This is a genomic window from Burkholderia sp. WP42 (assembly GCF_000745665.1).
Classification (GTDB): Bacteria; Pseudomonadota; Gammaproteobacteria; order Burkholderiales; family Burkholderiaceae; genus Burkholderia; species Burkholderia vietnamiensis.
Genome location: NZ_JQJT01000020.1, coordinates 114,775 through 171,126 on the forward strand (window position 1 = coordinate 114,775; position 56,352 = coordinate 171,126).

The following is a 56,352-nucleotide window of genomic DNA, read 5'->3' on the forward strand; positions in this document are numbered from 1 at the left end:
CGGCGGCGAATTGCGCCAGCACCGGGTCGACGTCCACACCGCAAACGCCCGTCGAGCAACACATCGCCGGATCGAACACTTCGAGCTTCTTCATGGCGCTTTCCTCAAGGCAATCGAAATTCAGCGCTTTCCACAGGCACGGATGCGTCTGTGGGCACAGGTGCGTGAATTCGGGCAGACCGCGAATCGCCTCGGGAAGGCGGCGTCGCTCGATCTGCGTGAAGCCGCGCCGCACAAAGAACGCGAGCGCAGGTTCATCGTTCGGAATAAGGTAGAGCGCGCGCAGCGATCGCGTTTGCGCTAGCGCAATGGAAGCGTCGATGAGGCGGCTCCCCAGGCGGGATTGGCGCATTTCCGGCCGAACTGCGACCGAGCGCAACAGGGCCGCATCGCCGGATTGTTCCAGTCCTGCCACTCCGACGATCTCACCGGCGAGTATGGCGACATGGAAGCCGTCGAGGCTCTGTGGTGCGAGATCGCTGGCCGGCAGCCCGCACAGGTTCAGCAACGCGACGATGCGGTCGAAGTCCGTGGCGACTGCCCGGCGAATTTCGTCAACGGGCGTACTCATGACCGCGCTCCTTCAAGTGTGCCGTGATGATTCGTACGCGGAATGGCGATGCATCGCTCGCGATCGTGCCGCTCATCGGGCGCGTGTCCTGGGCGGCGAGATTGGCATCGTTCTGCCCCTCATGTTCGACCGCTTCAGCATCTATCACCCCCGCTCGTACCAGTCCTTCGTCCGGTTGACGATACGGACCACGAGCAGCATGACCGGCACTTCGATGAGCACGCCCACCACGGTGGCCAGCGCCGCGCCCGAATTGAAGCCGAACAGGCTGATGGCCGCCGCGACCGCCAGCTCGAAGAAATTGGATGCGCCGATCAGCGCGGACGGGCACGCCACGTTGTGCTTTTCACCCACCGCGCGATTGAGCCAGTACGCGAGCGCCGAGTTGAAGAACACCTGAATCAGGATCGGTACCGCGAGCAGCGCGATCACGAGCGGCTGGTCGACGATGGCCGCGCCCTGGAACGCGAACAGCAGGACGAGCGTCGCGAGCAGCGCCGTGATGGACCAGGGGCCGATCTTCGCGATGGCTGCGTCGAATGCTGCCTGTCCTCTTGCGAGCAGCGCCTTGCGAAGCAACTGCGCCACGGCTACCGGGATCACGATATAGAGCACGACCGAAGTGAAGAGCGTCGCCCAGGGCACCGTGATGGCCGAGATGCCGAGCAACAGGCCGACAAGCGGCGCGAAGGCCACCACCATGATGCTGTCGTTGAGCGCCACCTGCGACAGCGTGAACAGCGGATCGCCGCCGGTCAGCCGGCTCCAGACGAACACCATCGCCGTGCAGGGCGCGGCGGCCAGCAGGATGAGGCCCGCAACGTAACTGTCGAGTTGCGCTGCAGGCAGCATCGGAGCGAACAGGTGCTTGATGAACAGCCAGCCGAGCAACGCCATCGAAAAGGGTTTGACGAGCCAGTTCACCACCAGCGTGACGCCGATGCCCTTGAGGTGCTGGCGTACCTCGTGCAACGATCCGAAGTCGACCTTCACGAGCATCGGGATGATCATCACCCAGATCAGCAGGCCCACGGGCAGATTGACCTGCGCGTACTGCATGCGGCCAATCGTCTGGAACATCGCAGGGAAAAACTGGCCGGCCAGGACGCCGGCGACGATGCAGAGCGCGACCCAGACGGTGAGGTAGCGCTCGAAGAAGCCGATGGGCGGCTTCGCGGGCGGCTTGTTCGAAGCGGTAAGGTCGGTAGCGGTCATGGGGCGATTCGCAAAAGGAGCGCTCAGCTTTTCAGGATGCCGTCGAGCGCGTGCAGGAGTTCGGCATCGCTCAGACGGTCGAGCGGAAGGGCGAGCAATTGCAGCATGCGATAGCCGATGGCCTCGCGCGTGAGTTCGAACGCCTGCCGCTTGCCGTCATCGCCGCCCGGCGCATTCGACGGATCGGCATAGCCCCAGTGGACCTTGACCGGAGCGCCCGGCCAGAACGGACATTGTTCCGCGGCTGCGCTGTCGCACACCGTGATGACGATGCGCATGCGCGGTGCGTCGTCGGCTGCGAATTCGTCCCAGCTTTTGCTGCGATAGTCGCGCGTATCGACGCCCGCGTTCGCGAGCGCTTCGAGCGCGAACGGGTTGACCCGGCCGCTCGGTGCGCTGCCGGCGCTATATGCGCGCACATCCTTGCCGAGCTTCTGCGCCCAGTGGTTCAGCATGCCCTCGGCGAGCACGCTGCGCGCGGAATTGTGGGTGCAGAGAATGAGTACGTTGGTCGTCGTCACGGGCGTGCCTTATCGCTTGCTGATGTCGCGCACAAGTTGGCGCAGAGCTGCCGCGACGCTGGCCGCCGGATCGCGGATGTCGGCGCGAATGTAAAACCGTCTCATGAACGTGATCCTTCAGCACTTGCAGGAATCGGCGGCCGCGGCGACGCACGGCTCGCCGCGGCAACAGTTCTCGGTGAGAAAGCCGAGCAGCGCGTTCATCTGCTCGAAGGCAGCTCGGTAGATCAGGCTGCGGCCATCGCGCTCCTGCGTGACGAGCGCCGCGTTCGTCAATTCCTTCAGATGGAACGAGAGGGTGGCGTTGGGAATGTCGAGTTGCGCCGCGATGGCGCCGGGCGTCAATCCGGCCGGGCCTGCGACGACGAGCATCCTGAATACGTTCAGGCGCAGTTCGTGAGCAAGCGCGGCGAAAGCGCGGACAGCATCTTTGTTTTCCATATTTCGAATATAGTCGAAATGATGGGCGGGAGCAACAAGGTATTTGTCCGGTCTGCTCGATTCGTTCAAGATCGACTACCCAACAAAAAAGGCCCTCACGGGCCTTTTCCTTGACGCAACCTGCAACCACCACTCACCGCGTCAACGCCGTAAACCCCTCCAGCAACCGCTCGACATCCGCGGCCTCGATCGCGCCCATCGTCGAGATGCGGAACAGCTCCTTCGACAACCCGCCTTGCCCGGCATAGATGACGAACCCGCGCGCCTTCAACCCGTCGTGCAGCGCTTCATACGCCACGCCCTGCGGCAACCGGTACGCACGCAACACGACCGACGATTCACCGTCAGGCAACACCAGCGGCATCCCTCGTGCGGCGAGCCCGGCCTGAACCTGATCGGCGAGCGCCTTGTAACGCGCATGCCGCGCGCGCCAGCCGCCGGCTTCGTCGAACTCGCGCAACGCTTCGACGAGCGCGTAATACGCATGCACCGAAGGCGTAAACGGCGTATTGCGCTGATCCTGCAGCTTCGCCAGCCGGCCGAGATCGAGATAGTAAGTCCGGCTCGCGGCCTTCGTGAGCGCGCTGCGACGCACGATCACGAACGCGGCACCGGGCACGCCGTGCAGGCACTTGTTCGCGGTCGCGGCAACGGCATCGATCACGCCGCCGCCGAAGTCGATCGCCTCGGCGCCGAAGCTGCTCACGCCATCGACGAGCATCCTCACGCCGCGGGCACGGCACACGTCGGCGATCGCACCGAGATCGTTCAACCGGCCCGTCGTCGTCTCATGATGAATCACCGCGACGTGCGAATAGCCGCCCGCGTCGAGCCGCGCGGCGACTTCCGCGACATCGGGCGCCTGCATCCATTCGTGCTTCAGCACGTCGTGCGCGATCCCGTACTGCGTCGCGATCTGCGTGATGCGCTCGCCATATACGCCGTTCTCGATCACGAGCAGCTTGCCGTCCTGCGGCACGAGCGCCGCGATCATGCTTTCGACGGCGGCGGTGCCCGAGCCGGTCATCAGCACGGCGGCCCATTCGGTCGGATCGAGCTCATACGCGGCGACGAGTCGCGCGCGCGCCTCGTCCTGCAGATCGAAGAATTCGCTTTCGCGATGGCACAGGTCCGGTTGCAGCAGGCTGCGGCGCACGCGTTCGCTGAGCGTGACCGGGCCGGGATTGAGCAGCAGCATCAATGGGCTCCTTCAACGTGGGCTTCGGTCCGTGCGGCGCCGATATGCCGCATCAGGCGCGTCTTCACTTCGACCGGCGTGACGGTCGGGCGGGGCAGCCCGTCGGGCACACCGGTGCGGATCGCGACCCGCACGAACTGTGCGCCGTCGGCCTGCGCCGCGAGCGTCGCATCGAGCACGTCGAGCGTGTCGCCCTCGACGGCCGACGCGTAACCGCACGCGGCAGCCACGCCCGCGAACGACACATGCTGCGAGACGGTCGCCTGACCGCCCGTCGATTCGTGCGCGCCGTTGTCGAGCAGCACGTGCGTGAGGTTCGACGGCCCATAGGTGCCGACCGTCGCGAACACGCCCATGCGCATCAGCGCGGCGCCGTCGCCGTCGACGGCCACCACGCGCAGGTCCGGGCGCGCGAGCGCAAGACCGAGCGCGAGCGGCGTCACGCAGCCCATCGAGCCGACCATGTACAGCTGGTTCGGCCGATCGTCGATCGCATACAGCTCGCGGCCGCAGAAGCCGGTCGACGCGAGCACGACGGTCGAATCGACCGGCGTATGCGCGATCACGCGCTGCAATGCGTCGTGGCGCGTCGGCCACGCGGCCGGCGATGCGGCGCGCGCGCCCGATTGCGCGGCGACGTGCGCGCGCGGCGCGGCCGCCGGGTTCGCCTTCAACTCATACGACGCGACGCTGCCTTTCTGCATCACGAGCGCGTACGGACGGCCCGTCGCGTCCATGTGCGCGACCGCGCGGTCGAGCGCCGGGCCGACCTGTTCGGGGTCGGTCGGGAACGTCTCCCACGGAATCTCCATGGTGTCGAGCATCGCCGGCGTGATCGGCCCCATCAGCGCATGCTGCGGCTCGTCGGGCACGCCCGGCTGGCCGCGCCACGTGACGATCAGCAGCTGCGGCAGCCGGAACGTCCACGTCAACGACGTGAGCGGGCTCACGGCGTTGCCGAGGCCCGAGTTCTGCATCATCGCGATGCCGCGCTTGCCGCCGAGCGTCGCGCCGGCGATCAGTGCGACCGCGTCGCCTTCGTTGGCCGCCGACAGGTAATGCAGCGTCGGATCCTGCAGCACGTAGTTGATGAACGGCGTCAGGTAGGAGCACGGCACGCCCGCGTACCAGTCGAACCCGCGCTCGCGCGCGGCCTCGACGAACTGCGCCGCTTCGATCATTGCGCGCCTCCGTTGGCGGTGCCCGGCTCCGACAGCGGCGTCTGGCCGTGCGCGAAGTCGCCCGCGCGACGGAAGTCTTCGAGATCGTTGACGCCGCGCCAGTGGCCGTGCACGTACTGCACTTCGATCTTCTCGCCGGCGGCGATCAGCTCGTTGAGCAGCGACGGGATGTCGAGCGTGTCGAAGTCGGCGCGCGCCTGCAGCGTTGCGAGCATCGCCTTCAGCCGCTCGACGCCCGCGCCGCGCACGTTCAGCAAGCCGATCCAGCGGCCGTGCGGCGCGCCGGCGGCAACGTCGCTCGACACGCGTTGCAGATACGTCTTCTGACCGAACAGCCCGCGATCGTCGGCCGCCGAGCACAGCGCGAAGTCGCGCACGCTCTGGTTGGTTTCGGTCAGCGACGAATCGACGACGACGCTGAACTCCGCCTCGCTCTCCGCGAGGTCGCGCAGGATGTAGCTGCGGAACAGCAGGTCGCCGTACGAGATCACGGTGTCGCCGGTCAGGCGTTCGGCCGCGCATGCGAGCGACGCGAGCTCGCCCGTCTGCGCATGGCGCTCGTTCACGACCAGCTTGATGCCCGACGTGTCGATCGCGTCGGCGCGATAGCCGCCGACCACGGTGATGTCGTTCACGCCATGCTTCTTGAAGCCGTCGACGAGCCAGCGCAGCAGCGGCTTGCCGGCGACCGGCAGCATGACCTTGGGCTTGTCCTCGGTGACGGCCTCGAGCCCCTTGCCGCGGCTCGCGGCGAGCACGATCGCGGCGTTCGACGCACGCGACGACGACGACAGGTAGATGCGCTCGGCCGCCGAGTATTCGTCGGCGTCCTGCAGGCGGAAGATCTCGTTGACCGACGCGACGCGGTCCTCGACGTTGATCAGCGTTTCGTTCTGGTGGATCTCGCGTGCGACGGCCTGCATCGCGGAGGCCGACGCGCGGATCAGATGGTTCGCCCAGATCACGGTGCTGATGCCGGCCTGGCGGAACACGTCGGTCGGCGTGCTGTAGTACTTGGTCGGCACGATCACGAGCGGGGCCTTGCCGCTCCATTCGCGCGCGAACTGCAGAATCTCGTCGGGGCGCGACAGCTTGCTGTGGATCAGGATCGCGTCGGCGCCGGCTTCGGCATACGCGTTCGCGCGGCGCAGCGCCTCGTCCATCCCCCAGCCGGCGATCAGCGCCTCGACGCGCGCGACGATCGAGAAGTCGGGGTCGCTCTGCGAATCCTTGCCGGCCTTGATCTTGCCGCAGAATTCGTCGATCTCGGCGAGCGGCTGGCGTTCGCCGTCGATGAAGCTGTTGGTCTTCGGGAACTGCTTGTCCTCGATGCACACGCCGGCGATGCCGCGCTGCTCGAGCTTCTTCACGAGGCGGCGCACGTTGTTGAAGTTGCCGTAGCCGGTGTCGCCGTCGAGCAGGATCGGCAGGTCGCTCGCGTCGGCCATGAACTCGAGCACGTCGACGACCTGGGTCCAGCTCGCCTCGTTGTTGTCGCGCACGCCGAATTGCGCGGAGATCGCGAGGCCCGACGCCCAGATCCCCTTGAAGCCGGCTTCGCGGACGATCCGTGCCGACAGGCCGTTGTGCGCTTCCATCAGGAACTCGAGCTGGTCGCTGACCAGCATGCGGCGCAGGCGCGCGCTGCGCGATTCGGAGAAGTTGGGTTCGCGTGCGTTCATCGTGCGGCTCCTGCGGTCGTGCGTTGGATCAGGGGAAGGATGTCTTGGGTCGCGCGTGCGACGTCGTTCGGGAAGTCGATCTCGATCCACGGCATGCCGGTGACGTCGGCGACGTCGAACGAATGGCCGCCCTCGAGCAGCAGATCGCGGACGGCTTCCTCGTGCGGCAGGTTCGCGCGGCCGCTGTCGACGTAGCCGGCGACGATCGTCGCGAGGCGGCGCGCGGTGGCCTCGGTGAAGCGGAAGAAGCCGACCGATTCGCCGATCGTGTCGTAGTCGAGATCGACTGCGAGCTGTTTGCGCAGTTCCACCGGCACGCCGTTCTTCAGGCACAGCTTGACGGGCTCGTCGCCGGCCTCGAAGTCGCGATCGATCAGCAGGCGATCGACCGGGCGGTCCGCGTTCGCCACCAGCGCGTGCAGGATGTTCTCGTCGTACAGCACGTCGGCGTCCATCAGCAGCACGTCGCCGCCGCGCGTCATCGCGTCGGCGACGGTGTGCACGGTCAGCACGCTGCCGAGGTCGTAGCGCTCGTTCAGCACGATCTCGGCGCTGCGGCCGAGGCGCTTCAATTCCTGCTCGACCTTCGCGGCCTGGAAGCCGAGCCCGAGCACGATTTCATCGACGCCCGCGGCGTCGAGCACGCGCAGATGGCGCTCGAGCAGCGACACGTCGTCGAAGCGCAGCAGGCATTTCGGAAATTGCGCCTCGGGTGGTTGTTGCAGGCGCAAGCCGAGGCCTGCCGCAAGAATGATGGCTCGCATGGGTTCTCCAACCAAAAAGCCGGCGATCTGAACGATCAGTCGGCGAGCGGCTGCGGCGCATGGCGCCGTTGCCAGTTTCTTTCACTGAAATGCAGATAGAGCAGGCCGGGCAGGCCGAGCGCGAGTTCGCGCGCGCGCTTTGCGAGCGACAGCGCGAGCGCCGCGTCGGGCGGCAGTCCGACCAGCGGCGCGAGCAGCAGGTAACCGCCTTCCTGCGCGCCGAGCGAGCCGGGGATCGCGAACGCGGCGCCGCGGATCGCCTGGCCGACGCTCTCGAGCAGCAGCGCGTCGAGCCAGCTGACCGGGTGGCCGAGGAAGTGCAGCGCGAGCCACACCTCGGCGGTGCCGACGATCCAGCCGACGAGGCTCAGTGCGAAGGTCTTCGCGACCTTCGCGCGATCGCGGTACAGCGCGCCGACCGCGTGGTCGATCGCGTCGGCGCGCGTCGCGAGCGACGACCAGTCGCGTGGGCCGAGCAGCTTCGACGCGAGACGCATGCCGCGGCCGAACAGCCCGCGCCGCTGCGCCGCGTAGAACGCGACGGCGAGCGCGCCGAGCACGCCGGTGGCGATCAGCGCCGGCGTGCGCAGGTGCGTGACCGATTCGTGCGTCGCATACGCGCTGAACGCGGCGATGCCGATCAACGCGAACGCCATCTGCGCGAGCGCCTGCATCGTCGTGCTGACGGTGACCGTGGCGGCCGCGTCGGCCATCCGCGTGCCGCGCTGCGCGAGGTAGCGCACCATCAGCACGGGGCCGCCGATCTGACCGGCCGGCAGCAGGCTGTTCACCGATTCGCCGACCCAGCGCGCGCGCAGCGCGTTGCCGAGCGCGGCGCCGGGCTGGCCGCGGCGGAACATCGCCGAGATCGCCAGCGCGTCGATCACGAGCGGCACGACGTGGAACGCCGCGACGAGCGCGAGGCCCCAGCCGGCCGCGAGGAACGTCGACGCGACCGCGCCGACGCCTTGCCACGCGAGCAGCGCGACGAACAATGCCGTTCCGACGGACAGCAGGATCAGGCCAGCGCGTGTCATGACCCGGTCGCGCGTCGCGTCGCCAGCTGCTTGAACACCTGGCGGAAGCCGAAATAGGCGATCGCGTCCTTCATGTTCGAGACGAAGCGCTTCCACGGCCGCATGCCGGGATTGGTCACGTATTCGAACGTGAGGGACACGCGCATCTCGTTCTGGCCGAGCGGCGTGACGCGATGGCGCAGCTTGTCGCCGTCGAACAGCACGATGCCGCCGTCGGCGATCTGCACGGAGCCCGCTTCGTCGGGCACGTCCGGGTTACGGGTGTGCAGTTCGTAGTCGAGCCGGCACGTCGAATCGTCGATCACGCCGAACAGCAGCGTGTAGCGGCGGCCGTCGTAGTACGACGTGTCGTAGTGCCAGCCGATGTGGTCGCCCGGCTTCGTGTAGTAGTACAGCGCGTAAGCGTGCGGATCGTCGTCCGGCGACAGCATCAGCTTGTCGCCGGTGATTTTCTCGAGGAAGCCGATCAGCGCCTTCGAGCGGTACAGCTCGGCGATGTACGGCGCCTGTTCGTCGATCGTGTGCCGGCTCACGCTGCCGCCCTGCTTGTGGCCGGGCAGGTAATTGCGGTTCAGGCCGGCCTGCATCGCGCGCGCGGCGGCAGCGAGTTTCGCGTGCGCGTCGGGCGGCAGGAAGCTGTCCAGATACAGGAACGATCCCTGGCGCGTGTAGTCGCCGCGCAGGCGATCGACGTCGAGACGGCCGACGCAGTCGGCCACGGTGCGATCGGGATCGGCTGCCGCCGCGCGCGCAGGCGCGGGGCGTGCCGGGCTCAGCACGGAGTCGTCGCGCGTGCTAGAAGTCATTTGGAAGCCTGGATTTCAGTTTGATTTTGAGTGCCGCCCGGCCGGTCGCTGCGTGCGCGGCCGCTCGACGGGGACATGAAGACCTGCGGCGCGGCGTTCGATTGCGCGGCGCCGTCGCGGCGCACGACGCGCCACCAGTCGATCACGACCCATGCGGCGAACAGCGGCGCGCCGATCGACGCCGCGAGCAGGAACGGCTGCACGCCGTCGACGAGCGTGACGAGCGGCAGCAGGTAGAGGACGTCTTCGGTCTCGAAGCCGCCCGCGAATGCCTGTTTGGTGCCTGCCTTGCCGGCGATCGATTCGATCCGCATCCGCAGGAAGAAGATCAGCGCGACGGCCGCGCCGGCCGCGGCGCCCAGCAGCACCGGCGACGCGATCATCTGGCCGCCCTGTGCGACGACGCCGACGCCCATGCTCACGAACAGCGCGACCGTGACGAGCGCATCGGCGGCGAGGTCGTAAAAGTGACCGATCTTGCTCGACTTGCCGCTGATGCGGGCGAGCTCGCCATCGGTATGGTCGACGAAGTTGGACAGCACGATCAGCAGCGCGCCGGCGTTGATCCAGCCGAAGCCGCCTTGCGCGAGGCACCACGCGCCCGCGACGCCGATCAGCAGGCGCAGGGTGGTGAGGTGGTTGGGGGTAACGGGCGTGTCGATCAGCGGTCGGACGAGCGCGCGCGCGAGCCGCGCATCCCAGGTGCGGGGCAGGGGGGGCTCGGAACGGTTGGCGGTTTTTCTTTGGTCCATCGGCGAAATATATACGGAATTGTAATTTGTTGCTTTTCCTTGGACCAATGTCCTGACATGTGCCTGTGTTACGGAGTATTCGAGGTGTTGGCTAGTTGTAATCCGGGCCCGTGAATTGGCGTTCCCGCCTGCGGATCGTACCGGTTCCAGCGGGGTTCGCCGGGCGCCGCCGCCAAGGGCCGGCGTGCCGCGCAGCGGCGCTCGGCGCGGATCCGCGCGGGCGTGCGGCTTTGATCTCGGTCACGGGTCGAGATGGGGCGCCGCGCGACAATTCGCAGCAGCGATTCGCGAAGCGCTCGGCGTGCGCGGATTGCCCGGTTGCCGACGCCGGATCCGGACGGTTTTCGCTCGGTCGACGTTCAGCATTTCGTAAGCTGTCCGGGCGAGAATGGCCGTTTTCTTTCGAATTGCTTTCTGTCGCATTCGGTCAAATTACGACCGACTGACACAGAAGTGCCGTTCGATATCAGGCGCATCCGGCAAGAATCTTTTTCATTCGGGCTGACATTTCGCGACGACGGCGTCTGCGATACTCGGACCGTGCCCGTGGTGCCGGGCCGCCCTCGCGGCCCCAAGGGCTTCGCGTCGCTCAGGAGACACCCCCCGCGACGTCAACGACAGACCAGAAGCTTCAGATATATAGCCATGTCTTCTTCACGCATCCTTGCTCCCGCTTTGCGTTCGCTCGTCCGCACCGCCGACGAAGCCGCCGCGATGATCCGTCCCGGCATGACCGTCGCGATGAGCGGCTTCACCGGCTCCGGCTATCCGAAGGCCGTGCCGGCCGCGCTCGCCGCGCACATCGAGGCGGCCCACGCCCGCGGCGAAACGTTCCGGATCAACGTGCTGACGGGCGCGTCGACCGCGCCTGAACTCGACGGCGCGCTCGCCCGCACCGACGGCATCTCGATGCGTCTGCCGTACCAGTCCGACCCGACGCTGCGCGACAAGATCAACAACGGCGAAGTCGATTACCAGGACGTCCACCTGAGCCACGTCGCCCAGTACGCATGGTTCGGCCTGTACGGCGATCTCGACGTCGCGATCGTCGAAGTCGCGGGCATCCGCGAGGACGGCCTGCTGATTCCGTCCGCGTCGATCGGCAACAACAAGACGTGGCTGGAGCAAGCCAAGCACGTGATCCTCGAAGTCAACTCGCGCCAGCCGCTCGGCCTGGACGGGATGCACGACGTCTATTACGGCACCGCGCTGCCGCCGCACCGCAAGCCGATTCCGCTCACGAAGAGCGACGACCGCATCGGCGAACCGTACCTGCGCTGCCCGGCCGAGAAGATCGTCGCGATCGTCGAAACCGACGCGCCCGATCGCAGCAACGCGTTCTCCGCACCGGACGCCACGTCGAAGCAGATCGCGACGCAACTGATCGACTTCCTGCGTCATGAAGTGAAGCGCGGCCGGCTGCCGGAAAACCTGCTGCCGCTGCAGTCGGGCGTCGGCAACATCACCAACGCGGTGCTCGCCGAACTGAGCACGGCCGGCTTCTCGAACCTCACCGCGTACACCGAGGTGATCCAGGACGGCATGCTCGACCTGCTCGACGACGGCACGCTGAGCTTCGCGTCGGCCACTGCGCTGTCGCTGAGCCCGCCGGCCGTGCAGCGTTTCGCCGACGAGATCGCGACGTTCCGCGAAAAGATCCTGCTGCGTCCGCAGGAGATCAGCAACCATCCGGAACTCGTGCGCCGCCTCGGCTGCATCGCGATGAACGGGATGATCGAAGCCGACATCTACGGCAACGTGAACTCGACGCACGTGATGGGTACGAAGATCCAGAACGGCATCGGCGGCTCGGGCGACTTCGCGCGCAACGGCTATCTGTCGTGCTTCATGTCGGCCAGTACCGCGAAGGGCGGCGCGATCTCGCGGATCGTGCCGATGGCGAGCCACGTCGATCATACCGAGCACGACGTCGCGGTGGTCGTCACCGAGCAGGGCCTCGCCGATCTGCGCGGCCTGTCGCCGAAGCAGCGCGCGCGCAAGATCATCGCGAACTGCGCGCACCCGGATTACCGGCCGATGCTCGAGGACTACTTCGAGCGCGCGTCGCGCGAGAGCTTCGGCAAGCACACGCCGCATCTGCTCGCCGAGTCGCTGTCGTGGCACGAGCGCTTCGTGCGCACCGGCTCGATGAAGGTCTGAGCCTGACCGGCGCGGAGTGGGGCGTGCGCCGCGCGTGCGCCCCCGCCGCGCCGTTAATTTGTCGCTGCCGCGCTGCATGCGCGGCGGGCGGCTCCAATCACGCCGCAACCCCCGCGGCGGCACGCACGCGTCGCGCTTGTATCGGAACGGTCGAGCGACTATCTTGCGGCTTCAAGTTCACTCGAGGCCAAGCATGAATCGTCTGGATATCGCCGAGGTCGCGCGCCGCTCGGGGCTCCCCGCCTCGACGCTGCGCTACTACGAGGAAAAGGGCTTGATCGTGCCGAGCGGACGGCATGGGCTGCGGCGTCAGTACGACGCGTCGGTGCTGGAGCGTCTCGCATTGATCGCGCTCGGCCGGGAAGCCGGTTTCTCGCTCGATAACATGCTGGCGATGTTCGGCGCGGACGGCCGACCGGCGATCGACCGCGCGACGCTCGAGCGCAAGGCCGACGAACTCGACCGTACGATCCGCCGCCTCGGCTCGGTGCGCGACGCGCTGCGACATGCAGCCGCCTGTCCGGCGCCGAGCCATCTCGAATGTCCGTCGTTTCGCAAGCTGCTGCGCATCGCCGCGCATCGCGCCCCGGCGCGCCGGACGAAACCGGATAGCCCTTGACGAGCCAGAACGGGCTAGAACGCCGTACGGCCCGTCATCCCGCGTGATACACGCGGCATTCCATCTCGCGTCCTCGCACGACCCGCTTGCCGGCGAGCGCGCCGAGCGTCCCGGTGACGACGGTGCGCAACTGTTCGCGCTGCGTTGCATCGTAGAAATAGAGCGCGACCCAATCGGCGGTCGCGGACGGCTCCTGCGCGCGGGCAGGGCACGCGGCCAGGGCGGTGAAATGCCAGCCGCCCTTCGTCATGTGCATCACGGGCGGCGACACGCTGACGTCCGCGTTCAGGCGGCGCGGCACGAGGGTCGGCAGCATGCCGGCGGCCGCCTTGTTGCGGTACAGGCGATCGATATACAGCAGCAGTTCGACCGGCGGCTCGGTGCCGAGGCCGGCGTCGCGCGCATGGCCTTGCCAGCGTCGGCGGCGGCTCAACACGTCGTCGAGCGCGGCGCGGATGCCGGCCGCACGTCGCGGGCCGACGCCCGCGATCGCTTCGAGCTGGCCGCTGCGCGCGGCGCGCTCCAGCTCCTCGAGCGTATCGATCTGCAACTGGTCGTGAATGCGCAGCGCGAGCCCGTGGCCGATGCCCGGCACGGCCTCGAACGCGGACACGCGCTCGGCGTCGCCGCGCAACCGGTCGAGCAGACGCCAGCGGCCGCTCACCAGCAGTTCGGCGATCGCCTGCGCGACGCCTGCGCCGACTGCCGGCAGCGCGCCCAGCGCATCCACGCCGCCCGCGTCGAACCGCGCGCGCAGCGCTTCGTCGAGCGATTCGATCGTATCGGCGGACGCGCGGTAGGCGGCCACCCGATACGGATTCGCTCCCTGGTCGGCAAGCAACTGCGCGGCCTCGCGCAGATGGTCGGCGATCTGCCGGTTTTCCTCGTCGGTGTGGCTGATGGTCGTTTCCATGGCGCGGGACCGGGGCAAGCGCAAACGGGATGGACGCGGCGCGCAATGCGCCGCAGCACGCTTCATTTCAGCACATTGTCGCGGCCCGTGACGGATGGAAATTGACGCGCATCAACGGCGAACGTTGCGGGCGTGCGGCAGCCCACACGCGCGCGTTCGCACCGGTGTGCGGCGCGTCGCGCGTGGCCGCTTATGCGTCGAGGAACGACTGCGCGCCTTCCGCCTGCGCGGCCGTGCGCAACGTCGCGAGCGCGCGCTTCTCGATCTGCCGCACGCGCTCGCGCGACATTCCGGCGTCCTGCGCAATGGCGTCGTAGGTGTCGGGCTCGGCGCCCCCGAGGCCGAACCGGCGACGCAGCACGTCGGCCTCGGTCGGCGTGACCGAGCGCAGCAGCGAGCTCACGCATTCCCGCATGCGCGTGTTCGCCAGCCGTTCGAACGGGCTCGCCGAGGTCTGGTCCTCGATCAGGTCGACGAGGCCGGTTTCCGCGTCCGGCAGCGGCGTATCGAGCGACAGCGGCTCGGCAGGCAGCGCGAGCAACGCGCGCAGCTTGTCCTCGGCGAGGCCGGTGTCGGCGGCCAGTTCGGCCGGCGTCGCGCGGCGGCCGTGGCGCTGGCGAAAGCGCAGCGCATGCCGCTGCACTCGCTGCGACTGGTCGCCGACGTGCACCGGCACGCGGATCGTGCGCGAGCGGTCGGCCACCGCGCGCGCGACCGCCTGCCGAATCCACCAGGTCGCGTAGGTCGAGAACTTGAAGCCGCGCCGGTATTCGAACTTCTCGATCGCGCGCATCAGGCCGAGGCAGCCGTCCTGCACGAGGTCGGGCAGATCGACGCCGCGATTCACGTACTTGCGCGCGATCGACAGCACGAGCCGCAGGTTCGCTTCCAGCATCGCGCGCGTGCCGTCGCCCAGTTTCTGCTGGCCGTCGCGCAGCGCGGCGCCGAGCGCGCGCCGCGCGGGCGCATCGAAGCACGCCGCGTCGGTGCCGGCATCGCCGGCCGCGTTGGCGGGCGCGCGCGCCAGTGCATCGACGACGCGGCTCGCGTCGTCGACGGCCGGGACGGCCCAGCCAAGCTCGCCGAGCAGCGCGGCCACGCGGTTGCGCGCGTCGCGGTATTCGGCCGAACGGCAGCCCTGCGCGTGCAGCGCGCCGCGCAGCGTCGCGAGCGCGTCGCGCAACGCGTCCCGGCGTGCGGATGCCCGCGCGCGCGATTCGTCGTTCGGCGTGTCGTCGTCTTCGTCGCCGGCCGCGTCCGTCGCGCTCGCCGCGCCGTGGCGCGCCAGCAGCGCATCGACCGCCGGCGGGTAGCCGGCGAGCGCGTGCAGGATCTGATGGCGGCCCGTTTCGATTTCGCGCGCGAGCACGATTTCGTCCTCGCGCTTGAGCAGCGGCACCGCATGGATACGACGCATGTAGAGCGCCATCGGATCGGTGGACGCACTCGCGCCGCGGGCGAGGTCGCCGAGCAGCGCGCGGCTCTCGTCGAGCGTGTCTCGATCGACGTCGACCGGCGTCGTGCCGACGAACGGCGCGGGCGCGGCCGGCTCGTCGAGCACGTCGATGCCGATGTCCGCGAGCGCGGCGCGCACGACTTCCAGCGCATCGGCGCTGTCGCTGTCGGGCGGCAGCGCGTCGACGAGGTCGGCGTGCGTCAGATATCCCTGCTCGCCGGCGCGCGCGAGCAGCTGGATGATCGGATCGAGGGGCGTGTCCGCCCGAAGCGTGGGGCGTGGCAGGGTCATGTCGATAGCGGCGTGAGCCGCGCTCCTGTATGGGCGGGCCGAAGGTCCGCGGGTTTCAGGTCGCCGGGGGCCGCGAACGCCCGTCCGCGCCGGCCAGCCTGACTCGATATCGAACGTGAGGGCGATCGCGCCAACTTCAATGTCGGCGCGGCAGACGCGCAAGCAGGCGGCGTGCCTGTGGGGCCGCATCGGCCCGATTCATGCGGCGAAACAAAAAGTCACCGATCAAACCCGCAGAAATATGCAGCGGACGTAAGCTAGACACAGGCGCGCGCCGCGCGGCGGCGCGCCGATTTCGTCCGGAGCATTCGATGATTTCCCTTTCCGCTGCGAAGCGACCCGCGCTGGCGTTGGTCATGCTTGCGCTGAGTGGTTGCTATTACACGGGGCCGTACGGTTATGCACCGTATTACGCACCGGCGCCCGCACTGCTGTCGCAGCGCGAGCTTCCCGTCGCGCCGGCGAGCGGGGCGTCCGCGGCTGCACCGGCGCCGACGCCGGCCCCCGCTCGGGCGCCTGCTCGGGCCCAAGCCCAGGTTCCGGCTCCAGCTCCAGCCGAGCCGCCGCCTGATTACACCTACGCGCCGCCCCCCGTTTATGTCGCGCCGGCCTACGTGCCGTATCCGGTCTATTACCCCGCGTACTATCCGGCGTACTACCCCGGCTGGTACGGGCCGCCCATCTCGATCGGCTTCGGTTTCCGCGGATACTGGGGCGGCGGGCACTGGGGCGGCGGACACCACGGCGGCCATCGACACTGAAGGACGCGCGGCTGAACCGCGCGGGAGAGCACCATGAGCAAAACGATCATCCGAAGTCTGTGCGTCGTCCTGTTCGGCATCGCCGCGGCGCCGGGCATCGCCGCCGCGCAAAGCAGCGCCTACACGAACTCGGTCGCGGCGCTCTATGCCGGGCCGGCACCCGACTATCCGGTGGTCGCGCAACTTCCGCCCGGCACCGCGGTGGACGTGTTCGGCTGTCTGAGCGACTACTCGTGGTGCGACGTCGCGCTGCCTGGCGTGCGCGGCTGGATCGACGCGGAGCAGCTCGACTATCCCTACCAGGGCTACTACGTGCCGCTGATCGAATACGGCGCGATCGTCGGCGTACCGGTCACCGGGTTCGCGATCGGCGCGTACTGGGACCGCTATTACCGCAATCGCCCGTGGTTCCACGATCGCGATCGCTGGGAGCATCGCGCCGAGCCGCGCATCGGTCCGGGAGGGCTCCCGCCGGGACAGGGACACCCGCAGCCGGGCGGCCCGATCCAGCGCGCGCCCGGCGGCGCTCCGCCGCCGCAGCACGATACGCGGCCGTCGGCCACGCGCGGCGGCTGGGGTGGACCGAACCGCATGCCGGCCCCCCAGGCGATGCCCCAGCCGGCGCCGGTACCGCACGCGGCGCCGCAACCGGGCCCGGCAGCCGCACCGCACCCGGCGCCGCCACCCGGGCCCGGTCCAGCCGTCGTGCGCCCGGCGCCCGGGCCGGGCGGCGGGCCGCGCATGCTGCCGCCGCAGGGAAACCCAGGCGGCGGCGGTTACGGCGGCCGGTCGCAAGGTGGCGGAAATGCCGGCGGCGGCCACGGCGGCGGCGTCGGCAACGACGAGTTTCGCCGCTGACACGCGGCGCCCGCGTTGCCGCGGGACGAAAAAAAGCCGCTCCGAAGAGCGGCTTGGGCAGCTTGCCGATCCGGCCGGCGGGCTGCGGGTGGGGCTCGGGTAGAGGCCGGGAACGAGCCCGTCTCGGCCCGTTCCCGGCCTCTAAGGCGACGGTCAGTCGTCGAGCAGCGACAGGTCGCGAACCGCGCCCTTGTCCGCCGACATCACGAGCTTCGCATAGGCCTTCAGCGCCGCCGACACCTTGCGCGGACGCGGCTGCGCCGGCTTCCAGCCCTTCGCGTTCTGCTCTTCGCGGCGGCGCGCGAGTTCTTCATCCGACACCAGCACGTCGATCGTGCGGTTCGGGATGTCGATGCGGATGCGGTCGCCGTCGCGCACGAGGCCGATCGCGCCGCCCGCGGCCGCCTCCGGCGAGCAATGGCCGATCGACAGCCCGGACGTGCCGCCCGAGAAGCGGCCATCGGTCAGCAGCGCGCATGCCTTGCCGAGCCCCTTCGACTTGATGTAGCTCGTCGGGTACAGCATTTCCTGCATGCCGGGGCCGCCCTTCGGGCCTTCGTAGCGCACGATCACCACGTCGCCGGCCTTGACCTTGTCGTTCAGGATGTTCTCGACCGCTTCGTCCTGCGACTCGGTCACGTGCGCGGAGCCCTCGAACACGAGAATGCTCTCGTCGACGCCGGCCGTCTTCACCACGCAGCCGTCGAGCGCGATGTTGCCGGTCAGCACGGCGAGGCCGCCTTCCTTCGAGAACGCGTGCTCGTACGAGCGGATGCAGCCCTCGGCGCGGTCGAGGTCGAGGCTGGGCCAGCGCGTGTCCTGGCTGAACGCGACCTGCGTCGGGATCCCGGCCGGACCGGCCAGGTAGAACTTGCGCACCGCTTCGTCCTGCGTACGGACGATGTCCCACTGGTCGAGCGCATCTTTCAGCGTCGGCGCGTGGACCGTCGGCACGTCGGTGTGCAGCTTGCCCGCACGGTCTAGCTCGCCGAGGATCGCCATGATGCCGCCCGCGCGATGGACGTCTTCGATGTGGTACTTGTTCGTGTTCGGCGCGACCTTGCACAGCTGCGGCACGACGCGCGACAGGCGGTCGATGTCCCTCATCGTGAAGTCGATGCCGGCTTCGCGCGCGATCGCGAGCAGGTGCAGGATCGTGTTGGTCGAACCGCCCATCGCGATGTCGAGCGTCATCGCGTTCTCGAACGCGTTGAAGCCGACCGAGCGCGGCAGCACGCGCACGTCGTCCTGTTCGTAGTACTGGCGGGTCAGCTCGACGATCCGGCGGCCGGCGCGCTTGAACAGCTGCTCGCGATCGGCGTGCGTCGCGACCACCGTGCCGTTGCCGGGCAGCGACAGGCCGAGCGCTTCGGTCAGGCAGTTCATCGAGTTCGCGGTGAACATGCCCGAGCACGAACCGCAGGTCGGGCATGCCGAGCGTTCGACTTCGGCGACGTCGGCGTCGGAGTACGACTGGTCGGCTGCGATCACCATCGCGTCGACGAGGTCGAGCTTCTTCAGCTCGATGGTCTTGGTGACCGGGTTCGCGAGGCGCGTCTTGCCGGCTTCCATCGGCCCGCCCGACACGAAGATCACCGGGATGTTCAGGCGCATCGCGGCCATCAGCATCCCCGGCGTGATCTTGTCGCAGTTCGAGATGCAGACCATTGCGTCCGCGCAGTGCGCGTTCACCATGTACTCGACCGAGTCGGCGATGATGTCGCGGCTCGGCAGCGAGTACAGCATCCCGTCGTGGCCCATCGCGATGCCGTCGTCGACGGCGATCGTGTTGAATTCCTTCGCGACGCCGCCGGCAGCCTCGATCTCGCGCGCGACCAGCTGGCCGAGATCCTTCAGGTGGACGTGCCCGGGCACGAATTGCGTGAACGAATTGACGACCGCGATGATCGGCTTCGAGAAATCGTCGTCTTTCATGCCGGTGGCGCGCCACAGCGAGCGCGCGCCCGCCATGTTGCGGCCGGCGGTGGAGGTTTTGGAGCGGTATGTGGGCATTGTGATGGCTGAAGAAATATCGCGGAAAAGGGTGGAGGCACGGGGAATAAAGGCCTCTCTCGCGCCCGTGCGAACAACCTCTTGAGCTGCGCCCTGGGCAAACGGGGCAATTATCCCACAGCCGCCGGGCGTGCGCCGGCCGTGGGAGCGGGTGGTGGGGCACCGGGTTTGGCCATTCCATCGGCGATGAGCGGCCGCGGGCCGCGGCGCGCTGGGCAGGCCGTGTAGGCCGGCCCGCACCGCCACGCCTCACTCGACCAGCGCGAGAATCTCGTCGTACAGCGCCCGCGGAATCCGCACGCCGTGCGCGATGCTGCGCGCACGGGCGTCGAAGCGCCGCTGCGACGGCAGTCGCGCCCCTTGCGCGGTGATCGCGTCGAACAGCCGTTCGCCGCGCGCGAGACCCGCGTCGAGGTCGTCGCCGAGGAACACCTTCGGGTCGAACGCGACCACGAGCTCGCCGTGGCACGGCGTGGCGCCGACGCCGCCGTCGAACGCCAGCGACTCCTGACTCGTCAGGTCGCCGATCAGCGCGCCGCCGAGCAGCTCGACCATCGCCGCGAGCGCCGAGCCCTTGTGCCCGCCGAACGTGCGCATTGCGCCCCGCAGGGCGGCGTGCGGATCGGTGGTCGGCCGGCCGTCGGCGTCGATCGCCCAGTGCGGCGGGATCGCGTCGCCCCGTTTCGCGTGCAGCTCGATGTCGCCGCGCGCGATCGCGCTGGTCGCGAAGTCGAACACGAACGGCAGTCCGCCCGGGCGCGGCCAAGCGAACGCGATCGGATTCGTGCCGAACACCGGTTCGCGGCCGCCTTCCGGCGCGACCCAGCTGTGGCTCGGGTTCATCGCGATGCCGGCCAGCCCCTCGGCGGCGATCGCTTCGACTTCGGGCCACAGCGCCGAGAAGTGGTAGCAGTTGTTGATCGCCATCGCCGCGATGCCGTGTTGCTTCGCCATCCCGACGAGCACCGGCAGCCCCGTCTTGAAGCTCAGCAGCGAGAAGCCGCGATGCGCGTCGAGCGCGACGATCGACGACGACAGGCGTCGCAGCGTCGGCACGGCGCGTGGATCGACCTTGCCTTTCTTCAGCGTGCGCACGCATACGAGCAGCCGATACACGCCGTGCGAGTGGCACTCGTCGCGCTGGCCCTGCGTGATGACGTCGGCGATCGCATGCGCGTGCGCAAGCGACATCCCGTGGTGTATCAGCACCCGCAGCGCGAGTGCATGGACGTCGTCGAGCGCCAGCACGACGTCGGCGCGCGGCTCAGACATCGCGCGCTGCCCGCGGCGCCGGCACGCCGTCGATGCGTTGCGGCACGTTCAGCGGGTTGCCGTCGCGGAGCGCGTCGGGCAGCAGTGCGTCGGGCACGTCCTGGTACGACACCGGCCGCAGGAACCGCTCGATCGCGCGCGCGCCGACCGACGTGGTGCGCGTGTCGGACGTCGCCGGGAACGGGCCGCCGTGCACCATCGCGTGGCCGACCTCGACGCCCGTGCCGAAGCCGTTGACCAGAATGCGGCCGGCCTTGCGCTCGAGCGTCGGGCGCAGCGCGGCGAACAGTGGCGCGTCGTCATCGGCGATGTGCGCGGCGATCGTCAACTGGCCTTCGAGCGACTTCAGCACGCGATGCAGCGTATCGGCGTCCGGGCAGCGCACGATCAGCGACGCGGGGCCGAACACTTCGTTGCGCAATTCGGGGTGCGCGACGAACGCGTCGGCCGACGTCGCGAACAGCGCGGCGCGCGCCTGATAGCGGCCGCCTTCGGCGCCTTCCGCAAGCAGCTCGACCGCGCCGTGCGCGCGCTGTGCGATCACGCCGCGCGTGTAGCTCGCATGCATGTGCGGCGTCAGCATCGTCTGCGCCGCGCTCGCCTGGATGGCGGTGACCGCCGCGCCCTCGAACGCACGCAGGGCCGGGCCGTCGATCGCGAGCACCAGGCCGGGGTTCGTGCAGAACTGGCCGGCGCCGAGCGTGAGCGACGCGACGAACTGCGTCGCGATCGCATCGTGGCGCGTGGCGAGCGCGGCCGGGCACAGCAGCACCGGGTTGATCGAGCTCATTTCCGCATAGACGGGAATCGGCTCGTGGCGCACGGCCGCGATGTGCATCAGCGCGACGCCGCCGCCGCGCGAGCCGGTAAAGCCGACCGCCTTGATGCGCGCGTCGGCGACGAGCGCCTGACCGATCTCGCGCGACGCGTCGAACAGCAGCGAGAACACGCCGGCCGGCAGCGTGCAGTCGCGCACGGCCTGCTGGATCGCGCGGCCGACGAGCTCGGACGTGCCCGGATGCGCCGAGTGCGCCTTGACGATCACCGGGCAGCCGGCGGCCAGCGCCGACGCGGTGTCGCCGCCCGCCACCGAGAACGCGAGCGGGAAGTTCGACGCGCCGAACACGGCCACCGGGCCGATCGCGACGTTGCGTAGCCGTAGGTCCACGCGCGGCAGCGGCTTGCGCTCGGGGCGCGCGGGGTCGATGCGCGCATCGATGTAAGCGCCGTCACGCAGCAGCGCCGCGAACAGCGCGAGCTGGCCGACCGTGCGGCCGCGCTCGCCTTCGATGCGCGCGCGCGGCAGCCCGGTTTCGACGACGCAGCGTTCGATCAGCTCGTCGCCGAGCGCGACGATGTTGCGGCCGATCGCCTCGAGAAACGCGGCGCGTTGCTCGGGATGCGTGTCGCGATAGGTGTCGAAGGCGGCGTCGGCGAGCGCACAGGCCGTGTCGAGGTCGTGCGGGCTCGCGCCGCCGAATGCGGGCGCGAGCGGCTCGCCGGTCGCGGCGGCGATCGCGTGAAAGGTGCCGTTCCGTCCGGCGACGGCCGTCTGGCCGATCAGGAGCTGGCCTGTGAGTTGCATGGGGTTCCTTGGAAAATGCGGCGCCGCGCGCACTGCGTGCGGCCGGAGTGGAAGGGAGCGGAAAGCGGGGCGTCCGCCTTCGTCGTCGTCGAGCTGCAGCTCGTCGGCACGGATGCCGGTGCGGGCGCCCCAGTAATGGAGGACGAGCGCGACGGCCGCGACGACCGCCGTGTCGTACGGATGCGCGAGCCTGCCGATGCCGCCGAAGCCGCCGCGGAGCGGGACAACGGGACGGGCGGATGGGCGTTGCCTTGGGCTGGCATGGGTGCGTCTCCTGGGATGTATCGGGGCCGGGGCCGGTGCGGGTGGCGGCCGGTCCGGACGAGCGGCGCGGGCGCCGGCCATTCATGCGCCGCGCGCGGCGCGCTGCGGCGAACGGGCTCGGCGCCGGCGATGCCGGGCACGCAAATGGCGAAGCGGCGGTGTGCCGCCGCCGCGCTGCCGGCACGCACCTGCCCCGCACGTTCGGCGGTTCGCCCGCTGACCGCTGACCAACGACGCACGGCCGGCGCGCTGCGCCGTGACGAAAGCGGCGTAACACCGCCCGCGCACCGGCCGGCTGCCGGGCGCGGCGAGAAGTCCGTCGCTTGTGGCCGACGGCCCGGCGCACTGCGCCCGCCTGCGGCATCTCGATCGACGACCGGCGCGTCGACGTGCAACCAGTATCGCCGTGCCGACGCCCATCACGCTTGAGCCGTATCGCGCAGCGGAATGACGAAATCGGCACAATGCGCGGCGCGCGTCCGGGCGGCGCCCGACGCTGTGCCGATTTCGTCGTCGGCCTCATCGAAAACCCACAAGCGGGCCGACGCGCGACGGAGGAAGCTATGCTCCTTTCCCATCTCGGACGGCTCATGATGAAGCGCATTCAGATCATCGATTCGCACACGGGCGGCGAACCCACGCGGCTCGTCGTGTCCGGCTTTCCTTCGCTCGGCAACGGCACGATGGCCGAGCGTCGCGACGTGCTCGCGCGCGAGCACGATCGCTACCGCACCGCCTGCATCCTCGAGCCGCGCGGCAGCGACGTGCTGGTCGGCGCGCTGCTGTGCGAGCCCGTGTCGCCCGACGCGGCGGCCGGCGTGATCTTCTTCAACAACAGCGGCTACCTCGGGATGTGCGGGCACGGCACGATCGGCGTCGTGCGCACGCTGCATCACATGGGCCGCATCGGGCCGGGCGTGCATCTGATCGAGACGCCGGTGGGCACCGTCGAGGCGACGCTGCACGACGACCTGTCGGTCAGCGTGCGCAACGTGCTCGCGTATCGCCATGCGAAGGCGGTCGAGGTCGACGTGCCGGGTTACGGCCCGGTGAAGGGCGACATCGCCTGGGGCGGCAACTGGTTCTTCCTGATCAGCGAGCACGGCCAGCGCGTCGCCGGCGACAACGTCGCGGCGCTGACCGCGTATTCGTCGGCGGTGCGCGCGGGGCTCGAGCGCGCCGGCATCACCGGCGCGAACGGCGGCGAGATCGACCATATCGAACTGTTCGCCGACGACCCCGAGCACGACAGCCGCAGCTTCGTGCTGTGTCCCGGCCATGCGTACGATCGCTCGCCGTGCGGCACCGGCACGAGCGCGAAGCTCGCGTGCCTCGCGGCCGACGGCAAGCTCGAACCGGGCGTCGTGTGGCGGCAGGCGAGCGTGATCGGCAGCGTGTTCCATGCGAGCTATGCGCTCGCCGACGGCGGCATCGTGCCGACGATTCGCGGCAGCGCTCACCTGAGCGCGGAAGCGACGCTGTTGATCGACGAAGACGATCCGTTCGGCTGGGGCATCGTGTCGTGAGCGGGACGACGACCGACGTCGTGGTGATCGGCGCCGGCATCGTCGGCGCGGCATGTGCGCACGAGCTGGCGCAGCGCGGGCTGCGTGTGCTGGTGGTCGACGACGCCAGCGGCGGCGCGACCGGCGCCGGCATGGGCCATCTCGTCGCGATGGACGACAACGCGGCCGAGCTCGCGCTGAGCCATTATTCGATCGGGCTGTGGCGCGCGCTCGCCGACCAGATGCCGCAGGGCTGCGCGTACCGCAACTGCGGCACGCTGTGGCTCGCGGCCGACGCGCACGAGATGGATCTCGCGCGCGCGAAGCAGGCGACGCTCGCCGCGCATGGCGTGGCCGGCGAGCTGATCGACGCGGCGACGCTCGCGCGGCTCGAGCCGATGCTGCGTGCGGGCCTCGGCGGCGCGCTGAAGATCCCCGGCGATGCGATTCTCTATGCGCCCGTCGCCGCCAGCTGGCTGCTGCAGCGCGCGCCGGGCGTCGCGTTGCGCCGCGATCGCGCGGTGGCGGTCGACGGCGCGAGCGTGACGCTCGCGAGCGGCGACACGCTGCGCGCGCAGCGCGTGGTGGTCGCCAACGGCGTCGCTGCACGCGCGCTGTTGCCCGAACTGCCGTTGCGCCCGAAGAAGGGCCACCTGTTGATCACCGACCGCTATCCCGGCCGCGTGTCGCACCAGCTCGTCGAGCTCGGCTATGCGGCGAGCGCGCACGCGAGCGACGGCACGTCGGTCGCGTTCAACGTGCAGCCTCGGCCGACCGGCCAGTTGCTGATCGGCTCGTCGCGCCAGTTCGACACCGACGACGCGCGCGTCGAGCCGCCGGTGCTCGCGCGGATGCTGCGCCGCGCGGCCGGCTATCTGCCGGAGCTGGCCGACTTGAACGGCATTCGCGCATGGACGGGCTTCCGTTCGACGAGCCCCGATGGCCTGCCGCTGCTCGGCGAGCATCCGGCGCGGCCGGGCGTGTGGCTCGCGGTCGGGCACGAAGGGCTCGGCGTGACGACCGCGCCGGGCAGCGCCCGGCTCGTCGCCGCGGCGATGACCGGCGAGCGGCCGCCCATCGACATCGAACCGTATTTGCCGGGACGTTTTCTTGCGACGTCCCCCGTAGCCGGAGCGCATTCTTCATGATCATTCATCTGGACGGCCGCGCGCTGACCGTGGCCGACGGCGCGACCGTCGCGGCCGCCGTCGCGGCGAGCGGCGACGATACGACGCGCGTGTCGTGCACGGGCGCCGCGCGTGCGCCGTTTTGCGGCATGGGAATCTGCCAGGAGTGCAGGATGACGATCGACGGCCGGCGCCGGCTGGCTTGCCAGACGCTGTGCCGCGACGGGATGCGGGTGGAGCGCACGCGATGAAACGGGAACGACTGAGCGTCGACGTCGCGATCGTCGGCGCGGGGCCGGCCGGGTTGTCGGCCGCGGGCGCCGCCGCGCGCAGCGGCGCGACCGTCGCGATCGTCGACGACAACCCGCGCGCCGGCGGGCAGATCTGGCGCCAGGCAGTCGACGCGACGCCGGCGCCGGCCGCCGCCGAACGTCTCGCGGTGCTGCGCCGGCCGAACGTCACGCATCTCGCAGCTACGCGGATCGTCGCCGAAACGCAGCCGGGCACGCTGCTGCTCGAGGACGACGAGCGCGGCTTGCTGCTGGAATTCCGCACGCTGATCGTCTGTAGCGGCGCGCGCGAGCTGCTGCTGCCGTTCCCCGGCTGGACGCTGCCCGGCGTAACCGGCGCGGGCGGCCTGCAGGCGCTGATCAAATACGGCCTCGACGTGCGCGGACAGCGCATCGTGATCGCCGGCAGCGGCCCGCTGCTGCTCGCGAGCGCGGCGACGGCCCGGCACGCCGGCGCGCGGGTGTCGCACGTGCTCGAACAGGCCGCGTGGCGCGATGTCGCCGGTTTCGGCGCAGGGCTGTGGCGCTGGCCGTCGAAGCTCGCGCAGGCCGCGAAGCTCGCCACGGCCGTCTATCGGCCGGATGCGTACGTCGTCGAAGCGTTCGGCGACCAACGGCTCGAGCGCGTGCGGATCCGGCAGGGCGAGCGCGAGTACGAGGTCGACTGCGATCGGCTCGCGTGCGGCTTCGGGCTCGTGCCGAACACCGTGTTGCCGAGCCATCTCGGCTGCCGGATCGAGCACGGCGCCGTCGTGGTCGACGCGCACCAGCGCACGAGCCGCGACGGCTGTTTCGCGGCGGGCGAATGCACGGGCGTCGGCGGCAGCGAGCTGGCGATGGTCGAAGGCGAAATCGCCGGTCATGCGGCGACCGGGCAGACGGCGCGGCTCGCCGCGCTGGTCGAGCAGCGCGCGCGTTGGCAGGCATTCGGCGATGCGGTGCGCGAGCGCTTTGCGATCCGCGAGCCGATCCGCCGGCTCGCACGGCCCGATACGCTGCTGTGCCGTTGCGAGGACGTGCGCTACGACGCCGTCGCGCCGGCCCACGGCTGGACGGCCGCGAAGCTGCAGACGCGCTGCGGGATGGGCGCGTGCCAAGGCCGCGTGTGCGGCGCGGCCGCGCACGCGCTGTTCGGCTGGACGCCGCCCGCGCCGCGCACGCCGCTCGTGCCCGCGCGGGTCGGCACGCTGATGCTCGACGATACCGATACGGCGTCCTGCGACGGCGTCTGAGCCGTCGCAGCGAAGCAGCACGCGGCGCGGCGCAGTTGTCGCGTCGCGCATCCCTCCGTTTGCCTTTTCCGTCTCGCTGCGACCGAGTGCCGCGCGAGCGCACTGCCGACAAACAATATATAAAACGATATAATATTCCAACTGAAATCGTAGCGAGGGTACCGATGAACGCAGATTCCGTCTCTGGACTGCCCGAGCCCGACGAAATGCGTGCCGCTGCCGAGTCGGCGTGCGCGCTGCTCAAGGTGCTGTCCAATCCCGACCGGCTGCTGCTCTTGTGCGAACTGTCGCAGGGCGAGCGCTGCGTGAGCGATCTCGAAGCGCGGCTCGACATTCGGCAGCCGACGCTGTCGCAGCAACTCGGCGTGTTGCGCGACAACGCGCTCGTCCAAACGCGTCGCGAAGGCAAGAACATTCACTACTCGCTCGACAGCCCGGCCGCGATCGCGGTGATGGGTGTGCTCTACGAGCAATTCTGCGGCCCGGCCGCGACGAGGAGGCGTCATGCAGATTGATACGTTTCATTTCACGCCGGCGCTGTCGCTTGCCGGCGGTGTGCTGATCGGACTGGCCGCCGCGTGGCTCGTCGCGTTCAACGGGCGTATCGCGGGGATCAGCGGCATCGTCGGGGGGCTGCTCACGGCCCGCGGCGGCGAGCGCGCGTGGCGCGCCGCATTCGTCGCCGGGTTGATCGCCTCGCCGCTGATGATGCGCGTCGCCGGCAGCGGCGCGATGCCGCAGGTCAATGCCGGCTGGGGCGAACTGCTGGCGGCCGGGTTGCTGGTCGGCATCGGCACGCGCTATGCGGGTGGATGTACGAGCGGTCACGGGGTGTGCGGGTTGTCGCGCGGCGCGGTCAGATCGATCGTCGCGACGGCGGTGTTCATGGTGGCGGGTTTCGCGACCGTATTCGTGCGCAGGCACGTGCTCGGAGGCTGACATGCAGGCAGGATTTGCGTTTCTGGCGGGACTGCTGTTCGGCGCGGGGCTCATCGTGTCCGGGATGGCGAATCCGGAAAAAGTGCTCGGTTTTCTCGATCTGGCCGGTCGCTGGGATCCGTCGCTCGCGTTCGTGATGGCCGGCGCGATCGGCGTTGCCGTGTTCGCGTTCGCATGGGCGAAGCGCCGCACGCTATCGCTGCTCGGCTTGCCGATCCAGTTGCCGGCTGCGCGGGCGATTACGGTGCGGCTCGTCGCGGGCAGCGCCGTGTTCGGCATCGGCTGGGGGCTGGCCGGGTTTTGCCCGGGGCCGGCGATCGTGTCGGTCGGGTTCGGCTCGCTCAGGGGCAGCGCGTTCGTTGCCGCGATGCTGGTCGGGATGGTGTTGTTCGAATGGATCGAGCGGCGGCGGAACGCTTAGTGGCAGGGAGGCGGGGAGCGGGCGGGGGTTCATCGCTGGGCGGTGACAGTGGTGCAGTTGCTCGTGTGTATTGCTACTGCAGGTGCACGGAAGCACGGTGACACGGCAGATGGCAGATGGCAGATGGCTCACGGCGCACGGCGCAAAACGCCGAAATGCCGAAATGCCGAAATGCCGAAATGCCGAAATGCCGAAATGCCGAGGGTATGCGGCAACACGGCGTACGGGGTCGTGACGACGCGGCCCGTCTATAGCCGCCGCGTTACGGCCGTTCACGCGCATGACGCGCGCCGAGCGCCTGCGCCACGCACCGCCGCAGCCATGCTTGCAACATCGCGAACACACCGGGCCGCGGCGCAGGTGGCGCGATGCTCGCGCCGCTCGGCCGCGAGCCGTCAGCGGACAACATCAGGTGGCCGGCCGTGTCGATCGCCATGCATTCGCCTTCGTCGAGCACGCGGCGCATGTACGGCGGCGTCTCGGGCAGCCAGTCGAGACCGCCGTGGCGCCAAGTGACCGCGAGCGCGCCGTCGAGCACGACGATCCGGCTGCCTTTGTCGAACCACGCAAAGTGGCTTTGCCCGGCGTCGAGCCGGATATGTTCCGTGCGCATGGCGAGTCGTTTTCCAGGTTCCGCGGCCCCGCGACGGCGGGACGATAGCGTGAGACAAGATTAAGAAAACGCGTGCGAGCGGGACAGATTCAGCGAGCCGCGATCTGTTGCGGTGCAGACGGCGATTTGGTCGCGCTGTATCGGTGGGTTTTCCTGACATCTGTATCTGGCGCCCGGGAAGGCGCGCGGGCACGATCGCTCGCATGACGCCCATCGACGCCCCGTCCCGCACGCCCTTGCCGATGACCGGCGCACCGCTCTATGAGCGGCTCGCCGAGCATTACCGCCGCATCATTGCGGCCGGCACACTGTCGCCCGGCGACCGGATGCCGTCGGTCCGCGCGTTCATGGCGCAACATGCGGTGAGTTTGTCGACCGCGATCCAGACGTTCCGGCGGCTCGAGGATACGGGCTGGTGCGAGGCGAAGCCGCGCTCGGGCTATTTCGTGCGACGCCGCGCCGCGGCGGCGCTCGGCACGTTGCCGGAAACCGAAGCGCCGCCGCTGAGTGTCGCGCCGCCGTTCGCGGGGCTGCACGAGCGCGTGTCGCGCGTAATCGATCGCGGCAATGCGGCGTCCGATGCGCTGAACCTCGGTGGTGCCTCCGCGTCGGCGACGCTCTATCCGGCCGAGCCGCTGCAGGCGCTCGCGATCCGGCTGCTGCGGCGCAAGCCGACGCTGCTGACCGATGCCGGGCCGGTGGGCGGGTCGCCCGAATTCCGGCAGACGATGGCCCGACGCGCGCTGTCTTACGGCGTGACCGTCGCGCCGGACGACGTGATGTCGACGAGCGGCGGTGTCGACGCGGTGAATCTCGCGCTGCGTGCGGTCGCGCAGCCCGGCGACACGATCGCGATCGAATCGCCGGCCTTCTTCGGCCTGATCCAGATGCTCGAGAGCCTCGGGCTGCGCGCGCTCGAGATTCCGGCGAGCCCGACGACCGGGCTGTCGATCGAAGCGCTCGACGTGGCGCTGACCGCGTATCCGGACATCCGCGCCGTGGTGGTCGTGCCGAATCTGCAGAACCCGCTCGGCAGCGTGATGCCGGACGAGCGCAAGGCCGCGCTGGTCGCGCTGTGTTCGCGACACGGCGTTGCCGTGATCGAAGACGAACCGTACCGCGAACTCGTCGAGGCGCCGCACGCGGTGAAGCCCGTCAAGGCCTGGGATCGCGACGGCACGGTGATCTACTGTCCGTCGTTCAACAAGGTGCTTGCGCCCGGCATGCGGCTCGGCTGGATCAGTGCGGGCCGCTGGCACGCGCGCGTGAAGATGCTCAAGTTCGCGCACAGCCGGCACAACGCGGCGTTGCTGCAGGCCGTCGCGGCCGAGTTCGTCGGCTCCGGCGCGTTCGATCGCCATCTGCACCGGTTCCGCGAACAGCTTCGCGTGCAGCGCGACGTGACGATCGATGCGATCGCACGGCATTTCCCTTCAGGCACGAGAATGAACTGCCCGCCGGGCGGCATGCTTCTGTGGATCGCGCTGCCGGACGGCGTGCATTCCGAAGCCTTGTTCGACGCGGCGCTGGCCCGAGGGATACGGATTGCGCCCGGTTCGATCTTCTCGAATTCCGACCGCTTCGACGCGTACATTCGGCTTGCCTGCACGCGGGTATTCGATGCGGCGCACGAAGAGGCGCTCCAAACGCTTGGCCGATTGATACGCGACGCGGCGGCCGCTGCGTAAGCGCGGGCGCCGGCTCGGCCGGCGCGTGGCCTCCCGCGCCCGTTTGCCGCGACGGCGGGACGGGGCGGCCGATATGGCGGGTCGCGCTTGCGCCGGTCGCGCGCCGTGCGACGCTGCGCCACCGGTATGACTTCGGCGCGTTCATCGACCGACCGTATGTGTGGCGAGGTGCTGACGGATCAGCGACAGATAGCGATCGCCGACGGAGAAGTCGCGCGCGACACGCGACCGCTCGGGTTGGCGCAGCGTTGCCGGCGCGCTCACGCCCAGATAGCGGCAAAGCGCGGACGGAAACGGCTTGCGCGTATGGCCGAGCTGGCGCGCCGCGCGCTCGACGCGGGCGTCGCCGACCTGTGCACGCAGCCAGGCGAGCACTTGCCGATCGGTGTCGTTGACGATACGGACCAGATGTTCCGCTTTAAACAGGGACCCTTGTTGCATAAGGCTCTCCGGGTGTTCTCGTCGATCGACCGGGCCGGCCGCGATGCAACGCTACGCCGGACCCGGAGCCGACAACCAGTCCTGCCGACGGTGGCGCGTGCTTCGTGCCGGTGCCGCCAATACTGGTTGGTTATACAGCTGGTTATCCATACAGTATTTGGGGCGAAGCGGGTTGTCAAGCGGAATGTCGGGCTATCGGTGAAAGGGATGAGGCGGGACAGAGGGCGCTTGCGTCCAAGCACCGCGGAAGGGCTTCCGCGCCGGTCGTTATCGCCCGCGTTTCAGGCCGTGATACCGAGACGTGCCACGGTCTTGCGTCGCCCTACAACGCGAAGCAACCGCCCAACGTGCCGACACACCGTTCGCCCCGCGCCTTCGCGCCGGGTTCGCTTCGACAACCTCGCGCGACGAGGCAACGGTACGCGGGCTCCGGCGAGCCCGCGCGCCCATACGCGCCCATCCCCCCCACTCAGCGCGTCCGCGCCGCGCCCCGGGCCACTCCATCGGAACCGCCCCGCGGCACGAGTTCCGCATAGCGCGCATCGGTGAGCGTGCCGAGGAAGGCGACGATGTCGTCGATCTCGGCGTCGGTCAGCGCCGGCGGCGTGCCCGGCCGACGATTCAGCGGCGTCGAATTGACGTTGATGTTGCCGCGATAGGCCACCGGCACGTCATCGAACGTCCGTGCGCCGTGATACCAGAACGCAGGGTCGGTCGAGCGCGTGTTGTAGAACGCGACGGCGTCGCGCAGCGTGCGGAACACGCCGTTGTGCATGAACGTCTGCTTGACCGCGACGTTGCGCAGCCCCGGCGTGCGTAGGTAGCCGCACCATTGCGTCGGCTCCGGCCAGCGCAGGCGCGTGGCGGTGTCGCACAGTCCGTTGTCGAAATGCCGCGGATCGCGGTTCGCGGCGAGCGCCCGGTTGCGCGGCACCGCGATCGCGTCGTAGCCGAAATCGGTGAACAGCGAGCGCTCCGGCCGGCTGGACGTCTCCGACAGCGTATGGCAACTCATGCAGTTGCCCTTGTCTGGATTGCGAAACAGCGCCATGCCGCGCATCTCGGCCGGAGCAAGCGGCGCACGCGTGCGCAGAAACGCGTCGAAGCGCGACGTGAACGGCGCCATTTCATCGCTCTGCAGATAAGCCTCCATCGCCGACCCGAGCGCCTGCACCAGCCGTTCGGGATCGCGCCGCACCGACGCGCCGAACCTCGCGGCGAGATCGCCGGCCAGCTCGGTGCCGTCGACCTTGCGCAGCAGCGCGGCCGGCGACCGGTTGTTCATCTCGTTCGGATCGAACAGCGGCCCGCGGATCTGTTCGGCGAGCGTGTCCGCGCGGCCGTCGTCGAACAGTCCGCCGAACGGCGCCGGCGCCGGCGCGTCGTCGTCCTGGTAGAAGTGGCGGCGCGGCACGTAGCGCACATACAGCAGCGACGGCGCGTTGCGCCGGCTGAAGCGGCCCGGGCGGCTGCCTTCCGGCACGCCGGGGCCCGCGAGGGCGGCGGCCGACAGCGTCGGCGCGAACGCGCGGGCCGGATCGTGGCAGCCCGCGCACGACATGCCGAGCGGCTCGGACAGCCGCGAATCGAAGAAGATCCGACGGCCGAGCGCGACGAGCGTCGGGTCGGGTGCGAAGCGGGCGCTCGCCGCATCGACCTTGCCCGCCACCTGCGGTGTGCCGTCGCCGATCGTGCCGACCACGCGCGACGGCGGTGCGCCCGCCAGCAGCGTCGTTTCCGGCGGTGCGGCCCGCGTCGACGGCGCCGCCGATAGGGCGATCCCAACGAGTGCCGCTGCAGCGGCCATGCGTATCGTCCGGCTGCCGACGCTGGAAGTCGAGGCAGTCGCCGGACCGGCGACTGCGCCGTTCGCCCACCCATATGCGCCCGCCGATCCGACCATAACCGCGCGCCGCACGAGCACCTCGCCGCAACCCCTCAGCGAACGACCCGTCGCTCGAATCGCGTCGATCACGGCGTGATGAATCCGGTCTTGTCGCAGGCGAGCGTCGTGCCCGACTGGCTGCACGACGCGAGCAGCTTGCCGGCCGCCGAATAGGCATGGAACAGCCAGCCCGTCGCGGGCGCCGGGCGCCGCTCCATGATCAGGAAGCCAAAGCTGTTGTTGTGCGACAGCCGTTCGATCACGGCGCCCGGTGCAGGCATGAGGCCGGCCGGGAACGGATCGGGCAGCGCGACGTCGAGGTTGTCGCCGCCGTTGCCCGACACGATCGTCGCCGGATGTCCCGACGAGAAGTTGATGGCCTGGAAGTCGTGCACGTGGCCGTGCAGCGCGACATGGATGCCGGGCGGGTAGTACGCCTGCGCGTTCAGGCTCGCCATCACCGACTGCAGCGCGAGGTTGCCCGGCGCCGGCGTGCTGCCCGCGATCGGCGCGAACGCGAGGATCGGATGATGGTTCGTGAAGATCGTCGTCGACATCCCCGCCTTCGAGGCGAGCGACGCCACCGACTGAAACTGCTTCTGGTAGATGCGAAATTGCGCGTCGGTCGTCTTCAGCGGATTGCGCCCGACCTTCGCGCTGTCGAACACGATCACCTGCGTGCCGCCGCCGAGCGATACCGCGTACGGCTCGGAGTAGTTCGCGTCGGCGTCGTTGGCCGGATCGTCGCACGTGCGCGTCGCGGCATACGGGCGCGGATCGAGGAAGCGATACCATCCCTGTCCCGCGCGCGCGCATTCCTCGTGGTTGCCGCGCACGACCACCCACGGCGCCTTGGCGAACAGCGGGGCGGCCGGGCGGAACAGGTCGGCCTGCCACGCATCCCAGCCGTAACCCCACGGGCTGTCCTTGCAGCCGGCGATGTCCGGCGGGCAAGCGTTCTCGCGATAGTGGTAGTCGCCCACGTGCAGCACCAGGTCCGGCGACAGCTTCGCGACGCTCGCCGCGATCGTGTCGAACGGCCAGACGGTCGCGTCGTTGCACGCCTGCCATGCGTTGTCGGCCTTCTTCATCCGGCAGCCGGTATCGGCGATGATCGCGACGCGCTGGGGTTGCGCCTTCGGCAGCGGCAGCGTGCGGCCCGCGACGCTCGCCGCCTGCGCATCGGCCGGCAACGTCGCCTCGCACACCGACACGGGGAAGCTCGACGGCTTCGAGTCGGCCGGGTCGCTGGCCGTCGGCCGTTGCGCGACGGTCGCGGCGCCGGCGCGCAGCGTCATGCGCGACTGCTTGCCGTCGACCGATAGTTGCGGACACACCGGATCGCTCGCGGAAGCCGGGCTGTAGTTGGTGATCACGCGTGCGATCGCTTGGTTCGCGTCGCCGATCTCGACCCATGCGGCCTGGACGTTGATCGCGGCGCTCGCGGGGTCGGCGGGCGAGTCGATGTGGTTCGAGCACGCGGACAGGGCGACCGCGGCGAGCGCGGCGCAGCGCGCGAACAGCGCGGATGAGAGCAGTCGTGGCATGGAAGGCACCGTAGGAAAGCCGTCAACGATACGCAGCGCGAATGTAAGAAATATGAACGGTCGGCGAGCGCAGCCTTGACTTCAAGCCGGCTTGAAGCGGCATAGTCGCGATTCCGATCAACGCTGCAGCGCAAAGGATGACGATGATGACAGACAGCCGCCCCAACGAAGCACAGAGCGCGCTATGGAACGGCCCGTCCGGGCTCGCGTGGGTCGAGGCGCAGCGCACGCTCGACCGGATGTTCGAGCCGTTCGAGACGCTGCTCGCGGACGCGGCGGCAGCCACGTCCGCGCATGGCGTGCTCGACGTCGGATGCGGGACCGGCGCGGTCACGCTCGCGATCGCGCGACGGCTCGCGAAGGACGCGCAGTGCACGGGCGTCGACATTTCGGCGCGGATGATCGCCGCGGCACGCGAGCGGGCCGAGCGCGACGGCGTCGATGTCGAATTCGTGCATGCCGACGCGCAGACGCATCCGTTTGCACGCGAGCGCTTCGATCTGATCGTGTCGCGTTTCGGCGTCATGTTCTTCGACGATCCGGTTCGCGCGTTCACCAACCTGCGGCGTGCGGCGCGCGCGAACGCGCAACTGCGGTTCGTCGCCTGGCGCGCCGCGGCCGACAATCCGTTCATGACGACGGCCGAACGCGCCGCCGCGCCGTTGCTGGCCGATCTGCCTGCGCGCCAGCCGGGCGCGCCCGGGCAGTTCGCGTTCGGCGACCGGCAGCGCGTCGTGTCGGTGCTGTCGGACAGCGGCTGGGCCGACCTCGCGGTCGAGCCGGTCGATGTCGCGTGCGCGTTGCCGACGGCCGCGCTGGACGACTACGTCGCGCGGCTGGGCCCGGTCGGGTTGGCGCTGCGGCAGGTGGATGTTGCGACGCGGCAGCGCGTGCTCGACGAAGTGCGCGGCGCGTTCGATCGCTACGTGCAGGGCACGGATCTGCGCTTCGATGCAGCGTGCTGGCTGGTCACGGCACGGGCGCCGTCTGCGTGAGGCGGCCACGGGGCAGCGCTGCCCGGCATATGCGTCGTCGCTCACGCGTGACGGATATGCGGATGACACCGCCGGTATCAGCCGCGACGCTCGATCGCTACGTGCAGGGCACGGACCTGAGTTTCGATGCCGCGTGCTGGCTCGTCACCGCACGGGCGCCGTCTGCATGACGCATCCGCAGCTCAGCGCTGCCCGGCATATGCATCGTCGTTCACGCGTGACGGACGCGCGGCTGACACCGCAGATATCAACCGCGACGCCCCCGCAACATCACCCAAGCGCAACCGGCGGCAACGAGTGCGAGCCCGAGCAGTACCGCTTCGACGCCGAGCGCGAAACCGGGCGGCATTTCCCCGTGGTCGTGCTCCGGCGACAGGTTTTGCGTGATCGCCACGGCGCCGCCGGCCAGCAGCGCGATACAGACGATCCAGTAGAGCTTGCCGCGCGGCGCGGCCGCGCGAATTCGCCACAGCGCGAGCCCGACGCCGCCGAGGTAAAGCACCGCGAGCGTCGCGAGCGCGACGATGTCGCCGGTGCTGTCGTTCAGGAGCCCGCTCATCGCGTTGCTCCGTCGGCCGGCGCGCGCCGGCGCGGCGCGATCGCGACGGCATGCGCGTTCGTGCGGCTTCCATCGCGTGTTCGGGCGCACGGCGCGGCAGAGACGCGCGCCGGCGGGCCGTCGGCGGCACGCGACGCCTGCGATGACGCGACGGCCGCGAATGTCGTGCGAGGCAAAAGACGGAAATCCGGCATGGCTGGTATTCAGTTGTAGGCGCAACGAGACACGGCGCGTGTGTCGCGGTGTGAGGGCTGCAAGAACGGAACCTGCAGCGACGATCGAACCGGACGAATTGTAAGTGATCGCCGCGGGCGGGAAGGGCCGTGTGACGGGCGCGCCGCAGGCGCTGCGCAGCGCCCGCCGTGCATCGTTGCCGCGACCATCGATTTGCACGCCCGACAACGCGCGAAAGCGGCTCGCTCGCCGCCGCACGGGAGCAAACGACGTGCCTCCGCGAAGCGGCGCGTTTTTCGTAACCAGCAGGCAATAATCGGCGCGCAGATGTTATATTGCGCGCGCGTGCGCCCGACCGATGGGCCAGAAAAATCAGTATCCGCGGACCGGCGCGCAACAGAAGAAATTCAACTAGAACGGGTCCGTCGCGCCATCGGTCCAGCGTCTCGTGGACCAACGCCCGGCCCATGCGTCTACGCACCGAGGGGACCGACATGAACCGCGTTTATCGGCTGGTCTGGAGCCGCAGCTTGCGCGCTCCGCAAGTGGTATCCGAGCACACCAAAGCATCCCACGGCGGGGTCGACGCCAGCCATGGCGCCACACCCGCGCGCCGCTGCGCTTCCATCGTTTCCATTGGCGTGTCGCTGGGTCTGGCCGGCGCGGCCGTTCCGGCCTGGGCCGTCACATGTGCGCCCAGCACCATCGCTAATTGCAGCGCCGCGGGCGGCAGCGGCACCCCTGACCGCAGCGGCAACGGGGGCAGCGGTAACGGCGGCGGCGGCGGTGCATCTACGCTGAGCGGCCCCAACACGGTCCAGATTCCGGGCGGCGCCACGTCGGGCGGGACAGGCGGCACCGGCGCGATGAACGACAGCGGCCAGGGCGGCCCGGGCGGAGCCCCTGCCGCGGCGCTCGCCGGCGATGTGGTAATCAACGCGAACGTGCAGGGCGGCGCAGGTCAGGCGTTCGACGGCTTCAACTTCGCCGGCGGTGGCGGTGGTGGCGGCGCGGGTGTGTATTCGACCGGCACCAGCGTGACGGTCAACAGCGGCATGACGGTGCAGGGCGGCACCGGCGGCAATGGCGGGGCCGGCACGTCGGGGCCGGTGTCGAACGGCGGCGGTGGTGGCGGCGGCGGCGCGGCGTTGGTCATGGTGACGCCCGCGGCCGACGTGTCGAACCAGGGCACGCTGATCGGCGGGAACGGCGGCAACGGCGGCGGCGGTGGCTTCGCCGGCGGCGGCGGCGGTGGTGGCGACGGGTTGCTCACGCTCGGCAGCGGCTCGCAGGTGACCAACATCGGCACCATCGTCGGCGGCGTGGGCGGGGCCGGCGGCGGGGGCGCGAGCACGGCCGGCGCCAGCGGCGCGGGCGTCAACCTGGCGAGCGGGTTCACCGTGCTGACCAACGTCGGCACGATCACCGGCGGCGCCGGCAATGGCGGGGCCGCGGGCGCCGGCATCATCGTGAACGGCACCAGTGTCATCGTCAACGGCGGCACGATCGCGGGCGGCTTGTACGCCGACGGCGTGACGCGGGCCGCAGCGATCCAGTTCAACGGCACGAACAACACGCTGCAGTTGGTCACCGGGTCCAACATCGTCGGTGACATCGAGGTGTCGGCGGGGGCGGCGACCAAGATCACCGCGGGCTCCGCGGGGCTCACGCTGTCCAACCAGATCACGCTCGGCGATGTGGCATCCCGCGTGACCTTCGATTCGACCACGACCAACCTCGTGGTGTCGGGCGTGGTATCCGGGGCCGGCGGCGTGGACGTGAGCGGGAGCCGAACGATCACGCTCACGGGCGAGAACACCTATACCGGCGGCACCACGATCAACGCCGGCACGTTGCAGATCGGCAATGGAGGGACCACCGGCTCCGTCGCCGGCGACATCGTCAACAACGGCACGTTGGCGTTCAACCGCAGCGACACGGTCGCGTATGGCGGCACCATCAGCGGCACGGGCAGCATCGTACAGGCGGGCAGCGGCACGCTCGCGATCTCCGGCGCCGCAGGCTATGCGGGCAGCACCAACATCAACGCCGGCACGCTCGCGCTGATCGGCGCGGGCAGCATTGCGGGGTCCAGCGGCGTCGTCAACAACGGCACGTTCGATATTTCGGCGACGACCTCCGGGGCCGCGATCAATGCGCTCACCGGCTCGGGCACGGTCGCGCTCGGCGGCCAGACGCTGACGCTGGCCAACGCGGCCGGGACGTTCGGCGGAACCATCGGCGGCACGGGCGGGCTGACGGTGGCGGGCGGCACGCAGACGCTGTCAGGCGCCAATGGCTACGCCGGTGCAACGTCGATCAACGCCGGCACGCTGGCGTTGAGCGGGGCGGGCAGCGTTGCGGCATCGAGCGGGATCGTCAACGACGGCACCTTCGACATCTCGGCGACGACTTCCGGCGCCACGATCAACGCGCTCACCGGTACGGGCACGGTCGCGCTCGGTGGCCAGACACTGACGCTGGCCAATGCGGCCGGCACGTTCGGCGGCACCATCGGCGGCAGCGGCGGGCTGACGATTGCGGGCGGGACGCAGACGCTGTCGGGTACCAACGTCTACACCGGTGCAACCTCGATCAATGCCGGCACGCTGGCGTTGAGCGGATCGGGCAGCGTCGCTGTGTCCGGCGGCGTCGTCAACAACGGCACGTTCGACATCTCGGGCACGACCTCCGGGGCCGCGATCAATGCACTCACCGGCACGGGCGCCGTTGCGCTCGGCGCTCGCACGCTGACGCTCACGAATGCGGTCGGCACGTTCGGCGGCGCCATCAACGGCAGCGGCGGACTGACGGTCGCGGGCGGTACGCAGACGCTGTCGGGCGCCAACGGCTACACCGGTGCAACGTCGATCAATGCCGGCACGCTGGCGTTGACCGGCTCGGGCAGCCTTGCCGCGTCCAGCGGCATCGTCAACAACGGTACGTTCGATATTTCGACGACGACCTCCGGGGCCGCGATCAATGCGCTCACCGGCACGGGTACGGTCGCGCTCGGCGGCCGGACGCTGACGCTCGCCAATGCGGCCGGCACGTTCGGCGGCGCCATCAACGGCACGGGCGGGTTGACGGTCACGGGCGGCACGCAGACCTTGTCGGGTGCCAATGGCTACACCGGTGCAACCTCGATCAATGCCGGCACGCTGGCGTTGACCGGTTCGGGCAGCCTCGCGGCATCGAGCGGGATCGTCAACGACGGTACGTTCGACATCTCCGGCACCACCTCCGGGGCCGCGATCAATGCGCTTACCGGTACGGGCGCCGTTGCGCTCGGCGGCCGCACGCTGACGCTCGCGAACGCGGCTGGCACGTTCGGTGGAACCATCAACGGCAGCGGCGGACTGACGATCGCGGGCGGCACGCAGACGCTATCGGGTGCCAACGGCTACACCGGTGCGACGTCGATCAATGTCGGCACGCTGGCGTTGACCGGGTCGGGTAGCCTTGTGGCGTCCAGCGGCGTCGTCAACAACGGTACGTTCGATATTTCGGCGACGACCTTCGGCGCCACGATCAATGCGCTCACCGGCACGGGTACCGTTTCGCTCGGCGCTCGCACGCTGACGCTCGCCAATGCGGCCGGCACGTTCGGCGGGACCGTCAACGGCACGGGCGGGCTGACGGTCGCGGGCGGTACGCAAACGCTGTCCGGCGTGAACACCTACACCGGGGCGACGATGGTCGACGCGGGCACGCTCGCGTTGTCCGGCGCCGGCCAGCTCGCGTCGTCCACGTCGGTCACGCTCGCCGGCTCGACGGCCGCGCTCGACCTGTCCGCGGCCGGCAGCCAGACGGTCGCGCATCTGTCCGGCGTGACGGGCAGTCGCGTGGTGCTCGGCGGCAGCGCGCTCACGCTGTCCGACGACTCGTCGCAGACCTTCGGCGGCAGCCTCGTCGGCACCGGCGGCCTCGTCAAACAAGGCGCGGGCACGCTGACGCTGAACGGCGTCAGCACCGCGTTCTCCGGGACGACGACGGTGGCGGGCGGCACGGTGGCCGTCGGCGACGCGGCGAATGCCGGGGCGGTGCTGGGCGGCAATGTCGTGGTGAATGCACTCGGCACGTTGCGCGGTCACGGCACGGTGGCAGGCGACGTCAGCAGCAGTGGCGTCGTGGCGCCGGGCGGCTCGATCGGAACGCTGTCCGTCGGCGGCAACTATGCGCAGGCGGCGAGCGGCACGCTGTCGATCGAGGTCAGCCCTACCGAAGCGTCGCAGCTGCGCGTAGGCGGCGCGGCGACGCTCGACGGTTCGTTGGCCGTCCTGTTCGATCCCGGCACCTATACCGCGCGCCGCTACACGCTGCTCAGCGCGGCCAACGGCGTGACCGGCCGTTTCGCGAACATCGGCGCGACCACGGCCGGCGCGAATCTCGGCGCGTTGCAGCCGTCGGTGGACTACGGCGCGAACGCGGTCGACCTGCTGCTCGCGGAGCCGGGCGGCCCTGGCACGCCGACCGGCCCGACGGTCATCGCGCCGACCAAGACGTCGATCTACACGGCGCTCGGCACGACCGCATTGCTGCAGGCGCAGGACGCCAGCTCGACGCTGCTCGGCCGTCTCGCCGGCCCACAGGACGACCCGGCGGGCTCCCGCAACGTATGGGCCGTCGCCAGCGGTTCGAGCACCAAGGTGGGCGGCACGGGCGGCGCGCCGGGCTTCCTGACGCACGCGTACGGATTCCTGGCTGGCGCGCAGGGACGGCTCGGCGGCGCCACGGTCGGTGGGGCCGGCGGCTACACGCACACCACGCTCGGCGAAGACACGACCGGTGCATCGGGCACCATCGACACGCTGCGCGTCGCGCTGTACGGCGCGCAGCCGGTCGGTGCCGTCAACCTGTCGGCCACGCTCGGCTACGGGCTCGATTTCCTGTCGCAGAAGCGGCCGTTCGGCAGCGCGGGTACGGCCGAAGGCGACCATCTCGGCCACGAGTTCACCGCGGCGACGCAGGCGAGCCTGCCGATGGAGGCGGGCGGTTTCCGCTTCACGCCGCACGTCGGGCTGCGGTATGCGTACGTGCGCGGCAGCGGCTTCGGCGAGAGCGGCGCGAACGGCCAGAACCTGAACGTCGGCCCCGACAACGCGCGCAGCCTTCAGCCTTATGTGGGCGTGTCGCTCGACAAGGCGTTCGGCGATGCCATGCGGTCGCTCGACGTGCAGCTTCGCGTCGGCTATGCGCACGAGGTGCTGCGCGGCAGCCGCGTCGTGCAGGTGCAGAGCCAGGACGGCACCGTGTTCGCCGCGCCGGGCACCGACCTGCCGCGTTCGTTCCTGACCACGGGCGCCAGCGTCACGCTGCAGGCCGCGAAGACGACCACCGTATCGCTCGGGTTCGATGCGACGATCGACACGAGTCATGTGTCGGCGCAGTCCGCGTATGTGCGGGTGAATCACCGGTTCTGATGTCGTTGCCCCCGGGAAACGGACGGGGGCGGCCGCTCGCGTGACGGCAATCGACGAACTGCTGTCACGCGACGGGCGGACGTTGTCGAGCGGCGGTGGTTTCAAGTTGACGCTGCCGATGCCCCCCCGAAGCCGAAGCCGAAGCCGAAGCCGAAGCCGAAGCCAAAGCCAAAGCCAAAGCCGCCAACCGCACCGATATCGAAGCCAACACCACAGCCAACTCCGCTCCTCCCACATCCGCACGCGAACCGACTTGCTCGGGGTTTTCCCGAGGGCGCGCGGTTCGATCCCACTCCCTCTCTGCACCGGCCGAACGCTCTACGCCCGCGCGCACGCGGGCGCGCCGCCGCCCACCCTCCGCCGCAAAACCGGTCCGTCGTACTAAACGCGACGAGCACGTGACACCGCCGCTGAAAATTTATTTTTTTCCTCCCGATGGATTGTGTAAATTGATTTTCATCCACCTTCCAGTCAGCATTCATGACGCCACTCGTTCCGCCCGAAGCAAATCACGACGAGTCCGCGATCGCGGAGCGCATCGCGTCGGCCATGCCGAGGATGACGCCGATCCACCGCCGGATGGGCGAATACGTGCTCGCGAATCCGTTTCGCGCAGCGACGATGCGCATCGATGAACTCGCGCAAGCGGTGAACGCGTCCATCGCGACCGCGAACCGCTTCGCGAGGGCGCTCGGCTTCGACGGCTATCCGGCGATGCGCGCGGCGCTCGTGCGCGGCTTCGAGGCGACGCTCGGCCCGGTCGAGCGGCTGCGCTCCGCGCAGGAACAGGAGCAGGGCGTGCGCGGCGCGGCGTGGATCGACGCGGTGTTCGATCAGGCCGTCGCCAACATCGAGAACACGCGCACGCAACTGGATGCGGCCGACGTCGAGGCGGCGGTCGAGGCGATCGTCGGCGCGCGGCGCGTGCTGATTCTGGGCGCGGGCTCCAGCGCATTCCTGGCCGGGCTGATGGAGCACGGCCTGTCGGTGTGTCATGACAACGTGCAGTCGCTCGCGCTGCTCGGCGGCCCGACGCACGCGGCGCGGCGTCTGTACACGGCCGATTCGCGCGATCTGGTGATCGCGCTCGCGTTGCCGCGCTACGTGAAGGACACGGTCGAGCTCGCACGCCGCGCGGCCGCGCGCGGCGCACGCGTGCTCGGCATTTCCGACGGCCCTGGCTCGCCGTTGGCCCCGGTCGCCTCGCTGAATCTCTACGTGAAGGCCGAGCGGCGCTTCGCGGCCACCTCGGAAGCGGCCGTGTTGACGATGATCGAAGCGCTGATCGACGCGGTCGCGCTGCGCACGCATCGCTCGGCGAAGTCCGCGGCCGAGATGACCGAATTCCTGTTGCCGTGGCTGCTCCAGCCGCAAGCCGCACCGTCGGCGCCGAGCCCATCTTCCACCGATCGGAACAAGACATGACTTCACGCGCGATCGTCGCGATTCACGGCGGCGCAGGCACGATCCTGCGCGACGCGATGGACAGCGATACCGAACGCCGTTACCGCGCCGAGCTCGACGCGATCCTGCAAGCCGCGCAACGCGTGCTCGCCAGCGGCGGCAGCGCGCTCGACGCGGTGACCGTCGCGGTGCGGATGCTCGAAGACTGCCCGTTGTTCAACGCGGGGCGCGGCGCCGTCTATACGGCCGAAGGCAAGCACGAACTCGACGCCGCCGTGATGGACGGCGCGACGCTCGCGGCCGGCGCGATCTGCTGCGCGACCCGCGTGCGCAATCCGGTGCTGGCCGCGCGGCGCGTGATGGAAGCGAGCGAGCACGTGCTGTTCGCCGGCGCGGGCGCCGATGCATTCGCGGCCGCGCAGGGGCTCGAACTCGTCGAACCCGGCTACTTCGACACCGAAGCGCGTCATGCGCAATGGCTGCGGGCGCGCGCGGCGGCCGGCGCGATGCTCGACCACGACGCGGCGACTTTCTCATTCGGCGCCGGCCAGCCGCCTGAACCGCTCGACCCCGACCGCAAGCACGGCACGGTCGGTGCGGTCGCGTGCGACGTGCACGGCCATGTCGCGGCGGCGACGTCGACGGGCGGCATCACGAACAAGCAGCCCGGCCGCGTCGGCGATTCGCCGATCATCGGCGCCGGCTGCTACGCGGACGATGCGACCTGCGCCGTGTCCGCGACCGGCACCGGCGAGATGTTCATCCGGCTCGCGACCGCGCACGACGTGGCCTCGCAGATCGCGTATCGCGGCGCATCGCTCGCCGACGCCGCGCACGACGTCGTGATGAACAAGCTGCCGCGCCTCGCCGGCCGCGGCGGGATCATCGCCGTCGATGCGCACGGCAACGTCGCGATGCCGTTCAACACGGAAGGCATGTATCGCGGCTACGCGCGTGTCGGCGCGGCGCCCGTGGTCGGCATCTACCGCGACGACGCGGCGTGATTGCCGATCGAACCAGGAGACCTTCGCGATGACTTCGAGCCGAACCCCGTCCGCGCTGGTGCTGCCGGAGCAGCGCGTGGTCGCCGTCGACGGCCTGTCAGTGACGTTCCGCCGGGAGAACGCGACGTTCGACGCCGTGCGCGACGTGTCGTTTCACGTCGATCGCGGCGAGACGCTCGCGATCGTCGGTGAATCGGGCTCCGGCAAATCGGTCACGTCGCTCGCGCTGATGCGGCTCGTCGAGCACGGCGGCGGCGAGATCACGAGCGGCCGGATGGTGTTGCGGCGTCGCGGCGGCGCGCTCGTCGATCTGGCCGCGGCGAGCGCGGCGGCCATGCGCGGCATCCGCGGCGCGGACATCGCGATGATCTTCCAGGAGCCGATGACCTCGCTGAACCCGGTGTTTACCGTCGGCGACCAGATCAGCGAGGCGATTGCGCTGCACCAGTCGAAGGGCGCGTCGGAAGCGCGCGCGGAGACGCTGCGCCTGCTCGATCTCGTGCGGATTCCCGAGGCGCGCCGCGTGTTCGCGCGCTATCCGCACCAGTTGTCGGGCGGGATGCGCCAGCGCGTGATGATCGCGATGGCGCTGTCGTGCCGGCCCGCGCTGCTGATCGCCGACGAGCCGACCACCGCGCTCGACGTGACGATTCAGGCGCAGATCCTGCAATTGATCCGCGGGCTGCAGGACGAAATGAAGATGGGCGTGATCTTCATCACGCACGACATGGGCGTGGTCGCCGAAGTGGCCGATCGCGTGCTCGTGATGTATCGCGGCGAGAAGGTCGAGGAGGGTGCGTCGGAGCGCATTTTCGCGACGCCCGCGCATCGCTACACGCGTGCGCTGCTCGCGGCCGTGCCGCGGCTCGGCTCGATGCAGGGCACCGATACGCCGGAGAAATTCCCGTTGTTGAGCGTGGATGGGACGCGTGCGACCGTGTCGGCGGAGGATGCGGCCGCAACGGCCAATGTAGCCACTACGCCCAACGCACTAAACCCCGTCGACGCCCCCCAACCCGCCACCGACCTTAGCGCACACGCCTCGATCGATCGCGCCGCGTCGCCGATCCTGCGCGTGCGCGATCTCGTCACGCGGTTTCCGGTGAAGAGCGGCGTGTTCGGCCGCGTATTGCAGTACGTGCATGCGGTCGAGCGCGTGAGCTTCGATCTGCACGCGGGCGAGACGCTCGCGCTCGTCGGCGAATCGGGCTGCGGCAAGTCGACCACCGGCCGTTCGCTGTTGCGCCTCGTCGAATCGCAGAGCGGCTCGATCGAATTCGACGGCCGCGACATCAGCGCGCTGAAGGGCCATGACCTGCAGGCGCTGCGCCGGAACATCCAGTTCATCTTCCAGGACCCGTTCGCCTCGCTCAATCCGCGGCTCACGGTCGGCTTCTCGATCATGGAGCCGCTGCTGGTGCACCGCGTGTCGAGCGGCCGCGACGCGCAGGCGCGCGTCGACTGGCTGCTCGACAAGGTCGGCCTGCCGCCCGACGCCGCCCGTCGCTATCCGCACGAATTCTCGGGCGGCCAGCGTCAGCGGATCGCGATCGCACGCGCGCTCGCGCTGAACCCGAAGGTCGTGATCGCCGACGAATCGGTGTCCGCGCTCGACGTGTCGGTGCAGGCGCAGATCGTGAACCTGATGCTCGACCTGCAACGCGAACTCGGCGTCGCCTACCTGTTCATCTCGCACGACATGGCCGTCGTCGAGCGCATCAGCCATCGCGTCGCGGTGATGTACCTCGGCCAGATCGTCGAGATCGGCCCGCGCCGCGCGGTGTTCGAGGCGCCGCAACATCCGTACACCAGGAAGCTGATGAACGCGGTGCCGGTGGCCGATCCCGCGCGCCGGCATGCGCCGCGCCAGCTGGCCGCCGACGAGATGCCGAGCCCGATCCGCGCGATCGGCGACGAGCCCGTCGTCGCGCCGCTCGTCGCGGTCGGCCCCGATCATTACGTCGCGGCGCATCGCGTCGGCGGCGCGTATTAGCCGGGATGTCCCGTCGAACCGGATTTGAATCGAGTGCCCGCGGGCCCACGGTTCGGGGTCGCCCCGGCAGCGCATCCGATGCGCGTCACGCAGCAGGAAGTCGAAACCGAAACGCCCGTTGGGCGTCGTCGATCCACGTAGAGGAACGTAAAGGAGCCCAGCAACATGAACCAGCCGCATCCGTTTCCGATGTTTCGTCCGCGCGCATCCTTCGTCGCGCTCGCCGGCGCGTTCGCGCTGACGGCCGCCGTGCCGGCCTTCGCGCAGCAGAACGTGGTGGTCGCGGTGTACTCGACGTTCACGACGATGGACCCTTACGACGCGAACGACACCGTGTCGCAAGCGGTCGTCAAGTCGTTCTACGAAGGGCTGTTCGGTTTCGACAAGGACATGAAGCTCGTCAACGTGCTCGCGACCGGCTATGAGGCGAGCCCCGATGCGAAGACCTACACCGTCAAGCTGCGCTCGGGCGTGAAGTTTCACGACGGCACCGACTTCAACGCGGCCGCGGTCAAGGCGAACTTCGACCGCGTGACCGACCCGGCCAACAAGCTGAAGCGCTACGGGCTGTTCCGCGTGATCGAGAAGACCGAGGTGGTCGATCCGCTGACCGTGCGCTTCACGCTGCGCGAGCCGTTCTCCGCGTTCATCAACACGCTCGCGCACCCGTCGGCAGTGATGATCTCGCCGGCCGCGCTGAAGAAGTGGGGGCGCGACGTGTCGCTGCATCCGGTCGGCACCGGGCCGTTCGAGTTCGTCGAGTGGAAGCAGACCGACGACATGAAGGTGAAGAAGTTCGCCGGCTACTGGAAGAAGGGCTATCCGAAGATCGACTCGATCGACTGGAAGCCGGTGGTCGACAACAACACGCGCGCGGCGCTGCTCAAGACCGGCGAGGCCGACTTCGCGTTCACGATCCCGTTCGAGCAGGCCGCCGACCTGAAGAACAACCCGAAGGTCGACCTGATCGAGCGTCCGTCCATCATCCAGCGCTACATCTCGCTGAACACGCAGAAGAAGCCGTTCGACAATCCGAAGGTGCGCGAAGCGCTGAACTACGCGGTCAACAAGGAAGCGCTCGCGAAGGTCGTGTTCGCCGGCTATGCGACGCCGCAGACGGGCGTCGCGCCGGTCGGCGTCGAATACGCGACCAAGCTCGGGCCGTGGCCGTACGATCCGGCCAAGGCGCGCGCGCTGCTGAAGGAGGCCGGCTATCCGAACGGCTTCGAGTCGACGCTGTGGTCCGCGTACAACCACTCGACCGCGCAGAAGCTGATCCAGTTCGTCCAGCAGCAGTTGGCGCAGGTCGGCGTGAAGGTGCAGGTGCAGGCGCTCGAGGCCGGCGAGCGGGTCGCGAAGGTCGAGAGCGCGCAGGACCCGGCGACGGCGCCGGTGCGGATGTACTACAGCGGCTGGTCGGCGTCGACCGGCGAGGCGAACTGGGCGCTGTCGCCGCTGCTCGCGTCCACCTCCGCGCCGCCGAAGCTCTACAACACCGCGTACTACAAGAACGCGGCGGTCGACGACGATCTCTCGAAGGCGCTCGAGACGACCGACAACGCGAAGAAAGCCACGCTGTACGCCGACGCGCAGAAGCAGGTGTGGGCCGATGCGCCGTGGATCTTCCTCGTGCAGGAGAAGATCGTGTACGCGCGCAGCAAGCGGCTGCACGGCATCTACGTGATGCCGGACGGCTCGTTCAACTTCGACGAAATCTCGGTGAAATGACGGCGCTTCGCCTGCCGCGCGGCGCGGGCGGCGCACGTTGCCCGCGCTGCCCGCGCGCTGATTCGATCGGTGCCCCATGCTGAATTTTCTCGTCAAACGCCTGTTCGGCCTGCTGCCCACGCTCGCGCTCGTCGCGGTGCTGGTGTTTCTGTTCGTGCACCTGCTGCCGGGCGACCCCGCGCGGCTCGCGGCCGGCCCCGAAGCCGACGACGCGACGGTCGCGCTGGTGCGCGCCGATCTCGGGCTCGACCGGCCGCTGCCCGCGCAGTTCGCGAACTTCTTCGTGAAGATCGCGCACGGCGATTTCGGCACGTCGACGCGCAGCAAGCGGCCGGTGTCGACCGAGATCGGCGAGCGCTTCATGCCGACGCTGCTGCTGACGCTCGTCAGCATGGTGTGGGCGACCGCGTTCGGCATGGCGATCGGGATCGCGTCCGCCGTGTGGCGCAACCGCTGGCCCGATCGTCTCGGGATGACGATCGCGGTGTCGGGCATCTCGTTTCCGGCGTTCGCGCTCGGGATGCTGCTGATGGAGATCTTCTCGGTGAAGCTCGGCTGGCTGCCGGTCGTGCCGGACGGCACGTGGAAGAGCTACGTGCTGCCGTCGCTGACGCTCGGCGCGGCGGTCGCGGCCGTGATGGCGCGCTTCACGCGCGCGTCGTTCGTCGAGGTGCTCAACGAGGACTTCGTGCGCACCGCGCGCGCGAAGGGCGTGCACGAGCCGATGGTGGTGCTCAAGCACTGCCTGCGCAACGCGATGATCCCGGTCGTCACGATGATGGGGCTGCAGTTCGGCTTCCTGCTCGGCGGCTCGATCGTCGTCGAGGCCGTGTTCAACTGGCCGGGGCTCGGGCGCCTGCTGGTCGATGCGGTGACGATGCGCGACTACCCGGTGATCCAGGCCATCGTGCTGCTGTTCTCGCTCGAGTTCATCCTGATCAATCTGACCGTCGACGTGCTGTACGCGGTCATCAATCCGACCATCCGGTTCAAGTGAGGCGCGCATGAACGCGACTGTCCAGCCGGCGGCGACGGCCGCATCGACCGCGATCCGCACGCCGTGGCGCGAATTCTGGCGCAAGTTCCGCAAGCAGACCGTCGCGCTGGTGGCCGGCGGCTTCGTGCTCGCGCTCGTCGTGCTCGCATTCGTCGGCCCGCATATCGTGCCGTTCGATCCGGAGAACTATTTCGACTACGACGCGCTGAACGCCGGGCCGTCGGCCGTGCACTGGTTCGGCGTCGATTCGCTCGGCCGCGACATCTTCAGCCGGATCGTCGCCGGCACGCGCATCTCGCTCGCGGCCGGGTTCTTCTCGGTCGCGCTCGGCGCGCTCGTCGGCACGTTGTTCGGGCTGCTCGCCGGCTACTACGAAGGCTGGTGGGACCGCATCACGATGCGCGTGGCCGACGTGCTGTTCGCGTTTCCGGGCATCCTGCTCGCGATCGGCGTGGTCGCGATCCTCGGCAACGGGATGGTCAACGTGATCTGCGCGGTCGCGATCTTCAGCATCCCGGCGTTCGCGCGGCTCGTGCGCGGCAACACGCTGATGCTCAAGCACATGACCTACGTCGAAGCGGCGCGCAGCATCGGTGCGTCCGACTGGACCATCATCATGCGGCACATCCTGCCGGGCACCGTGTCGTCGGTGGTCGTCTACTTCACGATGCGGATCGGCACGTCGATCATCACGGCCGCGAGCCTGTCGTTCCTGGGCCTCGGCGCGCAGCCGCCGACGCCCGAGTGGGGCGCGATGCTCAACGAGGCGCGCGCCGACATGGTGAGCGCGCCGCACGTCGCGATCTTCCCGAGCCTCGCGATCTTCCTGACCGTGCTCGCGTTCAACCTGCTCGGCGACGGGCTGCGCGACGCACTCGACCCGAAGCTGGAGCGCCGCTGATGGCTGGCGTACCGATGTGGTCGGCGACGCTGCCGGCCGGCCCGCGCGGCACGCTCGCCGACGTACCGGGCGTGACCGTCGGCCACGCGACGCTCGCGGCCGGCGACGTGCAGACGGGCGTCACCGTCGTGAAGCCGCACGCGGGCGACCTGTATCGCAGCAAGGTGCCGGCGGGCGCTGCGGTGATCAACGGCTTCGGCAAGAGCGTCGGGCTCGTGCAGGTCGACGAGCTCGGCACGCTCGAGACGCCGATCGCGCTGACCAACACGTTCGGCGTCGGCGTGCTCGCCAACGCGCAGATTCGCGCGGCGATCGCGCAGAACCCGCAGATCGGCCGCGACTGGCCGACCGTCAACCCGCTCGTGTTCGAATGCAACGACGGCTATCTGAACGACATCCAGGCGTTCGCGGTGACGGCCGCGCATTACGACGCAGCGTGCCTCAGCGCGTCGCGCGACTTCGCGCGCGGCGCGGTGGGGGCGGGGCGCGGCATGTCGTGCTTCGACCTGAAGGGCGGCATCGGCTCCGCGTCGCGCGTGGCGGTCGCTGCCGGCAGGCCCTATACGGTCGGCGCGCTCGTGCTCGCGAACTTCGGCCGGCTGCCGATGCTGACGCTCGCCGGCGTGCCGGTCGGGCGCATCGTCGCGCAGCGGCGCGCTGTATCGTGCGTATCGCGCGCGCAGGCAACCGACGCGACGGCGCCCGAGCAGGGCTCGATCATCGTGCTGCTCGCGACCGATGCGCCGCTCGACGCGCGCCAGCTGTCACGGCTCGCCCGTCGCGCGGGCGCAGGCCTCGCTCGGACCGGTTCGGTCTACGGGCACGGCAGCGGCGACCTCGCGCTGGCGTTTTCCACTGCGTACACGATCGCGCACGATGCGTCGACCGTGTCGCTGCCGGCGCTCGTCGCCGACGCGGCACTCGATCCGCTGTTCATGGCCGCGGCCGAAAGCGTCGAGCACGCGATCGTCGACGCGTTGCTGCAGGCCGTGACGGTGACCGGCCGCGACGGCCACGTGCGGCAGTCGCTGCGCGATGCGGTGAACGACCTCGACCGCCTGTTCGGCGGCCAAGACGACGGACTTCCTACCCGCTCATGAAAATTCTGATTTCAACCGATATCGAAGGTGTGGCCGGCGTATTCGCCGTCGAGCAGACCCGCGCCGGCAATCCGGAATACGAACGCGCGCGCCGCTGGATGACCGGCGAGGCGAATGCGGCGATCGAAGGCGCATTTGCCGGCGGCGCGCAGGCCGTGTGGGTCAACGATTCGCATGGCGGATACCGCAACCTGCTGCCGGACGGGCTCGATGCACGCGCGCGCGTCGTGCTCGGCAAGCCGCGCACGCTGGGGATGATGGCGGGCCTCGAGCAGCGGCCCGATCTCGTGTTCATGATCGGCTTTCACTCGAAATCGCAGACGCGCGGCGTGCTGGCGCACACGATCAACAGCTTCGCGTTCGCGCAGGTCTGGGTGAACGGCGTCGAGCTCGGCGAAGCGGGGCTGTATGGCGCGCTCGCGCGCGAATACGGCGCGCACGTCGCGCTGGCGTCCGGCGACGACGTGTTCGTCGACGAAACGCGGCCGCTGTTTCCGGACGCGCGTTTCGAGGTGCTCAAGACGGCCGGCGGCGCATCGAGCGGCGACACGCTGACGCCCGCCGCAGCGTGCGGGCGCATTGCGGTCGCGGCACGCGAAACCGTCGAGCATGCGCTTGCGTCCGGCTGGCACGCGGATGCGCATCGGACTGCCCCGGCCGCGTGTACGGTGCGCGTGCAGAGCGCCGCGCTCGCCGATCTGTTCTGCGTGCTGCCGTCGCTCGAGCGGGTCGATGCGGTGACGCTGCGCTTCGACGCGCCGTCGGTCGAGCACGTCGTGCGCACGCTGAACAGCCTGTCGGCCATGTCGTTCATGCTGCGGTGATGCGTGCCGAGCCGATGCCGCGCAGCGGCGGCGCATCAGGCGGGCGCGGTCGCTGCATCGTCGAGAAAGCGTTCCATCGCGGCGACGAGCGCGAGCGGCGTTTCGTTCATCGGGTAATGGCCGGCATTGCGCAGCACGTCGACGCTTGCGCGCGGGTAGCGGCGCAGATAGGTGCGCGCCATCAGCGCGGCGTCGAACGCCGGGTCGTGTTCGCCGATCAGCACCTTGACCGGATGACGGCCTGCAATTTCGTCGCTGAAATCCGTGTCGGCCCAGGCGCGGAAGTACGCGCCGAACGCCGTCGGCGACGAGCGGGATGCAGAATACGCGGCTTTCCACTCGACCCAGGCGGCGGGCAGGCGGCTGCCGGTGCTGCGCTCGATGATGGTCCGGCGCGCGGCGATGCTGTCGGCCGCGCGTTCGAATAGCGCGCGACGCGCCGCGTCGAACGGCAGGCCGCCGCACGGGACCGGCGCGATCGGCACCAGCGCGCGTACGCGTTCGGGCGCGATGGCGGCGACCTTCTCGATCGCTATGCCGCCCATCGAGTGGCCGACGAGGCTGAAGGTGCGCCAGCCGAGTGTGTCGGCGAGCGCGAGCGTGTCGGCGGCGATTTCGGCGATCGAATACGCGCCGTGCGCATTGCGCATGCGGCCGTAGCCGCGGTAGTCCATGAAGACATAGGTGAAGCGCTCGCGCGACAGCCACGGTTCGACGGGCTCGAACGCATGTGCGTCGCCGAACCAGCCGTGCAGCACGAGAACAGGGTGGGGGCCGTCCCCCACGCGATGAAACGTATTGGGCATGTTCGCTCCGATGAAGTCGCTATCCGGCCGGTTCGGCCGTCGGGTTGCGCGGCCGTGCGGTCGCGCAGGCGTGGAGCGGATCGTAGATCGATCGAAGGTGACCCGCCTTCGATATCGGGTCATTGACGATGGAATTCGGGCCGTGAGAAATACGCTGCTGGACCCTTACGAACATATCCCGCGGAGCGTGGTGGTCACTGCCAACGACTACGCGGCGGGCACGACTTTCCGTGAGCACGCACATGCGCGCGGGCAGTTCGCGTTCGCGTCGCGCGGCACGATCAGCGTGTCGACGCCGCACGGGCGCTGGCTGGTGCCGCCGCAGCGCGGGTGCTGGGTACCGGCCGGCGTGCGGCACGAGATGACGATGACCGGGCCGGTCACGATGCTGAACGCGTTCGTGTCGCCCGATGTGGCGCAGTCCGTCGGCTTGCCGGACCGGTGCGGCGTGTACGGCGTGTCGTCGCTGTTGCGGCAACTGCTCGACGACGCGATCGATCTGCCGCCGATGTACGACGTCGAGGGCCGGCCGGGCAAGCTGATGGCGCTGCTCGTCGCGGAAATCGCGACGATGCCGCAGCTGTCGCTGCACGCGCCGCTGCCGGCCGACGCGCGGCTCGCGAAGATCTGCCGGCATTTGTTGGAGTCGCCGTCGATCTCGGCCGATCTCGACCAGGTGGCGACCGATGCGGGCGTGAGCCGGCGCACCTTCACGCGACTGTTCCGCGCGCAGACCGGCGTGAGCTTCGCGGCGTGGCGTCAGCAGGTGTGCATGCTCGCGGCGATCGCGCGGCTGAGCGACGGACAGCCGGTCACGCGTGTCGCGTTAGACCTCGGATATGCGAGCGCGAGCGCGTTTACGTCCGCGTTTAAGCGGATTCTGGGCGAGACGCCGAGTCGGTATGTGGAGGTGCGGCGGTAGGGAGTGGCAGCAATTGCAGAAATGTGGGGGCCGGTAATTGCCGTAGCGCACTTGCGCTTGTCCGTCTGTTGCTCAAGCTTTGTGTCGCGAATCCGTTAACGCGTGGGTCCAGTAGATGTTTGGCCGATGAATACGCGTGGAGATTAGACGGACATGTTGCTGAAAAAAACCGGTTTCGCCGCTTTGATGCTGTTGATTTCGATCGCGGGCCATGCGCGCGATACGACCTCCGAAGTCAATGCTGAAAGAGTGAGTGCGGTCAAGACTGTGACGGTCGTCTATCCAGGCAAGGCCGTGTACATCACGGTGGGGCCGTCCGGCCCGATTCACATTCCGGTTCCGATTCCAGGTGTCGGCGTAGTGGGCGCGCTCGCCATGGGGGCTGTCGCAGGGGCCGTCGGCGTCGGGCTCGGCAAGCACGACAACGATTCGCCGACATCCCTCAATGATCTCGTCACCGCCAGATTCGGCGATACGGGGCTTAACCGGCGCTTCACCGACAGTATCGAAACGGTCCTGCGAAATCATGGCTTCACGGTGCAGGAGGTCGATGCATCGGCGCCGGGCTTGCCGACGCTCAAACCGGACGCACACCGCATGTGGCAGGCAAGCGGCTCGCCCTATCAGGGTAGCGATGCGGTCTTGTTCCTGCGCGTCGGCACCGGTTATGTCACGCCCGGCGGTTTTCACGGTTTCACACGCCGGGTGATCGGCGACATCGTCATGTTCCAGAGCGACACATACGATGCGATTCTCCGACAACACGTCAACTGGAAACAGTCTGGCGACCCGTACAGCTATTCGTCGATCGATGCGCTGGACAGCGATCTCCGACGTGCGATCGATGGGCTCGACGAAGGTCTGATGGCGCAGGTCGATCCGTTCAACAAGTTGCTCGATTCGATTCCGCGTTAGCGGATAGCGTCAGGAGGGGGCCGCGGGCGACGAGGGTGCAAATAGGCGCGGCTCATGGAACGCGCGGTGTGGTGGCCAATGCCCGCAGAGGATGGTGGCGCCTTCGATACGCCGGCGCAGCGGTCTTATCCATTCGCTGCATCGACGGGATGAATTCGCATTCCCGGAACCGAAGGTCATGCGGGCCATGCCGGAGCCTCGGCCAACGGTTGGCGCAAGATTACGTTTCGAGACCGCGACCGCAATCGGCCAGTTCTCGTCGCCCGCAGAGTGCGGGCTTTATTGCATCAATATTTCGCGCGCTATCTGCCCAGCACAATACTGCGTTCCATATATCCGCCTATTCCCTTCGCGCTCGACGACCGTTAACCGAGGTGAGCAGCATACGTATGCTCGCAACCTCTAGGAGATGTACATGAGCGTTTCTTCTGTTGGCGGTAACCAACAACTCCAACTCCCGATTCAGACTGCGCAAACGGCACAACGCGGCATGACGTCGTCGGAAGCCCGCGAAGTCGGTCCCGATGTCGACGGTGACGGCGACGATGCGGGCGCAAAGGCGGTCCAGGCAGCAGCTGCGCAGCCGGCGCCGAGCGTGAACAGCAGCGGCCAGCAAGTCGGGACGATCATCAACGTCAAGGCCTGAGCGCGCGATTCGTTTCAGCAACCGCGTTCCTTGGCATGAGGTTTCTCGCGGCCTGAACGCGTCCTTCGCACGTCTTCGCTGACGTGCGCTAAGCCCGCACACTGCACCCCAGAAGTTGGCTCCGATCCGACCTTTGGGGTGTTTTCCATGGCGAAGTACATGGCTGCGCTACCCGGCGCTACGGGCAGCGGGTAAGCAGGTAGCGAGCGTCCGGACGAGGACTAAAGCCCGCCGTTCGAGCAATCCGTGCCGGATCTGATGGAGCGCGAAGGCGCGTCTGATCGGCAAGCTGCTGCGCGCTTCAACATTCGGAATCGCCCGATCATGCTGAACGCGCAGCGTTTTCGGTCCGGATCGGAAAGACGTGCGGCAGCATGCCTCAATGATTTCCGAGGTTCTTATTCCGTAGTCGGCCTTACCGAACCCCGCCGCCAGGCAAAAGCAAAGAAGGCCGCGGCACCGAGGATCAGCGGGAAATAAAGCGTCGCGAAGCGCCAAAGAACCAGAGCCGACGCCATGGCATCTTGCGGAATCCAGTTTGCAAATGCTGCCGCAAGCGCCAAGTCGCCGGCGGCACCGCCGGCCGGTATCCCGGTCCAAAGCGCCGCATGCAGGACCACGGCCTGCACCGCCACAACGAATCCGAACGGCAACCGGTAGCCGAGTTCGAGCAGCACGAACCACAGGACGCCATAGCGCGGCAGCCATTGCAGCGTAGTGAAGACGAGCAAGCCGGCAAACCGGTGGCGAGGCCCCATCATGAGCAGCCCCGCTTGCCGGCGCACACTCTGGCGGAACCCGTCCCACCGGGCTCGCTGGCTCCCGAGCCACTGAATGCGGCCACATGCAGCATCCAGCGCGCTCGCGACTTTCCGGCGGCACGCCCATAGCGTCGCTACAAGAATCGCGACACCTGCCAGCATTCCGACGACCATCGACACGTTTGGCCTCGGCACGACCTGAGCCAGCGGACCGACAGCGAACGCAATCGCGATCGGAACCGCCACGGCCAAGAAAGCCAGGTCGAGCGCCTGGTCGGCGCCGACGACCGTCGTGGCTGTTGCCCACGAGGCTCCAGCGCGCTGCAGCAACCCGATATTGACGCCATATCCTGCCGCCCCCAGGGGCGAGACGAGAAAGGCAGAATCGGTCACGAGGGCGATGCCATATGTGCGTCCGAAAGGAAGACGCAAGCCCAGTGCCGTTTGTATCAGGTGCTGTTTGCCAGCCTTGCCGAGCGCGCTCGCAGCGGCGCTTGCCGCCAACACCAGGAACATCTGCATCGAGACGGTCCGCAGCCAGGCAAGCGACTGGTGGGAGCCCACTATGAAAGGTGCCCCCACGGCCAGTCCAACGCCAAGCACAGCCAGCATCGTCGCCGTATTACGTTTGAAAGGCCTGCTCAAAGGAGCCGCCCCGGAACTCGCCGCGGGGCAACGTGGCCTGGCGTTCGCGAGGTGCGCTGCGCCGACGTAAGCGGAAGAATATGAATAAGCATGCGGATGTAAGGATCGTTCCAGCAGCAGCGGCGTTACCCCGAGTGCGAAGCGCGACGCTGCATAGCACGGCCGGCGGCCGCACTCGTACCAGCTTTCAGCGTTTTGAATGTAGCATGCCGTTCCGGTCCACGTGAAAAGTGAAGCCGCGCCAGGTGACCAGGGTCGAACTGTAGCTCGCGAGGAAGATCAGGAACAACGCAATATCCCATATCGGCAGCAGCCACAGCTCGCGATGGGGATGGCACAAGGCCCGGTCCGCCCGGAGCTTCAGCCAAAGGCGGGCCAGCAGGGCGATCGCGGCGAGCGACCACGACCAGCTTGCGGCGCCCGACAGTACGATGGTCAGCGTGGCGAACGCAAACGGATGCATCAGCGCAGAGCCCAGGTGGCCCGCCGGATCGATGGAGCGGATCG

51 protein-coding genes (2 of these 51 cut by a window edge) are annotated in these 56,352 nt (G+C 69.0%); 25 read left to right on the forward strand and 26 right to left on the reverse strand.

The window, feature by feature from the left end; genetic code table 11:
* The 12 genes from arsD to EX20_RS13410 form a co-directional block, all read right to left on the reverse strand.
* Positions 1-571, reverse strand: partial view of an arsenite efflux transporter metallochaperone ArsD gene (arsD, locus tag EX20_RS33255; protein ID WP_034193837.1) — the 5' portion only. It extends 275 nt beyond the left edge of the window; 571 of the gene's 846 nt are visible here — the first part of the coding sequence; its start codon is at positions 569-571; its stop codon lies beyond the left edge, outside the window.
* Positions 555-719, reverse strand: a complete 165-nt coding sequence (locus tag EX20_RS31945; protein WP_156126947.1) for a hypothetical protein — start codon at positions 717-719, stop codon at positions 555-557. The genes arsD and EX20_RS31945 overlap by 17 nt, the downstream gene beginning before the upstream one ends.
* Positions 716-1,786 (reverse strand): ACR3 family arsenite efflux transporter, encoded by a 1,071-nt coding sequence (gene arsB / locus EX20_RS13365; RefSeq protein ID WP_034193838.1) that lies wholly within the window; start codon positions 1,784-1,786, stop codon positions 716-718. The genes EX20_RS31945 and arsB overlap by 4 nt, the downstream gene beginning before the upstream one ends.
* Positions 1,787-1,809: 23 nt before the next feature.
* Positions 1,810-2,307: an arsenate reductase ArsC gene (locus EX20_RS13370; RefSeq protein ID WP_011881971.1), complete on the reverse strand. Its 498-nt coding sequence runs from the start codon at positions 2,305-2,307 to the stop codon at positions 1,810-1,812.
* Positions 2,308-2,424: 117 nt separating this feature from the next.
* Positions 2,425-2,748, reverse strand: coding sequence for an ArsR/SmtB family transcription factor (locus tag EX20_RS13375; RefSeq protein ID WP_014725081.1), 324 nt, complete (start codon positions 2,746-2,748; stop codon positions 2,425-2,427).
* A gap of 133 nt (positions 2,749-2,881) precedes the next feature.
* Positions 2,882-3,946, reverse strand: a complete 1,065-nt coding sequence (locus EX20_RS13380; RefSeq protein ID WP_034193839.1) for a 2-aminoethylphosphonate aminotransferase — start codon at positions 3,944-3,946, stop codon at positions 2,882-2,884.
* A complete protein-coding gene (gene aepY, locus EX20_RS13385; RefSeq protein ID WP_034193840.1) occupies positions 3,946-5,127 on the reverse strand; it encodes a phosphonopyruvate decarboxylase in 1,182 nt (393 codons plus the stop codon). Before aepY ends, EX20_RS13380 begins: the two co-directional genes overlap by 1 nt.
* A complete protein-coding gene (gene aepX, locus EX20_RS13390; RefSeq protein ID WP_034193841.1) occupies positions 5,124-6,809 on the reverse strand; it encodes a phosphoenolpyruvate mutase in 1,686 nt (561 codons plus the stop codon). The genes aepY and aepX overlap by 4 nt, the downstream gene beginning before the upstream one ends.
* Positions 6,806-7,573, reverse strand: coding sequence for a phosphocholine cytidylyltransferase family protein (locus EX20_RS13395; protein WP_011881976.1), 768 nt, complete (start codon positions 7,571-7,573; stop codon positions 6,806-6,808). Before EX20_RS13395 ends, aepX begins: the two co-directional genes overlap by 4 nt.
* 35 nt (positions 7,574-7,608) lie before the next feature.
* Positions 7,609-8,610 (reverse strand): HpnL family protein, encoded by a 1,002-nt coding sequence (locus tag EX20_RS13400; protein ID WP_011881977.1) that lies wholly within the window; start codon positions 8,608-8,610, stop codon positions 7,609-7,611.
* Positions 8,607-9,416, reverse strand: a complete 810-nt coding sequence (locus EX20_RS13405) for a HalD/BesD family halogenase (protein WP_034193842.1) — start codon at positions 9,414-9,416, stop codon at positions 8,607-8,609. The genes EX20_RS13400 and EX20_RS13405 overlap by 4 nt, the downstream gene beginning before the upstream one ends.
* Complete coding sequence (locus EX20_RS13410; protein ID WP_011881979.1) at positions 9,413-10,168, reverse strand: CDP-alcohol phosphatidyltransferase family protein; 756 nt, start codon at positions 10,166-10,168, stop codon at positions 9,413-9,415. Before EX20_RS13410 ends, EX20_RS13405 begins: the two co-directional genes overlap by 4 nt.
* 645 nt (positions 10,169-10,813) lie before the next feature.
* Between EX20_RS13410 and EX20_RS13415 the strand changes: the two genes are divergently transcribed.
* The gene (locus tag EX20_RS13415) at positions 10,814-12,328 is read left to right on the forward strand and encodes an acetyl-CoA hydrolase/transferase family protein (protein WP_011881980.1); all 1,515 of its coding nucleotides are present in this window, start codon (positions 10,814-10,816) and stop codon (positions 12,326-12,328) included.
* Positions 12,329-12,521: 193 nt separating this feature from the next.
* Positions 12,522-12,947, forward strand: a complete 426-nt coding sequence (locus EX20_RS13420; RefSeq protein ID WP_034193843.1) for a helix-turn-helix domain-containing protein — start codon at positions 12,522-12,524, stop codon at positions 12,945-12,947.
* A gap of 34 nt (positions 12,948-12,981) precedes the next feature.
* Here the strand turns inward: EX20_RS13420 and EX20_RS13425 are convergent, their stop codons facing one another.
* A complete protein-coding gene (locus EX20_RS13425) occupies positions 12,982-13,860 on the reverse strand; it encodes a helix-hairpin-helix domain-containing protein (RefSeq protein WP_011881982.1) in 879 nt (292 codons plus the stop codon).
* A 190-nt stretch (positions 13,861-14,050) separates the two neighbouring features.
* Positions 14,051-15,607 (reverse strand): sigma-70 family RNA polymerase sigma factor, encoded by a 1,557-nt coding sequence (locus EX20_RS13430; RefSeq protein WP_034193844.1) that lies wholly within the window; start codon positions 15,605-15,607, stop codon positions 14,051-14,053.
* A 311-nt stretch (positions 15,608-15,918) separates the two neighbouring features.
* On the opposite strand from EX20_RS13430, the gene EX20_RS30680 reads away from it, so the two are divergent.
* The gene (locus tag EX20_RS30680; RefSeq protein WP_072465339.1) at positions 15,919-16,368 is read left to right on the forward strand and encodes a hypothetical protein; all 450 of its coding nucleotides are present in this window, start codon (positions 15,919-15,921) and stop codon (positions 16,366-16,368) included.
* A 33-nt stretch (positions 16,369-16,401) separates the two neighbouring features.
* Positions 16,402-17,226, forward strand: a complete 825-nt coding sequence (locus EX20_RS13435) for an SH3 domain-containing protein (RefSeq protein ID WP_034193845.1) — start codon at positions 16,402-16,404, stop codon at positions 17,224-17,226.
* A gap of 153 nt (positions 17,227-17,379) precedes the next feature.
* Here EX20_RS13435 and ilvD read toward each other — a convergent pair whose 3' ends face one another.
* The 4 genes from ilvD to EX20_RS13455 all read right to left on the reverse strand — a co-directional run bounded on the left by ilvD (position 17,380) and on the right by EX20_RS13455 (position 22,938).
* Positions 17,380-19,239 carry a dihydroxy-acid dehydratase gene (ilvD, locus tag EX20_RS13440; RefSeq protein WP_014725071.1) on the reverse strand — a complete coding sequence of 620 codons (1,860 nt, stop codon included), beginning with the start codon at positions 19,237-19,239 and terminating at the stop codon, positions 17,380-17,382.
* Positions 19,240-19,488: 249 nt separating this feature from the next.
* Positions 19,489-20,511 carry an Ldh family oxidoreductase gene (locus tag EX20_RS13445; protein WP_034193846.1) on the reverse strand — a complete coding sequence of 341 codons (1,023 nt, stop codon included), beginning with the start codon at positions 20,509-20,511 and terminating at the stop codon, positions 19,489-19,491.
* Positions 20,504-22,096: an aldehyde dehydrogenase (NADP(+)) gene (locus EX20_RS13450; RefSeq protein WP_034193847.1), complete on the reverse strand. Its 1,593-nt coding sequence runs from the start codon at positions 22,094-22,096 to the stop codon at positions 20,504-20,506. The genes EX20_RS13445 and EX20_RS13450 overlap by 8 nt, the downstream gene beginning before the upstream one ends.
* 683 nt (positions 22,097-22,779) lie before the next feature.
* Positions 22,780-22,938 (reverse strand): hypothetical protein, encoded by a 159-nt coding sequence (locus EX20_RS13455; protein ID WP_175464242.1) that lies wholly within the window; start codon positions 22,936-22,938, stop codon positions 22,780-22,782.
* Between the two features lie 15 nt (positions 22,939-22,953).
* On the opposite strand from EX20_RS13455, the gene EX20_RS13460 reads away from it, so the two are divergent.
* The 7 genes from EX20_RS13460 (at position 22,954) to EX20_RS13490 (ending at position 27,874) form a co-directional block, all read left to right on the forward strand.
* Positions 22,954-23,886: a 4-hydroxyproline epimerase gene (locus tag EX20_RS13460; RefSeq protein WP_034193876.1), complete on the forward strand. Its 933-nt coding sequence runs from the start codon at positions 22,954-22,956 to the stop codon at positions 23,884-23,886.
* Entirely contained in the window at positions 23,883-25,013 is a 1,131-nt protein-coding gene (locus tag EX20_RS13465) for an NAD(P)/FAD-dependent oxidoreductase (RefSeq protein ID WP_034193848.1), read from the forward strand. The genes EX20_RS13460 and EX20_RS13465 overlap by 4 nt, the downstream gene beginning before the upstream one ends.
* Positions 25,010-25,243: a 2Fe-2S iron-sulfur cluster-binding protein gene (locus EX20_RS13470; RefSeq protein ID WP_011658575.1), complete on the forward strand. Its 234-nt coding sequence runs from the start codon at positions 25,010-25,012 to the stop codon at positions 25,241-25,243. Before EX20_RS13465 ends, EX20_RS13470 begins: the two co-directional genes overlap by 4 nt.
* The gene (locus EX20_RS13475) at positions 25,240-26,514 is read left to right on the forward strand and encodes an NAD(P)/FAD-dependent oxidoreductase (RefSeq protein ID WP_034193849.1); all 1,275 of its coding nucleotides are present in this window, start codon (positions 25,240-25,242) and stop codon (positions 26,512-26,514) included. The genes EX20_RS13470 and EX20_RS13475 overlap by 4 nt, the downstream gene beginning before the upstream one ends.
* Before the next feature lie 164 nt (positions 26,515-26,678).
* Positions 26,679-27,029 carry an ArsR/SmtB family transcription factor gene (locus tag EX20_RS13480; protein ID WP_034193850.1) on the forward strand — a complete coding sequence of 117 codons (351 nt, stop codon included), beginning with the start codon at positions 26,679-26,681 and terminating at the stop codon, positions 27,027-27,029.
* Positions 27,019-27,453 (forward strand): YeeE/YedE family protein, encoded by a 435-nt coding sequence (locus EX20_RS13485; RefSeq protein WP_034193851.1) that lies wholly within the window; start codon positions 27,019-27,021, stop codon positions 27,451-27,453. Before EX20_RS13480 ends, EX20_RS13485 begins: the two co-directional genes overlap by 11 nt.
* A gap of 1 nt (position 27,454) precedes the next feature.
* Positions 27,455-27,874, forward strand: a complete 420-nt coding sequence (locus EX20_RS13490; RefSeq protein ID WP_034193852.1) for a DUF6691 family protein — start codon at positions 27,455-27,457, stop codon at positions 27,872-27,874.
* A 262-nt stretch (positions 27,875-28,136) separates the two neighbouring features.
* Here the strand turns inward: EX20_RS13490 and EX20_RS13495 are convergent, their stop codons facing one another.
* Positions 28,137-28,487 (reverse strand): hypothetical protein, encoded by a 351-nt coding sequence (locus tag EX20_RS13495; protein WP_011881995.1) that lies wholly within the window; start codon positions 28,485-28,487, stop codon positions 28,137-28,139.
* Positions 28,488-28,690: 203 nt separating this feature from the next.
* Here EX20_RS13495 and EX20_RS13500 point away from each other — a divergent pair, with 203 nt between their 5' ends.
* Complete coding sequence (locus EX20_RS13500) at positions 28,691-30,175, forward strand: aminotransferase-like domain-containing protein (protein WP_131929018.1); 1,485 nt, start codon at positions 28,691-28,693, stop codon at positions 30,173-30,175.
* Positions 30,176-30,316: 141 nt separating this feature from the next.
* Here EX20_RS13500 and EX20_RS13505 read toward each other — a convergent pair whose 3' ends face one another.
* The 3 genes from EX20_RS13505 to EX20_RS13515 all read right to left on the reverse strand — a co-directional run bounded on the left by EX20_RS13505 (position 30,317) and on the right by EX20_RS13515 (position 34,048).
* Complete coding sequence (locus EX20_RS13505; RefSeq protein ID WP_011881997.1) at positions 30,317-30,616, reverse strand: hypothetical protein; 300 nt, start codon at positions 30,614-30,616, stop codon at positions 30,317-30,319.
* A 469-nt stretch (positions 30,617-31,085) separates the two neighbouring features.
* Positions 31,086-32,423 carry a cytochrome-c peroxidase gene (locus tag EX20_RS13510; RefSeq protein ID WP_034193853.1) on the reverse strand — a complete coding sequence of 446 codons (1,338 nt, stop codon included), beginning with the start codon at positions 32,421-32,423 and terminating at the stop codon, positions 31,086-31,088.
* Between the two features lie 164 nt (positions 32,424-32,587).
* Complete coding sequence (locus EX20_RS13515) at positions 32,588-34,048, reverse strand: metallophosphoesterase family protein (protein ID WP_034193854.1); 1,461 nt, start codon at positions 34,046-34,048, stop codon at positions 32,588-32,590.
* A gap of 146 nt (positions 34,049-34,194) precedes the next feature.
* On the opposite strand from EX20_RS13515, the gene EX20_RS13520 reads away from it, so the two are divergent.
* Positions 34,195-35,043 carry a class I SAM-dependent methyltransferase gene (locus EX20_RS13520; protein ID WP_034193878.1) on the forward strand — a complete coding sequence of 283 codons (849 nt, stop codon included), beginning with the start codon at positions 34,195-34,197 and terminating at the stop codon, positions 35,041-35,043.
* A gap of 247 nt (positions 35,044-35,290) precedes the next feature.
* Here EX20_RS13520 and EX20_RS13525 read toward each other — a convergent pair whose 3' ends face one another.
* Positions 35,291-35,602, reverse strand: a complete 312-nt coding sequence (locus EX20_RS13525; protein ID WP_034193879.1) for a hypothetical protein — start codon at positions 35,600-35,602, stop codon at positions 35,291-35,293.
* A 668-nt stretch (positions 35,603-36,270) separates the two neighbouring features.
* Between EX20_RS13525 and EX20_RS13530 the strand changes: the two genes are divergently transcribed.
* The 9 genes from EX20_RS13530 (at position 36,271) to EX20_RS13570 (ending at position 51,150) form a co-directional block, all read left to right on the forward strand.
* The gene (locus tag EX20_RS13530; RefSeq protein ID WP_034193855.1) at positions 36,271-41,199 is read left to right on the forward strand and encodes an autotransporter-associated beta strand repeat-containing protein; all 4,929 of its coding nucleotides are present in this window, start codon (positions 36,271-36,273) and stop codon (positions 41,197-41,199) included.
* 480 nt (positions 41,200-41,679) lie between these two features.
* Positions 41,680-42,624 (forward strand): MurR/RpiR family transcriptional regulator, encoded by a 945-nt coding sequence (locus EX20_RS13535; RefSeq protein WP_011882003.1) that lies wholly within the window; start codon positions 41,680-41,682, stop codon positions 42,622-42,624.
* Positions 42,621-43,607, forward strand: coding sequence for an isoaspartyl peptidase/L-asparaginase family protein (locus EX20_RS13540; protein ID WP_034193856.1), 987 nt, complete (start codon positions 42,621-42,623; stop codon positions 43,605-43,607). Before EX20_RS13535 ends, EX20_RS13540 begins: the two co-directional genes overlap by 4 nt.
* Positions 43,608-43,635: 28 nt before the next feature.
* A complete protein-coding gene (locus tag EX20_RS13545; RefSeq protein ID WP_011882005.1) occupies positions 43,636-45,600 on the forward strand; it encodes a dipeptide ABC transporter ATP-binding protein in 1,965 nt (654 codons plus the stop codon).
* Between the two features lie 165 nt (positions 45,601-45,765).
* Positions 45,766-47,328 (forward strand): glutathione ABC transporter substrate-binding protein GsiB, encoded by a 1,563-nt coding sequence (gene gsiB, locus EX20_RS13550; RefSeq protein WP_011882006.1) that lies wholly within the window; start codon positions 45,766-45,768, stop codon positions 47,326-47,328.
* Between the two features lie 76 nt (positions 47,329-47,404).
* Complete coding sequence (gene gsiC, locus EX20_RS13555) at positions 47,405-48,325, forward strand: glutathione ABC transporter permease GsiC (protein ID WP_011882007.1); 921 nt, start codon at positions 47,405-47,407, stop codon at positions 48,323-48,325.
* Positions 48,326-48,332: 7 nt separating this feature from the next.
* Complete coding sequence (gene gsiD / locus EX20_RS13560; protein ID WP_011882008.1) at positions 48,333-49,226, forward strand: glutathione ABC transporter permease GsiD; 894 nt, start codon at positions 48,333-48,335, stop codon at positions 49,224-49,226.
* A complete protein-coding gene (locus EX20_RS13565) occupies positions 49,226-50,326 on the forward strand; it encodes a DmpA family aminopeptidase (protein WP_014725050.1) in 1,101 nt (366 codons plus the stop codon). Before gsiD ends, EX20_RS13565 begins: the two co-directional genes overlap by 1 nt.
* On the forward strand, positions 50,323-51,150 hold the full coding sequence (locus EX20_RS13570; protein ID WP_011882010.1) for a M55 family metallopeptidase: 828 nt from the start codon (positions 50,323-50,325) through the stop codon (positions 51,148-51,150). The genes EX20_RS13565 and EX20_RS13570 overlap by 4 nt, the downstream gene beginning before the upstream one ends.
* Before the next feature lie 35 nt (positions 51,151-51,185).
* Here the strand turns inward: EX20_RS13570 and EX20_RS13575 are convergent, their stop codons facing one another.
* Positions 51,186-51,956: an alpha/beta fold hydrolase gene (locus EX20_RS13575; protein WP_034193857.1), complete on the reverse strand. Its 771-nt coding sequence runs from the start codon at positions 51,954-51,956 to the stop codon at positions 51,186-51,188.
* 142 nt (positions 51,957-52,098) lie between these two features.
* Between EX20_RS13575 and EX20_RS13580 the strand changes: the two genes are divergently transcribed.
* From EX20_RS13580 to EX20_RS31950, 3 genes are all read left to right on the forward strand, one after another.
* Positions 52,099-52,878 carry an AraC family transcriptional regulator gene (locus tag EX20_RS13580; RefSeq protein ID WP_034193858.1) on the forward strand — a complete coding sequence of 260 codons (780 nt, stop codon included), beginning with the start codon at positions 52,099-52,101 and terminating at the stop codon, positions 52,876-52,878.
* Between the two features lie 153 nt (positions 52,879-53,031).
* Complete coding sequence (locus tag EX20_RS13585) at positions 53,032-53,793, forward strand: hypothetical protein (protein ID WP_011882013.1); 762 nt, start codon at positions 53,032-53,034, stop codon at positions 53,791-53,793.
* Positions 53,794-54,208: 415 nt separating this feature from the next.
* Positions 54,209-54,439 (forward strand): hypothetical protein, encoded by a 231-nt coding sequence (locus EX20_RS31950; protein ID WP_106919417.1) that lies wholly within the window; start codon positions 54,209-54,211, stop codon positions 54,437-54,439.
* 398 nt (positions 54,440-54,837) lie between these two features.
* Here the strand turns inward: EX20_RS31950 and EX20_RS13595 are convergent, their stop codons facing one another.
* Both EX20_RS13595 and hpnI read right to left on the reverse strand, forming a co-directional pair.
* Positions 54,838-55,812 (reverse strand): lysylphosphatidylglycerol synthase transmembrane domain-containing protein, encoded by a 975-nt coding sequence (locus tag EX20_RS13595; RefSeq protein WP_034193859.1) that lies wholly within the window; start codon positions 55,810-55,812, stop codon positions 54,838-54,840.
* 220 nt (positions 55,813-56,032) lie between these two features.
* Positions 56,033-56,352 carry the end of a bacteriohopanetetrol glucosamine biosynthesis glycosyltransferase HpnI gene (gene hpnI / locus EX20_RS13600; RefSeq protein ID WP_014725045.1) on the reverse strand. Its footprint extends 835 nt past the window's final position, so 320 of the gene's 1,155 nt are visible here — the last part of the coding sequence; its start codon lies beyond the right edge, outside the window; it ends in the stop codon at positions 56,033-56,035.

What these genes read in the sequence shown, in the direction of transcription:
- arsB (WP_034193838.1), bottom strand. Translation starts at nt 1,786, where the DNA reads ATGACCGCTACCGACCTTACCGCTTCGAACAAGCCGCCCGCGAAGCCG.
- EX20_RS13375 (WP_014725081.1), bottom strand. Translation starts at nt 2,748, where the DNA reads ATGGAAAACAAAGATGCTGTCCGCGCTTTCGCCGCGCTTGCTCACGAA.
- EX20_RS13380 (WP_034193839.1), bottom strand. Translation starts at nt 3,946, where the DNA reads ATGCTGCTGCTCAATCCCGGCCCGGTCACGCTCAGCGAACGCGTGCGC.
- aepY (WP_034193840.1), bottom strand. Translation starts at nt 5,127, where the DNA reads ATGATCGAAGCGGCGCAGTTCGTCGAGGCCGCGCGCGAGCGCGGGTTC.
- aepX (WP_034193841.1), bottom strand. Translation starts at nt 6,809, where the DNA reads ATGAACGCACGCGAACCCAACTTCTCCGAATCGCGCAGCGCGCGCCTG.
- EX20_RS13395 (WP_011881976.1), bottom strand. Translation starts at nt 7,573, where the DNA reads ATGCGAGCCATCATTCTTGCGGCAGGCCTCGGCTTGCGCCTGCAACAA.
- EX20_RS13400 (WP_011881977.1), bottom strand. Translation starts at nt 8,610, where the DNA reads ATGACACGCGCTGGCCTGATCCTGCTGTCCGTCGGAACGGCATTGTTC.
- EX20_RS13405 (WP_034193842.1), bottom strand. Translation starts at nt 9,416, where the DNA reads ATGACTTCTAGCACGCGCGACGACTCCGTGCTGAGCCCGGCACGCCCC.
- EX20_RS13410 (WP_011881979.1), bottom strand. Translation starts at nt 10,168, where the DNA reads ATGGACCAAAGAAAAACCGCCAACCGTTCCGAGCCCCCCCTGCCCCGC.
- EX20_RS13415 (WP_011881980.1), top strand. Translation starts at nt 10,814, where the DNA reads ATGTCTTCTTCACGCATCCTTGCTCCCGCTTTGCGTTCGCTCGTCCGC.
- EX20_RS13420 (WP_034193843.1), top strand. Translation starts at nt 12,522, where the DNA reads ATGAATCGTCTGGATATCGCCGAGGTCGCGCGCCGCTCGGGGCTCCCC.
- EX20_RS13425 (WP_011881982.1), bottom strand. Translation starts at nt 13,860, where the DNA reads ATGGAAACGACCATCAGCCACACCGACGAGGAAAACCGGCAGATCGCC.
- EX20_RS13430 (WP_034193844.1), bottom strand. Translation starts at nt 15,607, where the DNA reads ATGACCCTGCCACGCCCCACGCTTCGGGCGGACACGCCCCTCGATCCG.
- EX20_RS30680 (WP_072465339.1), top strand. Translation starts at nt 15,919, where the DNA reads ATGATTTCCCTTTCCGCTGCGAAGCGACCCGCGCTGGCGTTGGTCATG.
- EX20_RS13435 (WP_034193845.1), top strand. Translation starts at nt 16,402, where the DNA reads ATGAGCAAAACGATCATCCGAAGTCTGTGCGTCGTCCTGTTCGGCATC.
- ilvD (WP_014725071.1), bottom strand. Translation starts at nt 19,239, where the DNA reads ATGCCCACATACCGCTCCAAAACCTCCACCGCCGGCCGCAACATGGCG.
- EX20_RS13445 (WP_034193846.1), bottom strand. Translation starts at nt 20,511, where the DNA reads ATGTCTGAGCCGCGCGCCGACGTCGTGCTGGCGCTCGACGACGTCCAT.
- EX20_RS13450 (WP_034193847.1), bottom strand. Translation starts at nt 22,096, where the DNA reads ATGCAACTCACAGGCCAGCTCCTGATCGGCCAGACGGCCGTCGCCGGA.
- EX20_RS13455 (WP_175464242.1), bottom strand. Translation starts at nt 22,938, where the DNA reads ATGGGAAAGGAGCATAGCTTCCTCCGTCGCGCGTCGGCCCGCTTGTGG.
- EX20_RS13460 (WP_034193876.1), top strand. Translation starts at nt 22,954, where the DNA reads ATGAAGCGCATTCAGATCATCGATTCGCACACGGGCGGCGAACCCACG.
- EX20_RS13470 (WP_011658575.1), top strand. Translation starts at nt 25,010, where the DNA reads ATGATCATTCATCTGGACGGCCGCGCGCTGACCGTGGCCGACGGCGCG.
- EX20_RS13475 (WP_034193849.1), top strand. Translation starts at nt 25,240, where the DNA reads ATGAAACGGGAACGACTGAGCGTCGACGTCGCGATCGTCGGCGCGGGG.
- EX20_RS13480 (WP_034193850.1), top strand. Translation starts at nt 26,679, where the DNA reads ATGAACGCAGATTCCGTCTCTGGACTGCCCGAGCCCGACGAAATGCGT.
- EX20_RS13485 (WP_034193851.1), top strand. Translation starts at nt 27,019, where the DNA reads ATGCAGATTGATACGTTTCATTTCACGCCGGCGCTGTCGCTTGCCGGC.
- EX20_RS13490 (WP_034193852.1), top strand. Translation starts at nt 27,455, where the DNA reads ATGCAGGCAGGATTTGCGTTTCTGGCGGGACTGCTGTTCGGCGCGGGG.
- EX20_RS13495 (WP_011881995.1), bottom strand. Translation starts at nt 28,487, where the DNA reads ATGCGCACGGAACATATCCGGCTCGACGCCGGGCAAAGCCACTTTGCG.
- EX20_RS13500 (WP_131929018.1), top strand. Translation starts at nt 28,691, where the DNA reads ATGACGCCCATCGACGCCCCGTCCCGCACGCCCTTGCCGATGACCGGC.
- EX20_RS13505 (WP_011881997.1), bottom strand. Translation starts at nt 30,616, where the DNA reads ATGCAACAAGGGTCCCTGTTTAAAGCGGAACATCTGGTCCGTATCGTC.
- EX20_RS13510 (WP_034193853.1), bottom strand. Translation starts at nt 32,423, where the DNA reads ATGGCCGCTGCAGCGGCACTCGTTGGGATCGCCCTATCGGCGGCGCCG.
- EX20_RS13515 (WP_034193854.1), bottom strand. Translation starts at nt 34,048, where the DNA reads ATGCCACGACTGCTCTCATCCGCGCTGTTCGCGCGCTGCGCCGCGCTC.
- EX20_RS13520 (WP_034193878.1), top strand. Translation starts at nt 34,195, where the DNA reads ATGACAGACAGCCGCCCCAACGAAGCACAGAGCGCGCTATGGAACGGC.
- EX20_RS13525 (WP_034193879.1), bottom strand. Translation starts at nt 35,602, where the DNA reads ATGAGCGGGCTCCTGAACGACAGCACCGGCGACATCGTCGCGCTCGCG.
- EX20_RS13530 (WP_034193855.1), top strand. Translation starts at nt 36,271, where the DNA reads ATGAACCGCGTTTATCGGCTGGTCTGGAGCCGCAGCTTGCGCGCTCCG.
- EX20_RS13535 (WP_011882003.1), top strand. Translation starts at nt 41,680, where the DNA reads ATGACGCCACTCGTTCCGCCCGAAGCAAATCACGACGAGTCCGCGATC.
- EX20_RS13540 (WP_034193856.1), top strand. Translation starts at nt 42,621, where the DNA reads ATGACTTCACGCGCGATCGTCGCGATTCACGGCGGCGCAGGCACGATC.
- EX20_RS13545 (WP_011882005.1), top strand. Translation starts at nt 43,636, where the DNA reads ATGACTTCGAGCCGAACCCCGTCCGCGCTGGTGCTGCCGGAGCAGCGC.
- gsiB (WP_011882006.1), top strand. Translation starts at nt 45,766, where the DNA reads ATGAACCAGCCGCATCCGTTTCCGATGTTTCGTCCGCGCGCATCCTTC.
- gsiC (WP_011882007.1), top strand. Translation starts at nt 47,405, where the DNA reads ATGCTGAATTTTCTCGTCAAACGCCTGTTCGGCCTGCTGCCCACGCTC.
- gsiD (WP_011882008.1), top strand. Translation starts at nt 48,333, where the DNA reads ATGAACGCGACTGTCCAGCCGGCGGCGACGGCCGCATCGACCGCGATC.
- EX20_RS13565 (WP_014725050.1), top strand. Translation starts at nt 49,226, where the DNA reads ATGGCTGGCGTACCGATGTGGTCGGCGACGCTGCCGGCCGGCCCGCGC.
- EX20_RS13570 (WP_011882010.1), top strand. Translation starts at nt 50,323, where the DNA reads ATGAAAATTCTGATTTCAACCGATATCGAAGGTGTGGCCGGCGTATTC.
- EX20_RS13575 (WP_034193857.1), bottom strand. Translation starts at nt 51,956, where the DNA reads ATGCCCAATACGTTTCATCGCGTGGGGGACGGCCCCCACCCTGTTCTC.
- EX20_RS13585 (WP_011882013.1), top strand. Translation starts at nt 53,032, where the DNA reads ATGTTGCTGAAAAAAACCGGTTTCGCCGCTTTGATGCTGTTGATTTCG.
- EX20_RS31950 (WP_106919417.1), top strand. Translation starts at nt 54,209, where the DNA reads ATGAGCGTTTCTTCTGTTGGCGGTAACCAACAACTCCAACTCCCGATT.
- EX20_RS13595 (WP_034193859.1), bottom strand. Translation starts at nt 55,812, where the DNA reads ATGCTGGCTGTGCTTGGCGTTGGACTGGCCGTGGGGGCACCTTTCATA.